48 protein-coding genes and 3 pseudogenes (1 of these 51 cut by a window edge) are annotated in these 49,706 nt (G+C 45.3%); 29 read left to right on the top strand and 22 right to left on the bottom strand.

Going from position 1 to position 49,706, the window contains the following annotated elements:
* Together cdaA and lysA are read right to left on the bottom strand one after the other, a co-directional pair.
* Window positions 1–591 carry the 5' portion of a diadenylate cyclase CdaA gene (cdaA, locus tag QUB39_RS08105; RefSeq protein ID WP_333055496.1) on the bottom strand. It extends 303 nt beyond the left edge of the window, so only the first 591 of its 894 coding nucleotides appear in the window; its start codon is at window positions 589–591; the stop codon falls past the left edge of the window.
* A gap of 230 nt (window positions 592–821) precedes the next feature.
* Window positions 822–2,240: a diaminopimelate decarboxylase gene (gene lysA / locus QUB39_RS08110; protein WP_333208185.1), complete on the bottom strand. Its 1,419-nt coding sequence runs from the start codon at window positions 2,238–2,240 to the stop codon at window positions 822–824.
* A gap of 180 nt (window positions 2,241–2,420) precedes the next feature.
* Between lysA and rimI the strand changes: the two genes are divergently transcribed.
* From rimI to QUB39_RS08130, 4 genes are all read left to right on the top strand, one after another.
* Window positions 2,421–3,035, top strand: coding sequence for a ribosomal protein S18-alanine N-acetyltransferase (gene rimI / locus QUB39_RS08115; protein WP_333208096.1), 615 nt, complete (start codon window positions 2,421–2,423; stop codon window positions 3,033–3,035).
* Between the two features lie 741 nt (window positions 3,036–3,776).
* Window positions 3,777–6,254 (top strand): ATP-dependent Clp protease ATP-binding subunit, encoded by a 2,478-nt coding sequence (locus tag QUB39_RS08120; RefSeq protein WP_333055947.1) that lies wholly within the window; start codon window positions 3,777–3,779, stop codon window positions 6,252–6,254.
* 405 nt (window positions 6,255–6,659) lie between these two features.
* Window positions 6,660–7,253, top strand: coding sequence for a signal peptidase I (lepB, locus tag QUB39_RS08125; protein WP_333055946.1), 594 nt, complete (start codon window positions 6,660–6,662; stop codon window positions 7,251–7,253).
* A 272-nt stretch (window positions 7,254–7,525) separates the two neighbouring features.
* The gene (locus QUB39_RS08130; RefSeq protein ID WP_006632589.1) at window positions 7,526–7,849 is read left to right on the top strand and encodes a DUF1825 family protein; all 324 of its coding nucleotides are present in this window, start codon (window positions 7,526–7,528) and stop codon (window positions 7,847–7,849) included.
* A gap of 337 nt (window positions 7,850–8,186) precedes the next feature.
* Here QUB39_RS08130 and QUB39_RS08135 read toward each other — a convergent pair whose 3' ends face one another.
* Complete coding sequence (locus tag QUB39_RS08135; RefSeq protein ID WP_333208098.1) at window positions 8,187–10,106, bottom strand: transglycosylase domain-containing protein; 1,920 nt, start codon at window positions 10,104–10,106, stop codon at window positions 8,187–8,189.
* 317 nt (window positions 10,107–10,423) lie between these two features.
* Here QUB39_RS08135 and tyrS point away from each other — a divergent pair, with 317 nt between their 5' ends.
* The 3 genes from tyrS to QUB39_RS08150 all read left to right on the top strand — a co-directional run bounded on the left by tyrS (window position 10,424) and on the right by QUB39_RS08150 (window position 13,234).
* Window positions 10,424–11,656 carry a tyrosine--tRNA ligase gene (tyrS, locus tag QUB39_RS08140; protein WP_333485045.1) on the top strand — a complete coding sequence of 411 codons (1,233 nt, stop codon included), beginning with the start codon at window positions 10,424–10,426 and terminating at the stop codon, window positions 11,654–11,656.
* Between the two features lie 116 nt (window positions 11,657–11,772).
* Window positions 11,773–12,483, top strand: a complete 711-nt coding sequence (gene pyrF, locus QUB39_RS08145; RefSeq protein WP_333485046.1) for an orotidine-5'-phosphate decarboxylase — start codon at window positions 11,773–11,775, stop codon at window positions 12,481–12,483.
* Between the two features lie 166 nt (window positions 12,484–12,649).
* Entirely contained in the window at window positions 12,650–13,234 is a 585-nt protein-coding gene (locus QUB39_RS08150) for a hypothetical protein (RefSeq protein WP_333208100.1), read from the top strand.
* Window positions 13,235–13,265: 31 nt separating this feature from the next.
* On the opposite strand, the gene QUB39_RS08155 is transcribed toward QUB39_RS08150, so the two are convergent.
* From QUB39_RS08155 to QUB39_RS08165, 3 genes are all read right to left on the bottom strand, one after another.
* The gene (locus QUB39_RS08155) at window positions 13,266–14,183 is read right to left on the bottom strand and encodes a Bpu10I family restriction endonuclease (RefSeq protein ID WP_333055942.1); all 918 of its coding nucleotides are present in this window, start codon (window positions 14,181–14,183) and stop codon (window positions 13,266–13,268) included.
* Entirely contained in the window at window positions 14,176–15,444 is a 1,269-nt protein-coding gene (locus tag QUB39_RS08160; protein WP_333055941.1) for a DNA methyltransferase, read from the bottom strand. The genes QUB39_RS08155 and QUB39_RS08160 overlap by 8 nt, the downstream gene beginning before the upstream one ends.
* A gap of 223 nt (window positions 15,445–15,667) precedes the next feature.
* The gene (locus QUB39_RS08165; RefSeq protein WP_333231162.1) at window positions 15,668–16,354 is read right to left on the bottom strand and encodes a uracil-DNA glycosylase; all 687 of its coding nucleotides are present in this window, start codon (window positions 16,352–16,354) and stop codon (window positions 15,668–15,670) included.
* A 193-nt stretch (window positions 16,355–16,547) separates the two neighbouring features.
* Here QUB39_RS08165 and QUB39_RS08170 point away from each other — a divergent pair, with 193 nt between their 5' ends.
* Both QUB39_RS08170 and QUB39_RS08175 read left to right on the top strand, forming a co-directional pair.
* Window positions 16,548–17,219, top strand: a complete 672-nt coding sequence (locus QUB39_RS08170; protein ID WP_333208103.1) for a phosphoribosyltransferase family protein — start codon at window positions 16,548–16,550, stop codon at window positions 17,217–17,219.
* 42 nt (window positions 17,220–17,261) lie between these two features.
* A complete protein-coding gene (locus tag QUB39_RS08175) occupies window positions 17,262–17,552 on the top strand; it encodes a hypothetical protein (RefSeq protein ID WP_333055938.1) in 291 nt (96 codons plus the stop codon).
* 293 nt (window positions 17,553–17,845) lie between these two features.
* On the opposite strand, the gene QUB39_RS08180 is transcribed toward QUB39_RS08175, so the two are convergent.
* Together QUB39_RS08180 and QUB39_RS08185 are read right to left on the bottom strand one after the other, a co-directional pair.
* Window positions 17,846–18,217 carry a VOC family protein gene (locus tag QUB39_RS08180; protein WP_333055937.1) on the bottom strand — a complete coding sequence of 124 codons (372 nt, stop codon included), beginning with the start codon at window positions 18,215–18,217 and terminating at the stop codon, window positions 17,846–17,848.
* 60 nt (window positions 18,218–18,277) lie between these two features.
* Complete coding sequence (locus QUB39_RS08185) at window positions 18,278–18,898, bottom strand: histidine phosphatase family protein (RefSeq protein ID WP_333055936.1); 621 nt, start codon at window positions 18,896–18,898, stop codon at window positions 18,278–18,280.
* Window positions 18,899–18,953: 55 nt separating this feature from the next.
* On the opposite strand from QUB39_RS08185, the gene QUB39_RS08190 reads away from it, so the two are divergent.
* Window positions 18,954–19,421: a hypothetical protein gene (locus tag QUB39_RS08190; protein WP_333055935.1), complete on the top strand. Its 468-nt coding sequence runs from the start codon at window positions 18,954–18,956 to the stop codon at window positions 19,419–19,421.
* 148 nt (window positions 19,422–19,569) lie between these two features.
* Here the strand turns inward: QUB39_RS08190 and QUB39_RS08195 are convergent, their stop codons facing one another.
* Entirely contained in the window at window positions 19,570–19,896 is a 327-nt protein-coding gene (locus QUB39_RS08195) for a hypothetical protein (protein ID WP_333055934.1), read from the bottom strand.
* Between the two features lie 154 nt (window positions 19,897–20,050).
* Between QUB39_RS08195 and QUB39_RS08200 the strand changes: the two genes are divergently transcribed.
* The 8 genes and pseudogenes from QUB39_RS08200 to QUB39_RS08235 all read left to right on the top strand — a co-directional run bounded on the left by QUB39_RS08200 (window position 20,051) and on the right by QUB39_RS08235 (window position 26,909).
* The gene (locus QUB39_RS08200) at window positions 20,051–20,329 is read left to right on the top strand and encodes a hypothetical protein (RefSeq protein WP_333208105.1); all 279 of its coding nucleotides are present in this window, start codon (window positions 20,051–20,053) and stop codon (window positions 20,327–20,329) included.
* Between the two features lie 39 nt (window positions 20,330–20,368).
* Window positions 20,369–20,650: a hypothetical protein gene (locus QUB39_RS08205; protein WP_190740781.1), complete on the top strand. Its 282-nt coding sequence runs from the start codon at window positions 20,369–20,371 to the stop codon at window positions 20,648–20,650.
* A gap of 317 nt (window positions 20,651–20,967) precedes the next feature.
* Complete coding sequence (locus QUB39_RS08210) at window positions 20,968–21,795, top strand: PHP domain-containing protein (RefSeq protein WP_333208107.1); 828 nt, start codon at window positions 20,968–20,970, stop codon at window positions 21,793–21,795.
* Window positions 21,796–22,126: 331 nt separating this feature from the next.
* The gene (locus tag QUB39_RS08215) at window positions 22,127–22,336 is read left to right on the top strand and encodes a CsbD family protein (protein ID WP_333055930.1); all 210 of its coding nucleotides are present in this window, start codon (window positions 22,127–22,129) and stop codon (window positions 22,334–22,336) included.
* A gap of 216 nt (window positions 22,337–22,552) precedes the next feature.
* Window positions 22,553–22,894 (top strand): annotated as a pseudogene (locus QUB39_RS08220) (transposase family protein); the annotation flags it as partial.
* 82 nt (window positions 22,895–22,976) lie between these two features.
* On the top strand, window positions 22,977–23,936 hold the full coding sequence (locus tag QUB39_RS08225; RefSeq protein ID WP_333055929.1) for a DUF362 domain-containing protein: 960 nt from the start codon (window positions 22,977–22,979) through the stop codon (window positions 23,934–23,936).
* A gap of 693 nt (window positions 23,937–24,629) precedes the next feature.
* A complete protein-coding gene (locus QUB39_RS08230) occupies window positions 24,630–25,889 on the top strand; it encodes a glycosyltransferase (protein WP_333055928.1) in 1,260 nt (419 codons plus the stop codon).
* 852 nt (window positions 25,890–26,741) lie between these two features.
* Complete coding sequence (locus QUB39_RS08235) at window positions 26,742–26,909, top strand: hypothetical protein (RefSeq protein WP_333055927.1); 168 nt, start codon at window positions 26,742–26,744, stop codon at window positions 26,907–26,909.
* A 113-nt stretch (window positions 26,910–27,022) separates the two neighbouring features.
* On the opposite strand, the gene QUB39_RS08240 is transcribed toward QUB39_RS08235, so the two are convergent.
* Together QUB39_RS08240 and QUB39_RS08245 are read right to left on the bottom strand one after the other, a co-directional pair.
* The gene (locus tag QUB39_RS08240; RefSeq protein WP_333055926.1) at window positions 27,023–29,125 is read right to left on the bottom strand and encodes a M3 family metallopeptidase; all 2,103 of its coding nucleotides are present in this window, start codon (window positions 29,123–29,125) and stop codon (window positions 27,023–27,025) included.
* A gap of 181 nt (window positions 29,126–29,306) precedes the next feature.
* Window positions 29,307–30,143, bottom strand: coding sequence for a hypothetical protein (locus QUB39_RS08245; RefSeq protein ID WP_333055925.1), 837 nt, complete (start codon window positions 30,141–30,143; stop codon window positions 29,307–29,309).
* Window positions 30,144–30,592: 449 nt separating this feature from the next.
* On the opposite strand from QUB39_RS08245, the gene QUB39_RS08250 reads away from it, so the two are divergent.
* Window positions 30,593–30,727 (top strand): hypothetical protein, encoded by a 135-nt coding sequence (locus QUB39_RS08250; RefSeq protein ID WP_333098282.1) that lies wholly within the window; start codon window positions 30,593–30,595, stop codon window positions 30,725–30,727.
* A 213-nt stretch (window positions 30,728–30,940) separates the two neighbouring features.
* Here the strand turns inward: QUB39_RS08250 and QUB39_RS08255 are convergent, their stop codons facing one another.
* The 3 genes and pseudogenes from QUB39_RS08255 to QUB39_RS08265 form a co-directional block, all read right to left on the bottom strand.
* Window positions 30,941–31,375: a hypothetical protein gene (locus QUB39_RS08255; protein WP_333055923.1), complete on the bottom strand. Its 435-nt coding sequence runs from the start codon at window positions 31,373–31,375 to the stop codon at window positions 30,941–30,943.
* A complete protein-coding gene (locus tag QUB39_RS08260; protein WP_333208110.1) occupies window positions 31,356–31,832 on the bottom strand; it encodes a type II toxin-antitoxin system antitoxin SocA domain-containing protein in 477 nt (158 codons plus the stop codon). The genes QUB39_RS08255 and QUB39_RS08260 overlap by 20 nt, the downstream gene beginning before the upstream one ends.
* A gap of 276 nt (window positions 31,833–32,108) precedes the next feature.
* Window positions 32,109–32,255, bottom strand: a pseudogene (locus QUB39_RS08265) (ATPase); the annotation flags it as partial.
* A gap of 61 nt (window positions 32,256–32,316) precedes the next feature.
* Here QUB39_RS08265 and QUB39_RS08270 point away from each other — a divergent pair.
* Together QUB39_RS08270 and QUB39_RS08275 are read left to right on the top strand one after the other, a co-directional pair.
* The gene (locus QUB39_RS08270) at window positions 32,317–32,697 is read left to right on the top strand and encodes a hypothetical protein (RefSeq protein WP_333208111.1); all 381 of its coding nucleotides are present in this window, start codon (window positions 32,317–32,319) and stop codon (window positions 32,695–32,697) included.
* Window positions 32,694–33,020: a hypothetical protein gene (locus QUB39_RS08275; protein WP_333208113.1), complete on the top strand. Its 327-nt coding sequence runs from the start codon at window positions 32,694–32,696 to the stop codon at window positions 33,018–33,020. The genes QUB39_RS08270 and QUB39_RS08275 overlap by 4 nt, the downstream gene beginning before the upstream one ends.
* A 5-nt stretch (window positions 33,021–33,025) precedes the next feature.
* Here QUB39_RS08275 and QUB39_RS08280 read toward each other — a convergent pair whose 3' ends face one another.
* On the bottom strand, window positions 33,026–34,435 hold the full coding sequence (locus tag QUB39_RS08280) for an ATP-binding protein (protein WP_333208115.1): 1,410 nt from the start codon (window positions 34,433–34,435) through the stop codon (window positions 33,026–33,028).
* 277 nt (window positions 34,436–34,712) lie between these two features.
* On the opposite strand from QUB39_RS08280, the gene QUB39_RS08285 reads away from it, so the two are divergent.
* The 4 genes and pseudogenes from QUB39_RS08285 to QUB39_RS08300 all read left to right on the top strand — a co-directional run.
* A complete protein-coding gene (locus QUB39_RS08285) occupies window positions 34,713–36,371 on the top strand; it encodes an HsdM family class I SAM-dependent methyltransferase (protein ID WP_194011528.1) in 1,659 nt (552 codons plus the stop codon).
* Window positions 36,368–37,054, top strand: a complete 687-nt coding sequence (locus tag QUB39_RS08290) for a hypothetical protein (RefSeq protein ID WP_194011529.1) — start codon at window positions 36,368–36,370, stop codon at window positions 37,052–37,054. Before QUB39_RS08285 ends, QUB39_RS08290 begins: the two co-directional genes overlap by 4 nt.
* Window positions 37,055–37,133: 79 nt before the next feature.
* Window positions 37,134–37,421 carry a hypothetical protein gene (locus tag QUB39_RS08295; RefSeq protein WP_228042137.1) on the top strand — a complete coding sequence of 96 codons (288 nt, stop codon included), beginning with the start codon at window positions 37,134–37,136 and terminating at the stop codon, window positions 37,419–37,421.
* A 69-nt stretch (window positions 37,422–37,490) separates the two neighbouring features.
* Window positions 37,491–37,880: pseudogene (locus QUB39_RS08300) on the top strand (type II toxin-antitoxin system VapC family toxin); the annotation flags it as partial.
* A 121-nt stretch (window positions 37,881–38,001) separates the two neighbouring features.
* Here the strand turns inward: QUB39_RS08300 and QUB39_RS08305 are convergent.
* Both QUB39_RS08305 and QUB39_RS08310 read right to left on the bottom strand, forming a co-directional pair.
* Window positions 38,002–38,370 (bottom strand): hypothetical protein, encoded by a 369-nt coding sequence (locus QUB39_RS08305; protein WP_333208117.1) that lies wholly within the window; start codon window positions 38,368–38,370, stop codon window positions 38,002–38,004.
* 42 nt (window positions 38,371–38,412) lie between these two features.
* Window positions 38,413–39,003 (bottom strand): papain fold toxin domain-containing protein, encoded by a 591-nt coding sequence (locus QUB39_RS08310; RefSeq protein ID WP_333208119.1) that lies wholly within the window; start codon window positions 39,001–39,003, stop codon window positions 38,413–38,415.
* Window positions 39,004–39,029: 26 nt separating this feature from the next.
* Between QUB39_RS08310 and QUB39_RS08315 the strand changes: the two genes are divergently transcribed.
* The 3 genes from QUB39_RS08315 to QUB39_RS08325 all read left to right on the top strand — a co-directional run bounded on the left by QUB39_RS08315 (window position 39,030) and on the right by QUB39_RS08325 (window position 39,890).
* Window positions 39,030–39,296, top strand: coding sequence for a prevent-host-death family protein (locus QUB39_RS08315; protein ID WP_194011533.1), 267 nt, complete (start codon window positions 39,030–39,032; stop codon window positions 39,294–39,296).
* Between the two features lie 122 nt (window positions 39,297–39,418).
* Complete coding sequence (locus QUB39_RS08320; RefSeq protein ID WP_333055915.1) at window positions 39,419–39,694, top strand: BrnT family toxin; 276 nt, start codon at window positions 39,419–39,421, stop codon at window positions 39,692–39,694.
* Entirely contained in the window at window positions 39,678–39,890 is a 213-nt protein-coding gene (locus tag QUB39_RS08325; RefSeq protein WP_106147613.1) for a hypothetical protein, read from the top strand. Before QUB39_RS08320 ends, QUB39_RS08325 begins: the two co-directional genes overlap by 17 nt.
* Before the next feature lie 237 nt (window positions 39,891–40,127).
* Here the strand turns inward: QUB39_RS08325 and QUB39_RS08330 are convergent, their stop codons facing one another.
* The 5 genes from QUB39_RS08330 to QUB39_RS08350 all read right to left on the bottom strand — a co-directional run bounded on the left by QUB39_RS08330 (window position 40,128) and on the right by QUB39_RS08350 (window position 45,710).
* Window positions 40,128–40,421, bottom strand: coding sequence for a TIGR03792 family protein (locus tag QUB39_RS08330; protein ID WP_333055914.1), 294 nt, complete (start codon window positions 40,419–40,421; stop codon window positions 40,128–40,130).
* Between the two features lie 26 nt (window positions 40,422–40,447).
* Window positions 40,448–42,658 carry a PAS domain S-box protein gene (locus tag QUB39_RS08335; RefSeq protein WP_333055913.1) on the bottom strand — a complete coding sequence of 737 codons (2,211 nt, stop codon included), beginning with the start codon at window positions 42,656–42,658 and terminating at the stop codon, window positions 40,448–40,450.
* Between the two features lie 326 nt (window positions 42,659–42,984).
* On the bottom strand, window positions 42,985–44,193 hold the full coding sequence (locus tag QUB39_RS08340; RefSeq protein WP_333208121.1) for an AAA family ATPase: 1,209 nt from the start codon (window positions 44,191–44,193) through the stop codon (window positions 42,985–42,987).
* A gap of 71 nt (window positions 44,194–44,264) precedes the next feature.
* Window positions 44,265–44,810 (bottom strand): RNA 2'-phosphotransferase, encoded by a 546-nt coding sequence (locus QUB39_RS08345; RefSeq protein ID WP_333208122.1) that lies wholly within the window; start codon window positions 44,808–44,810, stop codon window positions 44,265–44,267.
* 321 nt (window positions 44,811–45,131) lie between these two features.
* Window positions 45,132–45,710, bottom strand: coding sequence for a class I SAM-dependent methyltransferase (locus QUB39_RS08350; RefSeq protein WP_333485044.1), 579 nt, complete (start codon window positions 45,708–45,710; stop codon window positions 45,132–45,134).
* A 765-nt stretch (window positions 45,711–46,475) separates the two neighbouring features.
* On the opposite strand from QUB39_RS08350, the gene QUB39_RS08355 reads away from it, so the two are divergent.
* Window positions 46,476–49,346 carry a diguanylate cyclase gene (locus QUB39_RS08355; protein WP_333055909.1) on the top strand — a complete coding sequence of 957 codons (2,871 nt, stop codon included), beginning with the start codon at window positions 46,476–46,478 and terminating at the stop codon, window positions 49,344–49,346.
* The last annotated feature ends 360 nt before the right edge of the window (window positions 49,347–49,706 follow it).

The following is a 49,706-nucleotide window of genomic DNA, read 5'->3' on the forward strand; positions in this document are numbered from 1 at the left end:
CAAAATTACCCCCGCCGACACGATCCGCGAACCTCGAATCAAAACAGCCCCGTCGTGCAGCAAAGTTTGCGGCTGAAAGATAGTCTGCAACAATTCTTTAGAAACTTCAGCATTTAGCTTTAATCCCGGCACTGAAAAATCTCGATCGTCGATCGGAGAATCTGTTTCTATAATTAGTAAAGCGCCCGTGCGGTTTTGCGAAAGTTCTTTTACTGCGTCCACAATTTCATCTATTACGCTGTCCGGTTCGGGAGTTGGCCGGCGATCGCGTCCAAACAATTGCCGAAATTCCCCCCGACCCAATTGTTCCAGAAATCGGCGAAACTCCGACTGCAATATTACCGCCATTGCCACAGCCGAACCAGTCACCAAGCTATTTAGCGCAACGTGCAACAGCCTCAATCCAGCCCAGTTGCTCACCGCCGCCGCCAGCATCAAAATGATAAATCCCCGTACCATCCACAGCGTTCTGCGCTCGCCAACAATGACGAGCACCAAATACGCAAGGGCAAAAACCAGTCCAATATCGATCCCTTGAATCAATAAGGACTGAACCAGGGCCAAGTCAAAGCCAGATTGTTGATTGTTCATGGTTCATCGAACGCTACCGCCTGTGAACCGCGAACCGTGATGCACTCGAACCCGTGAACCATGAACAGTTGTTATAAGGAATACTCTGAAAATCCCCGTGTTTTTAGACCGGGGAGTGTCAATCCAATCGCGTGACTGAACAAGGCAAAAGTTAAAAGTGAAAAGGCAATCGTCACTAAGTAAACATGGATTGTCTTTCTTTTAACTTTTAACTTTTAACTTCTAAGTTTTTACTTTTGAGCTCCGAGTCGTTCAGGAAGGCGGTCAAGCCTCAGCAAATCCTGGTAAGTTTCCCGCTGTATAATCGTGTTAACTTCCCCATTTCTCACTAAAACCGCTGCCGGTCGGGGTACTCGGTTATAGTTAGAAGCCATACTGTAATTGTATGCCCCTGTGGCCGTAACCGCGAGGACATCTCCGGTCTGACACTCGGGCAATTTGGCATCTTTAATCAGAACATCGCCTGATTCGCAGTGTTTCCCAGCAATTGTCACTGTTTCCGTTAAGGCAGCAGACATTTTACCGGCTGCGAGGACTCGATAAACTGATTGATAGGTAATAGGACGCGGATTGTCCGACATCCCTCCATCCACAGCTAGATACGTCCGCATTCCCGGAATGACTTTTTGAGAGCCAACGGTATAAGCAGTGACGCAGGCTGTACCGACGAGCGATCGACCCGGTTCGCAAAGCAATTTTGGTAATGGCAATTGCTGCCGCTCGCAAGCTGCTACCACTGCGGAGCAAATTGTACGAGCCCAATCTTCAATGCTGGGAGGATCGTCCGCTTCAGTATAGCGAATGCCCAACCCACCGCCAATATTAATTTCTGTTGCTGGCAAACCATAACTCTGTGCTTTTGTCAAGGCCTGAATTATGACTTCGGCTAAATCGTCATGGGGTTGCAGTTCAAAAATCTGAGAGCCGATGTGAGCGTGCACTCCCACGCAAAATAAGGACGGCTGTTGGCTGATGAAAGTAAATACTCGATCGAGCGAGTTGGGATCAAAGCCAAATTTACTATCGATTTGACCCGTCTGAATGTACTCGTGGGTGTGACACTCAATTCCTGGAGTAAACCGCACCATAACTCGTGTCGGCCCACCTGTGAGGCTGCTGACACCCGATTCTCCCAACTCTGCTAGAGTCTCTAAATCCCGCCAATTGTCGGCTACGGTAATGCAGCCGCTTTCGACAGCTAGCCGCAGTTCCTCGCGGGACTTGTTGTTACCGTGGAAGTAGATTTTGTCGGGACTGACACCGGCTTGCAGTGCAGTGTAGATTTCTCCGGCGGATACGACATCTATGCCTAAACCTTCGTCCGCTGCGATCGCGCAAACTGCCAAACAACTCCAAGCTTTAGAAGCATAGAGCACTTGAGATTCGCCCGGATAGTAACGCCCGAAAGCATCCCGGTACTGGGTACAAGCCGCCCGCAACGTTTCTTCGTCTAAAATATACAACGGCGAGCCAAATTGCTCCACCAAAGCTGTCACCTCGCAGCCTCCGATTTCCAACCGATCGCTGCTGTTAACACTGGCTGTCAGCGGTAACAGTTCTTGATTGGGCGATCGAGTTTGCAGGGCTTGTTGAGACTCAGACAGATACTTAAGTCCCGATTCCACCCCGAAAGATTGAGTTGATACCATCGCGCAATAACTATCCTTACGGTCTTTCCCAGTGTACAATTGACGGCAAGCAATTGGGTCAGTTGCCCCCAGATTCATTCCGCAAGCAGGCTGACTGACTGAGACTCGATCGAACTGGAGCATCCTTGCAGTGAGTAATTATCAAATCTAAAATCTAAAATCTAAAATTTAAAATCGACTGTGCGTTTTCTACAAATTAAACATCTCGTCGCAGAAGACCTCAACAGTGCAGTCGAACTCGATCGGCTTTGTTTTGCGGGACTTTGGACGATCGAAGGCTACAGGCGCGAGTTAGACAGTCCTAACAGCGATTTATTAGGTCTTTGGACATGGGAAACTGACGACTGTGAATCAGCTCAAAACCGGGCGAGCACGGGGACACCGCCCCTACAGATTCCCCCAACTCTCATCGGTATCGGTTGTTTGTGGGCGATTTTAGAAGAAGCTCACATTATAATGCTGGCAATTCATCCTCAGTTTCAACGTCAGGGTTTGGGACAAGCTCTGCTTTTGGCTTTGCTAAAATCGGCTTGTGACAGGCAATTAGAGCGATCGACTTTAGAAGTGCGGGACTCGAATTTAGCCGCAGTTGCCCTGTACAAAAAGTTTGGTTTTAAAGAGGCTGGACGGCGCAAGCGATACTACGAAGACACCGGAGAAGATGCTCTGGTGATGTGGCGCAGCGGTCTGGAAAAACCGGAATTTCAGCGAGATTTGGCGGATGAGAAACGGGAGATGTGCGATCGGCTGCATCAGAAAAACTGGCATTTGGCGATCGATAGTTTTGAGTTTTAAATGTAATTTATTGAGTCTTTAACTTGCATTGACCAATAATGGGTTACTCGATATAAATTTAGTTCAAAATCCTCATAGGCAATCAACCTCAGCATGGGAAGAAACCTCTGCCTGCACGATCGTACTTACCGCTTTGCTTCGCCCTCGTTTGAACCGTGCAGATTATAGTCTGAGCCAAACCCCTCGGAGTGTAGCAACACTTACTAATCGATCGGGAGCGAGCGCACAACTGACAATATGAATACTACCCAAATTCCCCACGCATCTGAGGCCAAATTTTAGATAAAAAAAGCCCAGCTAGCTCTGGGCCTCCCAAAGCAACAAATTCTTGATATGGGCTGCCGGTTAAGGATGAGTTTAGGGGATCGATCGCCCATCAAACTAATAAGTTTTGTGCAAAACCCGGCCTGTACTGCGAGAATTATCACTTTTGCGCCTGCATGACAGCCAAAAAGATTATGCTAGAATCCATCAATACGCAGTCGTAGGTTGGGCACGGGCCGAGAAGAGCAATCTTCTTGCAGTCTAGGGGAGGTTGTAGGTCAGCCACCATTTGGGTCTTCCCAGTTGAAAGCCACCCTGCAACATGAGCCTGGAATCTGCAACCGCAGCCGAGTGCGGCAGATAGGTTGGGAGTGTCGCGCTAGAATAAGCAGTACGAGTTAACACTCGAACACAAACGCTCGTTGTGCGAGCGTGACCTCGAAACGGGCACATAGCAGCAGGTGATGGGAATAAATCATGTTTGAACGCTTCACAGAAAAAGCAATAAAAGTAATCATGTTGGCCCAGGAAGAAGCTCGCCGCCTGGGTCACAACTTCGTAGGGACAGAACAGATCCTCCTGGGTCTGATCGGAGAAGGAACCGGGGTTGCAGCGAAAGTCCTCAAATCAATGGGCGTCAACCTGAAAGACGCGCGCATTGAAGTGGAAAAAATCATCGGGCGCGGTTCCGGCTTCGTAGCAGTCGAAATTCCGTTCACTCCCCGCGCCAAGCGGGTTCTAGAACTATCCCTAGAAGAAGCTCGCCAACTCGGACACAATTATATAGGTACTGAACACCTGCTGCTGGGCCTGATCCGCGAAGGTGAAGGAGTAGCGGCCAGAGTCCTGGAAAATCTGGGAGTAGACTTGTCGAAAGTCCGCACCCAAGTGATTCGGATGCTGGGAGAAACCGCAGAAGTCGCAGCCACGGGCGGCGGTGCCCGCACCAAGACTCCAACCCTGGATGAATTTGGAGCCAACCTGACTCAAATGGCGGTCGATGGCAAACTAGACCCAGTAGTCGGACGCCAAAAAGAAATCGAACGGGTAATTCAAATCCTCGGTCGCCGCACCAAAAATAACCCGGTGCTCATCGGCGAACCCGGAGTCGGTAAAACCGCGATCGCCGAAGGTCTGGCCCAGCGCATCGCTAACAACGACATCCCAGACATCCTCGAAGAAAAGCGCGTCGTTACCCTCGACATCGGCTTGCTCGTCGCTGGTACCAAATACCGGGGCGAATTTGAAGAACGCCTCAAAAAAATCATGGACGAAATCCGCACAGCGGGTAACGTGATTTTGGTGATTGACGAAGTGCACACTTTGATCGGTGCAGGTGCGGCTGAAGGGGCGATCGACGCGGCGAACATTCTCAAGCCGGCTCTGGCTAGAGGCGAACTCCAGTGTATCGGCGCTACAACTTTAGACGAGTACCGCAAGCACATCGAGCGCGATGCAGCCCTAGAACGGCGCTTCCAGCCCGTTATGGTCGGCGAACCGACTGTAGACGAGACGATCGAGATTCTCTTCGGTCTGCGGGAACGCTACGAACAGCACCACAAGCTGAAAATTTTGGACACGGCCCTGGAAGCTGCAGCCAAACTCTCACATCGGTACATCTCCGATCGCTTCCTCCCAGACAAAGCAATTGACTTGGTAGACGAAGCTGGTTCCAGAGTTCGCCTGATCAACTCCCAACTGCCCCCCGCAGCCAAAGAACTTGACAAAGAACTGCGCCAAGTCCTCAAAGATAAAGACGAAGCGGTGCGTTCTCAAGACTTTGACAAAGCCGGCGAATTGCGCGATCGAGAAATGACGATCAAAGCCGAAATTCGCGCAATTTCCCAAGCTAAAAAAACCGACTCGGCCCGCACCGGCGAAACCGACCCATCGCCAGTTGTCACCGAAGAAGACATTGCTCAAATCGTGGCAAGCTGGACGGGCGTCCCGGTCAACAAACTGACCGAATCCGAATCCGAAAAGCTGCTGCACATGGAAGATACCTTGCACCAGCGCTTGATCGGCCAGGAAGAAGCAGTGAAAGCCGTTTCCCGCGCCATCCGTCGCGCCCGCGTCGGTTTGAAAAATCCCAATCGCCCGATCGCCAGTTTCATCTTCTCCGGGCCCACCGGCGTCGGCAAAACCGAACTCACCAAAGCCCTAGCAGGCTACTTCTTCGGTTCCGAAGATGCCATGATTCGGCTGGATATGTCGGAGTACATGGAACGGCACACCGTCTCCAAACTCATCGGTTCTCCGCCTGGGTACGTCGGCTACAACGAAGGCGGCCAACTCACAGAAGCAGTCCGCCGCCGTCCTTACACCGTCGTGCTGTTCGACGAAATCGAAAAAGCCCACCCCGATGTCTTCAATATGCTGTTGCAAATATTGGAAGACGGCCGCTTAACAGATGCCAAAGGTCGCACCGTGGACTTCAAAAACACGCTGCTGATTATGACCTCAAACATCGGTTCTAAGGTGATTGAAAAAGGCGGCGGCGGTCTCGGTTTCGAGTTCAGCGACAACCAAGCCGATGCTAATTACAACCGCATTCGTTCTTTGGTTAACGAAGAACTCAAAAACTACTTCCGCCCCGAATTCCTCAACCGACTCGACGAAATTATCGTCTTCCGCCAGTTGAACAGGGAAGAAGTCAAAGAAATCGCCGTCATTATGCTCAAAGAAGTGTTCAGCCGTTTGACAGAACAGGGCATCACCCTGGAAGTGACCGAAAAATTCAAAGAACGGCTGGTAGAAGAAGGCTACAACCCCAGCTACGGAGCCCGACCCCTGCGCCGCGCCATTATGCGCTTGCTGGAAGACAGTTTGGCTGAGGAAATCCTTTCTGGCCGCATCAAAGACGGCGACACCGCTGTTGTTGATGTGGGCGAGGACGGAATTGTTAAGGTGCTGCAAGGTCAAAAGCGGGAATTGCTGCCCCAAGGCGTTGAGTAAGTTTGAGTAAGTGCGATCGCGAGTAAAGTTTTGAAATAACCAATCTCGCGATCGCAAACAACTCAAAATCCTCACATAAAAAAGGTAGAGAATTTAAATTCTCTGCCTTTTTTATGAGTTAATATCAAGATGAGAGTTATTGTATAAATCTTTGATTGATAGGGAAATCGCAGGTGCAACGCCGATGCCTTTCTAGATACTTTGCAACTTTGCAAATGCCTGCACTTCACGTCTAGTAATTAACAGCGACATACTTCAATGGTAAGCTGTACTGCATTTAAATTGTATATTTTGGGCTGGTTCGCGTGTGCAGCTAGTCATGGTTTGATGATTTGTAGAGATGCAATTTAAATGCTGAGCGAGCTTAATCAGATAATTAGTGGCAACTATTTAGCGAGGACTTTCATGACATCTGAAAAAAAGAATTTGGGTACAGAAGTAGCAGAAAATCCGCCTGAAAGCTGGTGGCAGAAAGCGTGGAAGTCACAGCGAGAAAATCTTCAGATAGTGATTATTGCTTTAAGTTTAGCAATAGTGATTCGAGCCTTGGTCGCCGAACCGCGCTACATACCCTCAGATTCTATGGTACCCACTCTGCACGTGGGCGATCGCGTCGTAGTCGAAAAAATCTCCTACTACCTCGAACCTCCAAAAACTGGCGACATCGTAGTATTTGCCCCGCCCGAAAAGTTGCAAGAACAAGGCTTTACCCAAGACCAAGCATTCATCAAGCGGGTAATTGGCTTACCGGGTCAAACAGTCGCCGTTAAAAAAGGTTTAGTTTATCTCAACGACAAACCCCTGGTCGAAAAATATATTGCCGAACCTCCTAAATACCAGTGGGGGCCTTATCGCGTTCCAGAAAATGAATACTTTGTGATGGGAGACAACCGCAACAACAGCAACGACTCCAGCAGGTGGGGATTTTTACCTAAGCAGAATATCATCGGCCGCGCTGTAGTGCGGTTTTGGCCTCTAGAACGCATCGGGGAAGTTTGAAGAAGTCATTAGTCATCAGTTATCAGTCATTAGTTATTGGTTATTGGTTGGTTGTTAGTTTGAATAACCAATAACCAACGCTTTTGGGGCCCGATGCCCTGCGCGGGCATCGGCCCTGCGCGGGCATCGGCCTCTCCTGTACGGAAATTTCTACTAATTCTTGTACCTTGAGGGGTAGGGACTTCCTCCGGCAACTGATAAAATGGTACAAAAAGCAGCGGGTTTTCTCGCCTCGATCAAAATTAGTTGAATATTAAAAAATTAGGAAAGCTATGGGATTTTTTGATTCGGAAATTGTTCAGCAAGAAGCCAAGCTGTTGTTTGAAGACTATCAATCTCTCATCAAACTAGGTGGAAATTACGGCAAATTCGATCGCGAAGGCAAGAAAATGTTCATCGCTCAGATGGAATCGATGATGGAGCGCTACCGTATTTTTATGAAGCGCTTTGAGCTGTCTGAGGACTTCATGGCTCAGATGACTGTAGAACAGTTAAAAACACAGCTCAATCAATTTGGCATCACGCCCCAGCAGATGTTTGAGCAAATGAACTCAACGCTGGAGCGGATGAAATCTGAGCTGGAAAAACAATCCTAGTGTCAGAAGGAAGAAGGAAGGCACAACACGGATGTTGATACGGATACACGGATTAATTATCGAGTGTGAGCCAGAAGCCAGAAGTCAATCGATTTTAGATTTTAGATTTTAGATTTTAGATTGAAGCATTGACCCCACGCATAAATTCGGGGGGCAAGTTTCATCTGATACAGGTTTTTTATTTCTCCACGGATGAATCACGTGGCGGGTATCCTGGATTCTTTCGGTCAGAGGAGAAATAATGGGTAATTGTCAACTGCCAAGTGTCAATTGTCAACTGTCAAACACCAACTGCCAACAGTCAACAGTCAACTGACAACTGACAACTGACTGATAATTAAGGCCGCTCAAAAGATGAAGGAGGTTTGAAACTTTCTGCGGGAACTCCCTGCAAAGCTTGGCTCATAAAATCGCGCCAAACAGGGGCGACAATCCCACCGCCAGTAGCACCGTAGCTCATGGGTCTATAATTGTCGTTGCCCATCCAAACAGCCACCGACAACTGCGGCACGTAACCCACAAACCAGATATCCCGTTCTGAGGAAGTTGTACCAGTTTTCCCAGCAGCCGGCCGGCCAATTTGAGCCGCCCTTGCAGTTCCGCTGGTAATTACTCCTTGCAGGGCGCTGTTGACAGATGCCGCCGCCCAGGAATTGAGAACTAATTTGGGTTTGGGCGTATTGTCGAGCAAGACGTTGCCACTGCTGTCAGTGACTTGCACGATAAACGTGGTGTCAGAATGCCAGCCGTTGTTGGCGAAGGTAGCAAAAGATCCGGCCATTTCTAAAGGAGTGAGGTCAACTGCACCCAAGGGCAAAGAAATCACCGGTTCCATCGGACTTCTGATGCCGAGCACGCGGCAAATCTCAATCACTTTATTCAATCCGACTTCTTGGCCAAGCTTGACGGCGGGAATGTTCAGAGAGACTTCCAATGCTCTGCGGATGCTGACAGCACCGGAGAAGCCGCCACCGTAGTTTTGAGGGTAGTAGTAGCCGTCGCCGTCGCGGTAGCCGACAGGGGAGTCGTAGACAACTGAATCGGGGGCGTATTTGCCGCTAGCAAAGGCAGCGTAGTAGATAAAAGGTTTAAAAGCAGATCCGGGCTGGCGGCGTGCTTGAATGGCGCGGTTGAACTGACTCTTTTCGTAATCGACGCCGCCAACCATTGCTTTGACGAAGTGGGTGCGGGGATCGACGGCGGCTAGGGCAATTTGACCTTCATCGCGATCGTAAAACAGCCCTTGGTAGTAAAGCCGATTGTGCCACGCTTTGACGGTTTCTTCGGCTATGCGCTGCATTTTGAGGTCGATCGTGGTTTGAACGCGCATTCCTCCCTTAACCACGGCATCTCGCCCAAAACGCCTTGTCAGTTCTTGGACTACGGCTTGTGTTACGTAAGGAACTTGAGAGCCGCCAAAAGAGGTAATTTTGCCTAGCTTAATTTTTTCCTGTCGGGCTGCTGTCTCTTGGGCCGGCGTAATCCATTTAAGATCCTTCATGCGGCCTAAAACGAGGGCTTGCCGCTCTTTTGCCAATTTGTAATTGACGAAAGGACTGTATTCTTCGGGGGCAGAAATTAAGCCGGCCAGCATCGCTGCTTCTGAAAGAGTCAAATTACTTGCGGATTTGTTGAAATAGCTTCGAGAGGCTGTCTCTACGCCGTACAAGTTGTGACCTAAGTAGATTTGATTCAGGTATAGTTGCAGAATTTGGTCTTTGTTGAGAATTTGCTCCAAGCGGATAGACATTACCGCTTCAGCTACCTTGCGACTAAATTTTGACTGGGGAGAGAGAAACAGGTTCTTGACTAGCTGCATAGTCATAGTCGAGCCGCCTTCAACGGTTCTACCTTTCTCTAGGTTGACCATCAGAGCTCGGGCTATCCCGCCGGGGTTGATACCTTTGTGGGTGAAGAAGTTGCTATCTTCGATCGCCAGAACAGCTCGTTTCAGGTTCGGGGAGATTTGGTCAAGGGGTACGACATCCCGGTTGGCTTCGTCGTGGATGCTGGCTAGCGGCTTGCCGTTGATGTCGTAAATGTGGGTAGTTTCTGTGGGAGAGTAGGTTTGCAAGATCCGAACATCTGGCAAATTGCGGAAGCTGATCGCTAAGCCAACCAGTCCACCAGCGACTACGGAACTGGCAAGCATTGTCATGCTGAGTATGGTTCCGGCGGTCACTTTACTGACTGACTGAACAAACTCGAATACGGGGGCTGAGTTTTCCGTGTTATTGCGGACTGCGTTGGTTGACACGTGGATTTCACTTCCTCACTCGATTTGGGGTTTAAGACTTTTAATTTTAGATGCGAAACCTAGAGACTGTCAGTCGATCGATTTTAGATTTTAGATTTTAGATTTTAGATTTTAGATTTACTCCACAGATCAATTTAGGAGTTTGAACTAGCGTCTAAAATTGTGGGATGTCGGCGACTGTTGTCGGGGCTGGTATCCGTTTTTGGGCGGGGTCAGCTAATGAAAGCCGGTCAGGTTTCGGATTATAGTAGCGTGATAGTTATGTTTTTATGCGTCAACCAGTGAGTGTAACTAATTCTGCTGCACTTTGGCAAAATATGATGAACGATCGCTCCCCGATGATAACTCCTAACCTTTCAGCACTTTACCGCGGCATCAGCGAGATTTTTCCAGATCGACCTGATTCTAGCAACTCTGACGAAAATTTAGCCCAACTGCTGGCCCAAGTCGATCGACCCTTGCGAGTCAAACTGGGAATCGACGCCACAGGGGCGGACATTCACTTGGGACACAGCATTTGCTTCCGCAAACTGCGGGCTTTTCAGGATGCCGGTCACACAGCGGTACTGGTCATCGGAGATTTTACCGCAAGAATTGGCGATCCGACAGGGAAGTCCGAGATGCGAAGCCAGTTGACAGCCGAACAAGTGGCGGAAAATGCCAAGACTTATTTAGACCAAGTGCGTCCGATTCTAGATTTTGACACGCCCGGACGTTTGGAAATTCGCTATAACTCCGAGTGGTTGTCGAAATTGGACTTGGCGAAGATTTTGGAACTGCTGAAGACGATGACGGTGCAGCAGATGCTCGCTAAAGAGGGATTTGATAATCGGATGCAGCAGGAAAATGCGATTTATCTGCACGAGTTTCTGTACCCACTAATGCAGGGTTACGATTCGGTGGCTTTGGAGGCTGATGTGGAGTTGGGGGGAACTGACCAAAAGTTTAATATTGCGGTGGGGAGAGATTTGCAGCGGCATTTTGGGATGAAGCCGCAGTTTGGTTTGCTGATGCCGATTTTGATAGGGACTGACGGGGTGCAGAAGATGTCGAAATCTTTGGGCAATTATGTGGCTTTGTCGGAAGACCCGCTGACGATGTATTCTAAGTTGGAGAAAATTGCTGATAGTTCGATCGCCCAATATTTTGAACTATTGACAGATTTGCCACTTGATGAATTGCCAGAAAATCCGCGAGAAAAACAGAAACTTTTGGCTGTGGATGTGGTGCGCCAGTATCGGGGGCAGGAAGCGGCGGATCGCGCACAACAAGATGCAATGGCGCTGGTTAAAGGTGCTGCGGGACAAGCTGATGCTGTGGCGGAGTTTTCTTTGGCAAGTGTGCAATTTCCGGCTAAGTTGTTTTATATTCTGAGTGCTAGCGGGCTTTGTAAAAGTAGCGGTGATGCGCGGAAGTTGATGCAGGGCGGCGGGGTGAAGTTGGAGGGCGATCGGGTTTCTGATGTTAACCTCACCTTTGAATCACCTGCTGATTTATGCGGTAAGGTTTTGCAGGTTGGGAAGAATAAGTTTGTGCGATTGGTGTCTTGAATAGACATCTCCAATAATTATTGTGGAACAGGCATCTTGCCTGTTCAAAACAGGCAATTATTGCGATGACTAATCTATTTTTTTAACCGCAGATGAATACTGAAGATGAACGCGCTATGAACGCTGATAATCGAATTATTGTTGCTTTGGATGTTTCGAGTCAAGAAGAGGCGATCGCGCTTCTGGACAAACTGCCGCAAGTATCTTTCTGGAAAGTGGGTTTGGAACTGTTTGTGAGTTCCGGGCCGGGGATTTTGGAAATTTTAAAACAACGGGAAAAGCGGATTTTTCTCGATTTGAAGTTTCACGATATCCCGAATACTGTGGCTGGTGCTTGTCGGGCGGCTGGTAAGTATAATGTGGATTTATTGACGATCCATTCTACTTGTGGTAAAGATGCTTTGAAAGCGGCACAGTTGGCTTTGACTGAAGGGGCGGCGGCTGTGGATAAACCGAGTCCTAAGTTGATTGCTATTACTCTATTAACGAGTTTGAATTCGCGACAGTTGGCTTTTGAGTTGAAAATACCTTTGGAGTTGCCGGAATATGCTTTACACATGGCATTGTTGGCTAAGGAAACTGGTTTAGCTGGTGCTGTTTGTTCTCCGCAAGAAGTGGAACAGTTAAGAATGAGTTGCGGGGATGATTTTGTGTTAGTTTGTCCCGGTGTGCGTCCGAAATGGGCTGAGGGAGGCGATCAAAAACGATCGATGACTCCGAAGGCGGCTTTGAAAGCTGGTGCGGATTATCTGGTGATTGGGCGCCCGATTACTGCTGCGGACGATCCGGCGGCGGCTTTTGCGCGTATTTGTGAAGAGTTGGAGTAACAATATGAATGTTGTTTTTAACTCACATCTTGCACCATTCTCAAGAACAGGCAAGATGCCTGTTCCACAAGAAAATTCACTCTTTGTGGAACAGGCATCTTGCCTGTTCATAAAAGGCTTATTGAGAATGGTGCAACATCTCAGTTTTAACCGCCGATAAACGCCGATGAACGCCAATGGAATTTTATCTGCGTTCATCTGTGTTTATCTGCTGATATCTGCGGTTGCAACTCCGACTTTGGCTGCTAATGTTGTCACAAATGCCGATCGCACTATAAACGCAAGTGGGTATGGTTGGTTAGCGCGATCGCCCTGTCCCGCTGATTTAGAAACTTTGGTCGATCGCCTGTTGCAAGATTTGCCGAGTTATGCTAATCGCGTAATTGTGCGATCGCACTTTTCTCCTAACACTAACACACCGCCCGGTTACGCGCTGCCTCAAATAATTTTAGCCGGCCGCCCGGAGTTTGAACCGCTACCTTTGAATTTTGAAGATGCGCTTCCTGAAAATGCCAGTCAAGTTTTCATTACTACTTTGGAACGGCAGTATCGCGGGGGAAAACGAGTTGAAATTGAGCAATATCATTGGTTATTTTTCACTAAAACGGAGAACGGGTGGGAATTAGTGAAAATTGTTTCTAGGTATGATACCGTGGCGGCTGTTAGTCCGTTGTTGCGGCCACAGGGGGAGAAAAGCGAAATTGCTGAGGCGATTCGTTTGTGGCTGCGCGATTGTCAGGCAAAGCCATAGCTTTCGCTGGTTCCGATGATTTTTTTTACACTTAAAAATAGCCTCTTGACAGCACGTCATCTTCGTCTAGTTCATCTTTACCAATCATCCCTTCAATCTCACTTAAAAATCTCATAAAAACTTCCGGTGCAAAGGGGTTGTTATCGAGATGGTTGACAAAATAATCTTTATTTTTCTTTCTTCCCTCTACCGTACTAAAAGCACTTCTTATATTAGACGATAAGCGTTTTGCTTTTCTCAAAATTAGTATCTCATCAATAGCTGTGAGTGATGAGCTAATCGGCGACATATCAAGCCACTCACATAGCAAGAAATACTTGGCTCCTGGTACACTCAATTTTACATCCAGGGCAGTTGCTGCGCCCTCTTGAAACATGGTTTTATCAAGATTTGTTTTACACTCAGCCGCAACATAAGCAATATTTGCCTCACGGGAGGTAGTCTCCTTAAAATCTTGGTTATGAGAGGCTTTTAGGAATATTTTTCTACTAATCGCAAAATCTTGATCCTTGGCTCGAATACTCATCCCGCCGCCTTTTGGACTGAGTTTTAAACTTGACTCAAATCGTAGTGATGAAAAACACTGTGTTGGGCCAAAGGATAATTCTTTGTCCTTTAATGAATCTGCAAAGACGGTTGTAACTAAGATAGGTATAAATTCTTCAATAATTGAGTTGTCAAGTTTTAATTGCCCTTTTTGACGGTACAAAAAATCATTGTCACTGTCAAAAATTAGTTCAACGTCAATGTATCGCTTATAGGAGGTTAGATGGGATACCATCTCTGGAACAACTTTCAGATCATCCCCCCTGATGTTTTTAAGCGTTTCCAACCATTTTTTGTAGTATTCGATTGCTTGATTAACACGCCGTTTATCTGTAGGAGGTAATTTCACGTTATCAAGTAATGCTGCTAGTTTTTCCCCATGTGGTTGAGCTAAATTAAACATAATTTTCTGCTTTTGGGTTGAGTATTTCAATGGTTTTTCGTGAACGCTGCAGATCGAAATAAGGTGAGGGCTGTACTGTGGCAGCCTTATCGATAGCATCCTTGATTTCATCTTTTACTTGTTCATTGGCTACGGAATAAGCAGATATTAAAGCTTCTATAGAAAGAGTTCTGGCTTGATGTATGGCAAAATAATACTGTAAGTCTTCTCTTTTTGTAAAGTGTAGTATATCTTCTTTGATAATTTTTCCATAACGATTTACAAAACTTCTTTCTTGACGGATATCTAAGCTAATCCCCAAGACTTGACGAGCAACTTCTGCAACTAACTCCCCATTTAAAAAAGGCGTTCCTCTAATATTTGATTCTTTACCTAGTACAAATATTATTCTACTGTTAGGGCTGCATATTCTTAACAATTCTTGCAAAGTATAGGCGATGTCTAAGCAATATTGAATGACAGTTAGAAATCTATTACTTCTATGCTTGCGATTAGAACCAAACTCTGATTTTGCCACCTCTAAAATTTTCCAATTTAGTGCTTCAGTAGAACCGCGATACTGCTGATGATAGTTAAATACATTGATATAAGGGGGGGAGGTAATCACAAGATTGACGCTGGAGTTTTGTAAGGGAACGTGTCTTGCATCGGCATTGTAGGCATTTATCGGCTTTTTACTATAGGGTAGTTTAAGGACAAAAGTAGCGATATTTTCCGCAAGTGTAAAAACTCTTGATTTGGTAAGTTTTTTGTTTTCTAAGTCTAGCAATATCACTAATACTTCATGTAAAATATTAAGGAAGTTTTCTTCATCATCAACGGCTACATCTACGATTTTATCTATTAAATCATTAGGTGTAAGTTCTTTTTGTATTGTTTGGAAGAGTGGCATTCTCTCCCATATCTCTGTTTTTAGTTGAGCGAGAAAACAATTGATACATTTTTCACGCTTTCCGGGTGAAATAGTGATGAATTTATAAGTGTTAGCTAGGATTAAAGCTGCTGGATTGATTTCTGTTCCGCAGGCTTCCACTCCGAATCTTCCTGCCTCATATAAAACTGTTCCACTACCTAAAAATGGATCAAAAATAACACTATTTTTAGTTGCGTATTTATCAATCAAAGTTTGGACGAACTGGGGTGAAAATTGCCCTTTCCAAGGAAGTGGATTAGTACGTTGTTTATCTTCAATGTCTAATAGTTCTTGAGGAATTTCTTGTCTATTGATAGGAGTTTCACTAAAAATACTAGAGACAACCATAATTCGGATTTTTACTACGGGGCGTGAATTTATGAATGGAAAGCGGGAACTTGTTTTGTAGATGGCAGGTAAAAATCAGAGATTGTTGGTGAAACCCGTCCCCTACTAATTGCACATGAAAATTAATTATAATTTTTCGGTGGGTGGGGGCGGGTTTTAAGATTGTGGGTAAAAATCCGAGATTGTGCCTCAAACCCGCCTACAAATCAACAAGAAAAATTGATTAGACTTGCTCTTTGAATTCATCCAATTTAGCCTTGATTAGTTGCATATCTTGCCACATATACCATTTTGGAGTTTCCGGTTCGCGGGAGGGGTTTCGCAACAAGTACGACGGGTGAAAAATTGGCATACACAAACGATTTTCCCATTCAATCCATTGACCTCTAATTTTACTAATGGGTCGCTTGTCGCTTAGCAAACCTTTGAGGGCTGTTGCACCGGTTAATAAAATAATTTTGGGGTCTAAGATGCGGATTTGTTCGAGCAAGTAAGGTTTGCAAGCTTCGATTTCTTTTGCTGTCGGAGGGCGGTTGTTGGGAGGGCGACATTTGATGACGTTGGCAATGAATACGTCGGTTTCTGCACTCAATCCCACGGATTCTAAAATCTTATCTAACAGTTTGCCCGATCGGCCGACGAAGGGCAATCCGGTTTCGTCTTCGTTTTGTCCGGGCGCTTCCCCCACAATCAAAATTGAGGCTTGAGGATTGCCGCGCCCGATGACGGCGTGAGTGCGGCTGTTGCCCAATTCGCAGCGGTAGCAGCGGTTGCAGTGCTCGCCGATTTGTTCCATATTTTGATAAGTGCCGGGAGGAATGGGAATTTTGGCATTTGCTGGTATTGAGTCGGTTTGGAAAGTGGCACTTTGATTGTTGTCAAAAAGGCTGAGTTGCAAGTCGCTGGACATACTTTTTACAATTAGGGAGATATTTTTGAGCCTAGAGTTTATAGTTTAGATCGGGTTGTGTGATTTGAGATTGGCTAGAAGCTTGTAGGTGATGCTGTCGATTCCCTACGGGATAGCTACGCACGCGCGCACAATCTCCAATTAACACTCGCACAATCTCCAATTGTTTGGTTGAGCTCGTACAGGCAAAAATATGTTGTCTAACCCGTTTTTTGACGATCGCGCCGATGCAGGCGAAAAACTGGCCGAGGCAGTTGTGGACGAGTTCGGCAAGTTGAGTTTAATGACGCAGAAGGCGGTGAAACCGATTGTTTACGCCTTGCCGCGCGGGGGTTTGCCCGTTGCTGTGCCGATTGCGCGCCGCTTGGGCTGTCCTTTGGATGTGGTTGTCGCTAAGAAAATTACTCGCCCAGATAATTTAGAATTGGCGATCGGGGCTGCAACTGCTGATGGTCATGTCCTCTGGGAAAAGCAAAAGCAGCACAATTTACGCTTGCAAAAATCAGCATTGCCCGTGGCTCAAAATAATGCTCAATCTCTGCTGGCAGACTTGTCTCCGGGACGCCCAAATATCAGTGCGGCGGGGGCTTTGGCGATTGTGGTAGATGACGGCATTGCGACGGGGATGACAATGGCTGTGGCGGCTAAGGCTTTGCAGTCGCAGCAACCGGCGGCTTTGTGGATTTGCGCGCCTGTCGCCCCGGCAGATTTGATGGGATTTTTGGCCCAAATGGGCGATAAGGCGATCGTCTTGGAGACTCCTCACCCTTTTTACAGTGTCAGCCGCTTTTATGGGCAATTTCCGCAGGTTGAGACGGCGGAGGCTTTAAGGTGTTTGCAGGAACAAACAGAATGGCGATCGTAGGTTAAGCTAGAAGGCTAAATCCAAAAGCTCGATCGCTAAAACATGAGACCTTGGCAATATTGGTTGGACACTTTAATTCTGTCTACTCAGCACAATCCGCCTCGCTTTGTTGAGTTGGTGATGTTGACTTTGGCGATGATTTTGCTCGGGCTGTGGAGTGTAACATTGCAGTGGCAATATTTAACGCTGTCTCTGAGTTATATAATTGGTTCGTCTTTTTCAATTTTGGTGCGGGAATCGATCGGCCCACGGCCTCAATTTCAGCTAACTCACCTAACAGCCTTGTTGTTATTAATTATCAGTTTTTATAGTTTTGCTGAACTGATGAGATAGTTAAGGCCGTTTTGATTTGTAGACGCGGGTTTGACAATGTGATTGCGAAGGTGGTGAAGCAATTGCATAATATCAAATCCGTTAGCATCGGAATTACATCTCTCTGTTCTCTTCCTCTGCGTTCTCTGCGTACTCTGCGGTTTAATCATTCCAATGCAACCGGAATTGATATAACTTATATAGCAATCATCAGCGGGTTTTGAACTAGATGTTTTTTTGAACGAACCGCGAAGACGCGAAGAAAGAGAAGAGAAGATCGAGAGTTCACCAATAATTAGCCATCATCCTACATTCTAATGGGATTGATGTAAAATTATGCGGTTCCCGGCAGGATCGAAGGCATAGATTTCTAGACCGTGAGAAGCTTTGATAATTTCTCCGCTGGGCGGATAACCTAAAGCCCAAATTCGGGCGATCGCAGTTTCGATATCGCTGACTTCCAAACACAAACTCATGCCTGTTTTTGCTCGATTTGCAAATTCCGATTTGTGGGAATCTTTGGGTTTGAAGATGCCGAGTCTTAAGCCGTTGAGTTGAAATTCCGCATAAGTATTGGGAATGTAAGGGTTTGGTTCTATGTCGAGAAATTTTGTATAAAATTTAACGAGAACTTCTTTATCAAGGTCTGCTAAAGTCACTAGGGCGGCGCTGTATTGGAAACTCATATAAATTGGCACTGCGTAGTTGGTGATGGGGAATTGATAATATTATAACTTTCTATCTATTTAAAATCCTCCAATTCGTCCGAGTATTTGGATTTTACCTTGTCGATCGCTTTTGAGAATCACAGCTTCGCCACTTTGCGGTACAATATCAGTAATCGCGGTAATATTTACTTGATGAGTTACCAGAATAATCGCGCCTTTTGTGTTGCGATTATCAACAATTAATTTGCGGATTGTCGCTGTTTGTCTGGCTTCTGTGCTGCTGTCCCTAAAGAACGAGTTCAGCGCTGGGAAGGGTTCGACTTTGCCTAACTTTATCAATTTTGCTGTTTCCAAACACCTACACCACTGACTCGATAAAACTCTGGCAACTTTGATGTTGCGGTTGCGAAATTCGGCTCCAATTTGCTTGGCTTGGGTTTGTCCCTGTGCTGATAAATTGCGCTGGGTGGAACAGTCGCCTAACTTAAAGTTAGCAGGATCTCCCGTACCTGGGGCGATCGCGTGTCGCATTGCTACCACCAACCCTGTCTCATCCCGCTGCAACAATTGCCACCCTGCTTGAGTTTGGGCGTTGGTTGCTGCGTCAGAACTTGCAGTTGCAATCATTAAGCCGATCGACAATACTAAAGCTAGCGACCGGAAAAACCATTTCCAGTTAAGGTAAATCCGTGCAGCCATTGTTGCAGAAGTTAGGAATTAACTTATCATATTATAATACAACAAATATTGCTCTATGGAACTCACCAATTTTATTGCTCTGTCTGTCATTATTGCCCTTGTGCTGGGGATTGGGTTTGGAACAATGACTTGGGCTTACTTCGGCAAGGGCAGCATTTCTGTAATATTTAAAGAACCAATTTTAAATTCCCCAGAATTTCCCGATACCGACAGTGGCAGCAAAGCTTCCGTTTATTTTCAACAAGGAATTGAGGCTTATCAGTCGGGAAAGTACCGCAAAGCCAAAGATAAATTTAGCAGCGCTGTAGAACAAGTTTCAACTTTGGCAGAAGCTTACCACAATCGCGGCTTAGCTTTTGCAAATTTGCGATCGGATGACGAGGCTGTTGCAGATTTGATCCGTGCCAGCGAATTATACCAACAGCAGGAGGCTGGATTTGCGATCGACACGATTAAACAAAATCTGGCAGCCTTGAAGCAGCGCAAATTAGAACGAGAAAAACAAAAAGCAGTAGCGAGATAAATTATTATGTTCAACCAGTTGGACTCAACTCACACCTAGATTTGAGGTCTGAAAAACCCGGTTTCTTGAGTGTGGTTGGGAGAAACCGGGTTTGTTTACATAATTTTTATTAAAGTTGAAAATCAAGATTTAACCTTCTCCTTCTCAACTAAATTGTTCTGGTATCTTCTATTTGGTCGATTTTAGCAATCATCATTTCTCGGCTAGGTGCCACAACTCGATAATTAGTAATGGGATCGTAAGCTTCCCATTCTTGAGTCACTTCGCTGTCTTGCCACAAAAACCATTCCCGGTAAATTTCGCCGTCATCAATGTCGCCGCACAAGGGAAGCCAATCATCTCCTCCCAAGCTCTCAAAATCTCCTCCTACTAAGTCAATCCAAGCTGTAAGGATACAAGAGTCAATAACATTATTATTAACAGTGACTGCGTTAGAGTGAAGAGAAGTTTCGGGAAAACAAAGTGTGGATTTCATAAGCTGTACCTGAATGTTATGTTATTAATTTATAAAAAAATCTTCTACGGCAGTGAAAGCAGAATGCCACTATCCTAACCTCCACAGTTCCCACCTCGAAAAACCTTGACACCCAAAGCGCTCAAATGCCTCTGCTGTAAGACTTGAGACCGCTTTGAGTCAAGTCGCTACAGAGGCTAAATTGAGCCACTTTGCCAACTGGCATAGAAGAAAGCCCGATCGACCAAATATTGTTGGCGAAGGAGCTCGCGCATTAAGGAGCGAAGACAGCGCGACTGCCAATTGTATACTGGGTAAGTTGGCGAGTTTCCGTACAGTTTTTGTGGTAAAATTAGCAGTAACCGGACTTTCGTACCGACAGCCTGGTTTGGTCAAAAGCTTTGCAACGAGCTTTCCAACGGTGGTGCGATCGCCAGTTTTGATTTATTGTTAATTTTGCCAAGTCCCGATCGACTGTTAGGGAAAAAAAATTATGCAAGCAACCAACCAAGAAGGAATTATCAATCTGACAATCCACTATACCAACGGCAAACAGCAACACTTCCAGTTCATTGCGCCAGAGGGAACAGTAGGAGAGCAAGCAACTTTAGGGACTCGCCTGCACAAAATGTTGACAGCAGACCCGGTAATTCTCGAATTGGCAGATAAACTGGTAGTTATCCCAGTTCACAACATACAAAGTATTGAAATATCGCCGGTTCCTCCCAAATTGCCAGAGGGTGTGCTTTACCCAATGCGAGAAATCAAGAAATAGCTAAGGTGTTCTGCATCTAAATTAAACTGCAAAGGCGGGCTGAAACCCATGTCATGCCGAGTTTGAATAAGCATAAATGTGTACCCATTAAAGGCGCAAGAAGTTATTACAAATAACGATAAACATAAAAAAAATGTTGCTGGTTGTGAAACCAGTTACGAAAAAAAATGCAACAGTAGACAAGCTCCCAACCCTTATATTGTCACTCATGCCCAATCTAAAATCTAAAATCTAAAATCTAAAATAGTATGACGATATATGTGGCGTGAGTGAGGGGAATAATTGCAGATTTCGCAGACTTTAACTTACCAAAAAAAATGCTAGAACTCCACTGTCACACAACTTATTCCGATGGCACTCTCACTCCTGCCGAACTCGTAGCCGCGGCCGCTTCATCGGGGGTTCGCGCCTTGGCTGTCACGGATCACGATACGATGTCGGGTTGGGATGAAGCCTTCGCCGCTGCTGCTTTGCACGGTATTGAAATAGTCCCCGGACTAGAACTCAGCACCGTTCACAACGGCCGTTCCCTGCACATTTTAGGTTTTTATCCTGATGCAAATAAGTTGCGCGTTCCTTTGAACGATCGCCTGGAAGGAAGGTTTCGCCGATCGCAGGAAATGGTCGAAAAATTAGCAGCAATGGGATACGCGATCGAACTGCCAAAAACATCGCCAGGAATGGCACCGGGAAGGCCTCACATTGCCTCTGCACTTGTAAAAGCCGGTCACGCCAAATCATCGCGGGAAGCATTCGATCGCTGGCTGGGAGATGACGGCCCGGCTTATGTGCATTACGAGAAATTCTCGATCGTCGAAGGCATTGATTTACTGAAAAGTTGCGGCGCAGTACCAGTTTGGGCTCACCCTTATTTATTTCGCGGCGGCGGTGTTGAGGAAGTTTTACAAGAATTAGTAGATGCTGGTTTAATGGGAGTTGAAGTATACCATCCCACCCACAGTTCTAGCCAAATCCAAAAGTTAAAAGATTTGTGTCTTCATTACGGTTTGCTAGCAACTGGTGGCAGCGATTATCACGGCCCCGATCCGGAAAGGAAAGCCGCAGATAGCACCCAATTGAATATGCTGCATTTGCCGTTAGAATTACTCGAACCGATTAAAGTTGCTGCGGCGAGTTTGAAATAGTTTTTTAGGACTCATATTTTACACCATTCTCAATTAGGCTTTTATGAACAGGCTTTTCGGCCTGTTCCACAAGAAAATTTATCTTTTGTGGAACGGGCCGGAGAGCCCGTTCTTGAGAATGGTGCAACATCTCAGTTATGACGAATTTGGCCGACGTATTCAGTGGTAAAAAAAAGGAAGCCTTCGCTTTGTGAGTGAGTAATTTGCACAAAGTAAATCATCAGCAGAAGACCGAGGTCAAGCAGAATATAAATTAATATGAAGTTAAAGGCAATTGCAGGTGAGTTAATTTTACAATGTTACTATAGCAACTTGCCAAACGGAGCTTATCATGACTACAGAAGACAGAGCGAAGGCGATCGGCAAAAATTTAGAAGGCAAAGCTCAGGAAATTTTAGGTAATATTACGGGCAACAGAAAAGACCAGGTTGAAGGCAAAGCCAAACAAGCCGAAGCGGCTGCCCGCCACGCAGCAGAAGATGCAAAAAATGCGGTTAAAAATCTGGCAGAGCAAGCCAAAAGGTCGATCGACAAATTGTAGAAACCGCGCTATACCCAATCCTGGCGAAGAGTATTCGCTTCATATCAAATCCTTTGCTATCAAGGATTTGATATGATTTATTTTTGGAAGGTGCAAAAAAATGGGTGACTCCTGCGATATCTCCTCAAAAGCGCACTGGAGAAGTCCCTATTAGACCTCTTGCAAAAGATTTTTATGATATAATGAAAATGTTTGCTTTAGTTGATTGAATCCCAACTCCTCACTGCTTTTGGCTCGGAGCATTACCACGATTTTAATTCGACTAAAAAAATAAAATTAATTTTCATCCCGAAACAAATAGCTTACAAGATAGTGGCTATCAAGGGATAAAGAATGAGCGCACCAATAGTTATCTCCCTAAAAATCAACCTAAAAAGGGGAAACTGTATCTTTGAGAAAAAGACTACAATAGAGTTTTAGCACAGGAGCGAATAGGGAATTGAACAGGTTAATCGAAGTCTCAAATTTTTTAAAATATTGTCGAGTCGTTATGGTCTGCTTTGTAATTTGTTGTCAGCAATTTACAATTATGAGTTGGCTCTAGGGGATTCAATTTAACACCTGTGATGATAACATATATCTTTTTTGCAAGAGGTATATTATTCCAGATCGATAACCAATTACCAAGGAATTCATAATTATGTCTGCTGTTAGCTTAATTCAGGCCAATTCCTACGATCGCCAAATTTTACAAACATCTTTAGAAAGTTTGCTCGCACCCTTGGGCGGAATCTCGGCTTTTGTCAAATCGGGCGATCGGGTTTTACTCAAACCCAATCTCCTCACCGGTTCTCGCCCTACAAAAGAATGTGTCACCCGCCCAGAATTGGTTTACTGCGTCGCTAAAATGGTCATTGAGGCGGGAGGAAAACCCTTTTTAGGCGATAGTCCGGCTTTTGGTAGCGCGATGGGTGTGGCAAAAGCTAATGGTTATTTGCCTCTGTTGGAAGAACTGAATTTGCCAGTTGTTGAGTTTCAAGGAAAACGCTACGAAACAGTCAGCAAAGATTTCAATCATCTGCGAATTTGCAAAGAAGCAATGGAAGCGGATGTAGTGATTAATTTGCCCAAACTCAAATCTCACGTTCAATTAACGGTGACAATGGGCGTGAAAAATTTGTTCGGCTGCGTTCCCGGCAAAATGAAGGCTTGGTGGCACATGGAAGCTGGCAAAGATAGCGCCAGATTCGGTGAAATGCTGGTAGAAACTGCTCGGGCAATTAACCCAAATTTGACGATTTTGGATGGAATTATCGGTCACGAAGGTAACGGGCCAAGTGGGGGCGAACCTAAGTTTTTGGGAATTTTGGCCGCCTCTGATGATGTGTTTGCTTTGGACAGAACTTTAGTGGAAATTATTAATGCCGATCCGGAGGCGGTTCCCACTGTAGCTGCGGCGATGAGATTGGGGCTTTGCTCGAATTTAGAGGCGATTGATTTTCCGCTTTTGCAGCCGGAAAATCTCAAGGTTTTGGATTGGAAGTTGCCCGAAAGCATGATGGCGATCGACTTTGGTATGCCCCGCGTGGTGAAGTCGGCTTTCAAGCACCTTTATATCCGGTTTATAAAAGAAAAGTTCAGCATCAAGGCTTCGCATTAGCGAAGACAGAAGGGGTAAAAATTTTTTTTACTCCTTCTACTTCGCCAGGGTAATTGTCAAAAAATATTATTATATTACAAGATATATATTTATGTAAAGTTTATAATAAATTTGTTATAAATCTATGGTTTCATTACGTAGACCTGCTTAAACCGCATAATGTAACACCATGTAAACAGGTTTAAGTCAGCCATTAGAGAGCATTTGGAGACTTTGCCCTCGTTTACCTAGGGGCGTTTTTTCCCATCGACTTACTTAAAGCATTGAGATCGCCGTATTCGCAACTCGCGCTCATTCTTGCTAGTTAGATGATTTTACTTAAGTAAAAATACTTAGAACAGCCATTGCTTTAACCAAATTCACCCTAAAATTGCACTTTTCTTTATAATTTACCCCTAAACTATAAAGATTTAGTAAAGCTCGGAAAAGATTATTGACACTTATACGTAGATCGCAGATGATTGCTACATATCAAACAGACCTCCCATTAAATAATAAAGGTCTAATCCAGTTGCTGAATCAATCTTAAGTATTAGATATCTCCGAAACCGAGTCTGAAATGCTTCTCGTATCAGGCGGCGAAATTAAAATTCGGTAAATGTCTGTTATATTGATAAACAGCCCTTGCCAAGAACAGCAAAGATTCACTACCGCATCAACCGTAAAAACTTACAATCAGGGAGTCCCTAACCTATGCTTACTAACAACAATCTGACTATCGTACAGCCACTCAAAGTAAAGCTTTTGCCAAACGGTGAAGTTTTACTCACCCGCAAATTGATTGAAGCAGTTGGTGAGTTAGCCGAGTATTGGTCGGGATCTATTACGGTGATGATGGAAGAAACGAAAAAAGACAACGACCAGATAGATTCAAAAATATTCAAACTTGATGAATTGCCATTCAAACTGGAAATAATTTCTTTTGACAAAATCACCCCAGCTTTACTACATCAGCATCAGAGTTCGCTGGTATTGGCAGCCCCGGAATACAGACAGAACCATATCAGTAAAGTGTGTAAAATAGCGGGAGTACCGTGTATTTACGTTTCCGAATACAGTCTGAAAACTCGCAAACAAATCGTGAATGTGAGTACGAGCAATCCCTTGCTCCGTTTGCGAAGAATTATTTGGACTTACATTCAGGAATATAAGCAGCGCAAGGCAATCGCAATGGCAGATGGATTGCAGTGCAACGGCACCCCTACTTACCAAGAATACAAGCATATCAATCGCAATCCACAGTTTTTCTTTGACACGCGGATTAGCGAGGATATGTTAGCAACAGAAGCTGATATTGAACGGCGCACTGAAAACCGCTCTCCAGATATGCCTCTGCGGCTAGTATTCTCAGGTCGCCTAATTAAGATGAAAGGAGCAGATCATTTACTTGAGGTCGCTAAAGAACTCAAACAACTGAAGGTGAAATTTGAAATGTTCATCAGTGGTATTGGTGAATTAGAAGAGATGATGCACCAGCAAATAGCGGCCAATCAACTTAATGATTGTGTAAAAATGCTTGGAGTGCCTGACTTTAAAACAGATTTCTTCCCCTTTGTGAAGAACAATATTGATTTGTTTGTTTGCTGTCACCGGCAGGGCGATCCTTCTTGTACTTACATAGAAACTATGGCTGCTGGCGTGCCGATTGTTGGCTATGCTAACGAAGCATTCGAGGGAATTGCAGAAATGTCGGAGACGGGATGGGTTGTGCCAATGAATCAGCCTAAACAGATGGCGAAGAAAATTGCAGAACTCAGCCACAACCGGGAAGAAATTAAATCGATGTCGTTCAAGTCCCTCAAGTTTGCTCAACAGCACACATTTGAGAAGACTTTTCAAGCTCGCGTAAAACATATGCACGCTATTGCCTACTCAACGCGGCCTAATCCAGTCACCGAAAGTCAAGTATGTGATGCTCCCGATATGGTTTTGGCGTACAGTCAACTGCCTTAAGAATCCTTCTGCCTATGATTGAGACAGGTTTCATTAAGGTAGCCACGGAAATCGGAGGTTTTGTAAAGGCAATGGTTGAGGCGAGCGATCGTCATTAGATTTAGATGTTTTTCTCAAACTTAATAGCATCCAACTCGACTGGGCGATCGCACTTGTTCCATAGGTTATCAAGTATTCTTTAGTGGGTTACATTTTCTTGGCAACTATCAGATCCCACAGCAACTATAAACAATGGAGCGACCAACTCATTTTCCTTTCCACCGGAACTGGCAAAACTAACAGGGGTTTTAAGTAGGTAGGCGGGATTAAACCGAATACTGTAACAGTATGTAAATAGGCTTAAGTTAGCCAGTAGAGATCATTTAGACATTTTACATCGTTTACATAGTGGCGTTTTAAAGCGCCGACTTATAAGCTGTTGCGGCCTTTAAATTGTATGTCAAAAAAAAATCAAAGTCTTGTGGGATGGGCGTCCTGCCCGCCCTGAATATACAATTTAAATGCGCGACTGCTTACCAATTTCCTAAAGTCCTGCTACAGAGATATCCTATCAAATAAATTTCCATCCCCTCAAAGAAGCAATAACTTCCAACGTCAACTTATTTAACTATTTTTTCTCCGCTGCTCTCAACTCTTCTATTTGGTCAAATCTCAACCATTTCAATGTTTTTTTACGTAGCCCGACAGTCATTCTATGGGGTTTACTTCCGGACTGTATGGGGGTTGAAACAGCAGGGTAAGCTCATCTAATTTGGGATAAATTGTACTTGACTTTAAGGGCAAGATATAAAGGATCATCGTGTCAAGAGTGGTTCTTTTGAACTCATTTGAGATACAGCATATTCCATGTAGATGTGGTACACACAAGAAGAGCGATCGCCTGCTGTTTGGTGCGGATACACCCGTCAATCTGTAAGTTTTATCGACCTTTTAAATAGAACTTGCAGATTGATGGGTGTATCCGCACCTTATTTACTACAAGATAGTGTGTACTACATATACATGGAATATGCTGTATAAACACCCTAAACATACAGCATATGCCCAAATCTTATTCAACAAAAAAACAGGGATTAATGCAAAGAAATTCACCCGCATTAATCCCCAATTATTCCAGATTAGATTAAGCCAGATTAAGCAGCAACTAAACCGCTGTGTCTCAACAAAGCTTTAGTGCTCGGTTCGCGTCCCCGGAAAGTTTTAAACACTTCCATCGGGTGCAAACTGCCGCCCAATCCTAACACTGTATCTCGGAAGCGCTTGCCTGTAGATGCGATCGCACTTTCATCTTCCAAACCCGCTTCCTCAAACGCCGCAAAAGCATCAGCGCTGAGCACTTCAGCCCATTTATAACTGTAATACCCCGCCGCATACCCGCCCGCAAAAATGTGTCCGAAAGCGCACAAAAATGCGTCTTCTTCCAGAGGAGGCAAAACAGTCGTAGTTTTAGCGATACGGTTGCGGACATCGGCCACAGTTTCGTTGCCGCCCGATCGATAGCGGTGATGCAATTCGATGTCAACGCTGCTAAAATGTACTTGCCTGAGCATGACGGTGCCGCTCATGTAGTGGCGCGCTGCTAGCAGTTTTTGGTAGTAGTGTTCCGGCAAAGTTTCCCCGGTTTCGTAATGCTTTGCCATCCCGAACAAAGTCGCGCGATCGTAACACCAATTTTCCATAAATTGACTGGGCAATTCCACTGCATCCCACTCAACATTATTGATTCCCGAAGCCCCCGGATAGTCTACCGTTGTCAGCATATGCTGCAAACCGTGACCGAATTCGTGAAACAAAGTTTCGACTTCCAAGAAAGTCATTAAACTCGGTTTGCCGTCAACCGGAGGACTTTGGTTGCACACCAAATAAGCCACCGGCAACCGCGTAGTTGTTTTTCCCGCTTCGACAAATTTAGCGCGCACCACGCACTCGTCCATCCAAGCACCGCCGCGCTTTTCTTCGGGGCGACTGTAGGGGTCTAAATAGAAATTGGCGATCGTATTTCCTGCTGCATCATCTATTTGGAAATAGCGCACATCTTTGTGCCACACAGGAGTTTGACCGTCCGCCGCAGTTACTGTCACACCGAACAGCCGCTTTACTAATCCAAATAATCCCTCTAATACCTGTGGCAAAGCAAAATAAGGCCGCAATTCTTCGGCACTAAAAGCAAACTTTTCTTCCCGGCGCCGTTCCGACCAAAAACCAATATCCCAGTGCTTCAAATCCCCAGCTTCCGCCGCGCCTTTTTCGGCAGCAAAAGCTTTCAATTCTTCTAAATCTTTGACAGCAGCATCATAACTAGCCTGACGCAATTCTTCTAACAAAGCTTCCACTGCTGCAACATCGGGAGCCATTTTGCTCGCCAAGCTCAATTCGGCATAACTGCTAAACCCTACCAAAGCAGCTTTTTCCTGGCGCAAAGCTAAAATGCGATCGGTTAACGGCCAGTTATTCAATTCTCCGCTACTTGCTCTGCCGATAAAAGCTTTGTACAACTTTTCGCGCAAGTCACTGCGGGTGCTGTGCTGCATGAAAGGGCCGTAACTCGGAAAGTCTAAAGTAATCCGCCAAGGGCCGTTTTCGGCATCCGCATTTTCTTCGCCCGCGCTGCGAGCGGCTTGAGCTGCTAAACTCAACAAACTCGGTGGCAAACCGTCAATTTCGTCTTTGTTTGTGAGGGTGATGCTGAATGCTTTGGTAGCGTCGAGGACGTGATTAGAAAACTGGGTAGTAATTTCGGCCAATTCTAATTGAATGGCATTAAAACGATCTTTTTGCTCGCCTTCTAAACCGACGCCGGAGAGTTGGGCGTCTCGGAGAGCGGCTTCGACAATTCGCTTTTGAGCTGACTCTAAGCTGTCCCAATTTTCGCTTGCCCGCAGCGCTTTAAAAGCTTCATAAAGCGGTTTGCTTTGACTGAGCTTGCTCCAAAATTTTACTACTTCCGGCTGCACTGTTTCGTGAGCCGATCGCAGTTCCGGGCTATTTTTCACGCCCATCAAATGTCCGACAATGCTCCAGCTCCAATTTAAACGCTCTCCGAGTCGCTGCAATGGTTCTACTAAGCCGCTCCAAGTCGGCTCTACAGAGGCTTCTAAGGCAGCTAGCGAGGCTTCTAGTTCGGTCAGCAGTTGGGTGATGGCGGGGACTACGTGTTGTGGTTCGATCGCGTCAAATGGGGGCAATCCTTGACCGATTAGTAACGGGTTATCAGCAATAGTTACGGTTGCAGTCATTGATTTTTCTTGTAACAGGTTGAAAACAGTTGAACTAGACAGATTAGCTTTTAATCTTTTAACACAGTTGTCGAAAAAGTAGGACTCGATCGGGCGTGAGTCGGAGAGTCGGAGAGTGTCGAGCGTGTCCGAGGGCAAAAGTATTCCTTCTGACTGATGACTAATGACTGCTGACTAATGACTACTGACGGTTCTCTGGTGTGTGCTGCAACTCCTTGACAACTGAGATTAAGCGCTTGAGGTGAGGTTTGACAACTTCTTGCTGCTCGTGTTCCAAACGGTGGATTTGAGCTTGGACAATCGACAAATCCGCACTCGATTGGTGTGCGGGAGCTTGCAGTTGGCTTTGCAAATTGGCCATGACTTTCTGGATTTCCAAAAATCTAGTATTTACTACTTCCCAGTCGTCTCTGGTGATAGAAGTTTCTGCCAAGCCTTGCGTCGCACTTTGCAGTTGCTCTATAGCCTGTTCCACAGCTTGGAGATTCGCCCGTTGGCCAACCGATAAATCTTGCAGTTGTTCGCTCACCTGCTGGCGGACATCGAGCACAGCAGACGCCACGATTTCTTGCAAAGAAGCTACCGACTCTCCTAAACTCAGTAACTGCCGCTGAATATCGATCGACTCCTCAACAGCCTCATGCCTAGGTAGTGCAGCCATTTGCTGGCGCAGCGCTGCAATATCTGCAGACAACTGCTTGCGTAATTTAACAATTACCGTCACCGCCGTTTTTTCGACTTTATTGACAGACTTTTGGACTTGGGCCATTTCCGAATTTTGATGCACCCGCACTTGCTGCTCGAACCGATACCGGTTAGCAACATTCAGCGACAAAGCCAAAGTTAGGGGAGCAACCCCGTAAAAAGCTTGACCCGACACTGCCACCGCCAGGGAACCCACACCAGAGGCCGCCAGAGAGGCGTACTCTGCCATCTCCAGCCAGTGCCTTTGAGGAAAACTTGGTCTCAAGTGGTTTGCAACAGAGGGTTTTGGCTTCCGCACGGCTCTTTGGGTCATAGTATTTGCTCGTTGTGGGTAAGGTTGCGAGACTGGGTGGAGCATCGATTTCTATCCTTTTTTCAGTTATATGTTTTAGATTATTTCTTGGCACTCTTCTATTTTTACCTTTGTGAGTAAGTTAAGGATGACTGACATATTATTATGTATTTGGGAGCCTGTGGCGATCGCCCCTAATTTCGGCTGTTAAAAGCTTCGCCCCCACGCGCCCTCTATTTTACAGGAGTTAGCGCGATCGGGTTCGGGCGATCGACTTCGGGCTGCCCAGGCTCACCGAAAAATGCCTAAGACTATTTTAGATTTTAGATTTTAGATTAAAAGTTAAAAAATGCGACCTACTCAGGGCGATCGTCGTTTGGAGCTTGTCGGGAGTTGCCTTTTTGTTCGCCCATTGGTATAATCTACTCTTTCTCAATTCCCCCTCTCAAATTTACTGTAAAAATTGACCAATGAACTCAGAAAAACCCGGAATTGGCGATCGGCTAAAGTCTATTTTCAGTATCGCCATCTTTATCATTCTCGTACTAGGAGTAGGCTTTTTAAGCGTGAATTTTATTTCAGCTCTCTATGCAAAATTTTCTTAAAATTAGTCCTGGACGCATGGTGTCCCAGAAACCGGGTTTTTTGCGAGAATATTTGGTCGCAGCCACAGATTCCCTGAAAAACCCGGTTTCTTTGGCTTTGATGCGTAAGTCCTGAAAATGACTGATGAGTAACGTTCTTTTTTTAGATTTCCAATTTCGCCGAAGTTGTCGGGAATGTGGAATATTGTGTTTTTTTCAAAATTTATCATAATTTCAACTGTAAAGATTGTGGTCTGGGTCTAGCCAGACAATATAAAAAACATTTTCACTAAAAAAGCCATGCACCCTGCCGTATTCATTAGCAGATATTTGAAACTGGTAGGGAACATTTACTAGCTCGTCTTCATTGGGAATGCCAAAGCCATTAGGTTGAGTAGTATTTTTCCAAACTATGCCATGACAGCGCAGACTTTTACTCTGATTATTGATAATTTCTTGAGCATTCAATTGTGACAAATCGCGCAGCCTTCTCAATAGAGATGCTAGATACTTAGCATCTCTACCGCCAATGGAAAACTTATCTTTATCATCCTGATAATACCGGAAAGAAAAACTAATTCCTTCCGGTATTTTTACATCCAGACGATTGATGCTAGATAAAGATGGCTGGCGGCGTATATCTGCTTTTTTAATTTTCTTCGATGACACGGGTTTTGTAAAAATCTCTCATTAATTCCTTGGTAATAATAGCACGAGAAGGTTCATCTTTTGGCAAATTCCCTCTAGCCTTAATCCAAGGGTCTTCACGGCGCACCATCAATTCTAACTCATAGGCATCGCAAAAGAAATACTCGTCGGATAACTCGTCTAAAAACTCTTGTACTTCTTTGGGAAACTCTGGTTTTTCGACTTCTTTCAGAATTGGCTTCCAGTCAAATTGTTCTTTGTATTCATAAAATAAAGCCGGGATAGTCGGCCCGTGCACCCAAGCTTCAAAATCTTCATCAAAAAGCGGTGTATCCTCAAAGGCTAAATACCATGCTTGGGCGTAGTACAATAGTTTTTGTAGCTTGTGGTTGCTGAGATAGGAGCCTACATCATTCGCGAACCAGAGGTAGTAATCAGCGAGTTTTGAGGCTGTTGTGACTGTAGTTATTGTGGTCATATAACTCGACTCAATAAGTTTTGTATTCTATGATAGCACAGTCACCACTCTTTATGATGGGGCGGTTGAAACCGCTTCTTGTCAAACAAAGTCTGCCTCTGCAGACTAAGAAATAAAGGAGGTGTTTAAGCCGGATTGGGTATAACTGAAATCTTACCCTCTGTCAAAAATTTGTAGGGGCGGGTTCACCAACAATAATTGCCTAAAACGAACAATCTCGTAAACCCGCCCCCACCCACGAAAAAGCCCCTTATTGATATTGGTGCGACATCTCCGTTACAACCCTTTGATATATTGCTTCAGTACAGGTGGCAAAGTGTAAAGACTTTCCTGTTTTTCGCTCGCACAGCGCCGCGATAGAGATTGCAAGGCGTTTAGCAAATCTGATGATGATATTTGTCCGTTTTGTAGCAATTTTGCCATAATGCCCAATAGGTTATGATATATTTGTTTGCAGTTCAGTTTTTCTCAGATAAGGTTAAAGTTGATTTTTGATGAAGGTAGGCAATTAGAGATTGTGCAGGCAATTGAGCGGGTGAGAGACGGAATTTTCTGGAAACCAGGAAAAGCAATGTCTCATTTACTCAAAAGGATTAATTTAGGTCATTTAGGGCCGGATGCGATCCTTGAAGAATATAATGGAGTTATCAGTTTTATTGTGAGGGATGCTGATGCTAAAGTTTATGTGTATGTCTACGGAGAAACGTTTTATCCGACAGTTACCAGCAGTGTAAACAACACAATATGGCTGGTAATGATGGGCTTGGATGGAGTTTTAGAAACGGCTTTTCCTCCAAAGGAACCGGAAAGCTATCTGGCTAATTCAATGTTTATTTATGTAGGTTTAGTTAAGGATTTGTTATGAATACTTTGGTAAAAAACTATTGTGTAATGGTTGAATTTCCTGATGTGAGTGGGGCTGAACATTTAGAAATGTTGCAACTTAGAGATGAGTTGGCAAAAGTTGAATCTCAACTGAGTGAGGAAGAGAAAGGTTTATTAGCAAATGCCGATCGACGGTTAGTTGAACAAGCAAGGGAGTTTTATGAGGAGTTGTCGAGATTTGTGGATTTAATGCAGAAGCGCAAATTTGAGGAGATTACACCTCAGCGTTGGTGGTGGTATTTGGATGTTTTGGCATTGTTGCCGAATTTGAGGAAACAAGAGTTGACAAGCGGTGTTGTTTGAAATGTTTATTCACTGTCGATGTTTGTTAAGTGCGATCGTCGAGTTTTGATATACTGCTTCAGTACAGTTGACAAAGTGTAAAGACTTGCTTCTTTTTCGAGCAAGCAGCGCCGCGATAGAGATTGCAATGCGTTTAGCAAATCGGATGATGATATTTGTGCATTTTGTAGCAATTTAGCGAAGTTGACTGGCTGGTTTTCTGTCGCCAACAATGACATAACTTGTTTTTCTAGTTCGGAAGTGCGATCGTACTGCTGCTGTAAAACATCTTTCAAATCTTCTGGTAACAATATGGTATCATCTATTAATAACTCTGTCGCGCCGATTCCCAACTCTTGAATCAAAGTCGCCACGCTTTTTAACCATAACGGATTGCCTTGGTAGCGGTGAATGAGTGCTTCGCAGTTATCAATTTCTGTTAATCCTTTATCTCTGAGGATTTCCCGTGCGGCTGCGGTGTCTAAACCAGTGAGTTGTAAGGTATGAATGGGAGTATTTTCGCTGGTGAGTTGAGGAACTTCTTTCGGCGGTTCCCAACCGACTAGCAGAAAGCAACTTTGATGGGATAATTTTTCTATTTGTTTGAATAGGGAGCGATATTCTTCGTATTTTGGTTTATATTTTCCTGCCAATTCGCCACTACAGAAAAGGTTGTGAATGTCATCTAAGACTATTAAACAGCGATGGTTTTGTAAATATTTAATCAGCGGTAAGGGTTTCTGGTTTGTTGCGGATGAATCAGGGTTTTCTGACTGGGAAAAAAGCTGTGTTAGGTTGGATTGCAATTTATCTATGGTGGGGAATTCGTCTAGTGTGTACCAAACTGCGTACTCAAACTCGTTTTTGATTTGTTGTACGAGTTGTACTGCTAGGGATGTTTTGCCGATGCCGCTGATACCGGTGAGGGTGATGAGGCGGCAGTTTTGTTGTAGAATCCAGGTTGTGAGGGTTTGGAGTTCGTGGGTGCGATCGTAGAAATTACCCAACTCCGGCATCTCGCTTAAATCTTGATGTAAAGTTTTGGTTGGTTTTGCGTTAGCTGTTTCCTGATTTGGTGGGTGTGAGTTTGGTATATCTGGCGGGTGTCTACCTTCTCCACAAAAACTAATATTCCTAATTTGCACAGAGTCTTGTGCAACATTTGATGAGAATAAGGAGAATTGCAATCTCTCTATTGCCGATCGGAAATTCTTTTTATTAACATCTTCTCCCAACTCTTCTGAAAGTATCGGCCATAACTTTGAGCCAACATCCCTCACATAACTTTCGTTACAGTGAATATCATCGGCAATTTTGGTGTATTTTTCACCTTGCATGGTACCTCGCAGAATTGCCTCTTGTAAGTTATCGAGGTGCTGACCGGTTTTGGCAAACACCATCTCGTCAGCCATTTTTAACACTTCCTTAAGATTCATGCAGTATGGTGGATGTTGTGATTTTCCGTATTATACCTAACATTTTCCAACATTTTCTGGCATTTACAAACATTTTTTACATAAGGCGAGTTGGAGTAGCCAACAAAATTGCCAACAAAATCCAGCATTTTTGGCTAGACAAAGCTTTGATTGCCAAGGAAAATAGGAGAAGTATTAAAGCGTAAATTGAGATATTTAACGCTTGCAGTTTTATACCTTGTAACAGTGTGTTAGAGCGCAGTTGCGTTCTCATTAATAGTTAGCTTGTTAACAGTGCATGGCTCCAAAACAAAATCGAAGATCGGAAAATCGTTGTCGTTATTATGTTCGGCGTGAAGCTGAACGTCGTGGTTGGGATCTGCGTCACGTTAGTAGCGGAGGAGATGTTTTAGAGGAGCAAGAAATTGAGGCTTATTTCCATAATATTGGTCTTCAAGGCGAACGCCCGGACTTTCTTTTCTGTTTGGTAAGTGATCCCACGATTATTGTCGAGGCAAAAAACGAAGCAGGTAAACTAAAACAAGCACAAAAGGAAGCAGAGGATTACGCTGAAAAAATCAATGCAACAGGTAAATACAGTATCAAAGTAGCGGTTGGTGCTGCGGGAGAAGAAGATAAAGGGTTTGAGATCAGTGTTTCTTTTTTGACTCATCAGGGATGGATTTCTCTCACTTCACATGGCTTCGCCCTAACTACTTTTCCAACCAAAGCAGAAATTGAAATTGCGCTGAAAACCGATAATGGCTCAACAAAAGTTAGTGTACCATCACAAGCTGAGTTTGTTGATGCCGCAATTGAAACAAGTCGTATTCTACGCACTGCGAAAATAGAAGCTCCACTTCGTCCTAAAGTGATTGGTGCTTTAGTTTTGGCTATGTACCAGGGACAAATTGATACAACTCCTACTAATGCGTTATCCTCAGTTAATACACTAGCTGAAAGTGCTATTAATGGCGCCCACAAATTACCAGATAAAAATAAACAACGACTCAAAGATGCTCTTCGTTTATCCGGGGCAGATTTTAATCGCCTTTCTCCTTATATTGGTCGAGTAGTCAATACACTAAAACGCCTCAATGTTCGCTCAGTCATACAAACGGATGCTGATTTTTTGGGAATGTTCTATGAAGCATTTTTGCGTTATGGCTATGATAACAATGCCCTGGGAATTGTTTTCACACCACGACATATTACGCGGATGTGTGCCGAATTAGTTGGAGTTAGTGTACGAGATCGGATTATTGATATTGCTGCGGGTACAGGCGGTTTTCTCGTTGCTGCATTTGATGCCATGATGCAACAAGCTCGTAGTGCTGCTGAAATTGAGAAGGTCAAAGATTCAATTATTGGTTTTGATACTAATCCGACTGTTTGGGCGCTTTCGATGCTCAATATGTTCTTTCGAGGAGATGGTAAAAGTCATATTTATAACGAAAGCTGCTTTGACGAAAATATATTCTCGATTGTAAATCGTAGATGCACTAGAGCGTTTCTAAACCCGCCGTTTTCCCAAGACGAGGAGCCGGAGTATCTATTTGTTGACCGAGCAATGGATGCACTAGAACCAGGTGGATTATTGACTGTAGTTGTATATGCTGGAATTTTCGCCGATATGGATCACAACGCATGGCGACAACGTTTTCTACTCAAACATAAACTCCTCGCCATGATTAGCCTTCCTGAAGACTTATTTTACCCGACTGCTGCACCAACCTCGATCATGGTTGCTGAAGCTCATGTACCTCTTGCCTCAACTGACAAAATATTCATGGCGCGAATTTGGAATGATGGATATGAAAAGCTTAAGGGTAAGCGTGTGGAACGAGCAGGCAATCAGATTGATGAGATTGTCAACCAATTTCATGTTTTTATGAAAGGTCAAACGGTGATTTCTGAATTAGTCACAGTCGTAGAAGGATGTGACATTCTCCCATGAGCAATATCGAGTGGAGTCCACAACAATGGCTACCTCAACCTAAACTCTCAGAACGCGAATTTGAACGTTTACGAAGTGAAGCTATGCGCGGCATCTTTGAAGCGGTGACTTTGATGCCAGACTTGGCTGATGTTGTTCTTGAAGATTTTGGGGTTGCAGATGAAGAGGATGACGGTAATGAATTACCTTATGGAACTCATGGAACACTTTCCAAATACTTCGACATTAAGAATGGACGCTCGATAGGTGAAAAAAATTACATTGAAGGCGCGATTCCCTATATAAGTAGTGGTGACTCGACCAACAGCATTATCAGCTTGATTGATCCTGTTCCAGAGGAGGTGTTTGAGCAAGGCGGCATCACGATTACTGCTTTTGGCAAAGCAGCGTTACAGCCCTGGTCATTTATGGCAAGGGGCAACGGTGGCAGTTCAGTTCGGGTTTTGTTGCCCAAGTACAAGATGAGCCTCAACGATTTGCTCTGGTTTGTGGTGCAGATTAACAGGCAAAGATGGCGTTTTTTCTATGCTCGGATGGCAATTAAGGGGCGTATCGCCAATCTAGAAGTCAGTGCTCCTCCCAAAGCTTTAGTAGACACTGGAAAAACCTTGTTTGAGCGAGTTAGAGTCTTTCGTGAACAGCTTGAAGACCTTGTACACCTCAAGACCAAGCTTCCAGTTTAGATCAACGTGGAAGTGCGATCGCCCGATAGCGCATCAAGACCGATCGCCCTTTCTTGTTTCTGATGACCGATCGCCTAAAATGAAAGAGCGATCGCCCATAAGTCAAGAACCCCCGCACACCATTATGACCATCAAAGAACAACTCCTCCAAGCAATCGAAGCTTTGCCCAGCACAAGGCTTGCTGAAGCCCTCACCTTCGTGACATCTCTCTCCACCAAACCTTCGATTGCATCTGCTAAATCCTTCCTCGCTCACCTCAAGACAATCGGCACTTGGTCAGGTGACGACTTCCAAGAATGTCTAGAAGCCGTCCAAAACTCACGCGGCGAAACCGAATTTGACTACAGCCCCAATCCCTTTGAATAATGTTTCTTCAAGGGCACCAACCATTGTAGCTATGCCCTACTAGGCAACACTCAATTACTCGATCGCCTTGCCAACCTTGGGGATGAGTCGATCGCCACCTGCACCATCGTCAAGGGTGAACTGATTGACATGGCGGCGCGATCGCAACAACGAGAGGTAAATCTTGCCCTAGTTCAACGCTTCCTGCTTGGGCTATACATCTACCCCATCGACGAAACCACCGCCGAAATTTACGGCAATCTTAAAGCGGCAGTTTTCGATCGCTACGCCCCAAAAGACAAAGCCCAACGCCGTAGAACCAACATGACTCAATTGGGCATCGGCGAAAATGACCTGTGGATTGCCGCCGTTGCAATCCAGCATCAACTCACCCTAGTGACGGCCGATCGAGACTTCCAACGGATTCAAGCAGTTCAGCCATTTGAGTTGGAATCCTGGATCTTAACATCGCCAGAGTAAGGAGGAAGGATCTCGCCCCACAAAAACTCATATCGATCGCCCTTTCTTGTTTCTGATGACCGATCGCCTAAAATAAAAGAGCGATCGCCCCATAACAAATAAAGTGCGATCGCCCTTTCTATCAACTCCTAAGAACTTGCGCTTTTTCCTCTATATCTAATCCGCCTTCGCTTAAAGTATCAGCCGAAGCATGACGATCCATAAACTCACATAACAGCTCAAAAAACTTATCAAGTGCTTTGCTTTCATCCTCAGAATAAAACAGAATGACGTTAGCCCAAGATTGGCTAGTCTGCACGTTGAATCTTTTTCGTATCCATTCAGGAAACTGCATAAAATCGCTATCTTGTTTCGTTGGCTGTTCTCCTAACTCATATTTAGCAACGCTGTAACCCGATAAAAAAGCCTGAAGACAAATAATTGAATGTCGTCCCAAGTACATTGAAGGAGCTTTCTTTATTTTCTCAATCAGGGTATATAAATCGTGCATTTTTTACCTCAATATTTTTAAAATAACTGCAAATTTTGCAGTTCAAAACTCCTCTTCTATAATCTTAAAGCTTCCCATGCCCAGTTCCAGAGTAGGAGATGTTAAATTTTGTAGCCATTCCTGCCGATTCACGCCACTACAATCTATATTATCAAACACAATTTCCTGTTCGTCGATTGTAATTGATATCCCTTGATGGTAGCCATTAGTAGCAATTTGCTGCTGTCGTCGTAAATCATAAATCACTGACCAAGGTAGGTCTTGCCTTTCTAAATCCAGTTTAATCTGCTTACCATTTAGGTTTCTGATGGTCAAGAACTCTTTGATAGCCTGACTGCATTCAACACATTGAAAGACCCCATAGCGACTGGCAATTTTAGCGATATCTTCTCGAATTTCATCTAAACTACTCGGATCTAAACTCAAAGTGTAAAGTTTACCTCCTATATTTAGGTACAAGTATATCTCAAAATCATTGCCATTGATCGGGCAGATTGCGTAGCGTGCGATCGCGCTCTTGCAAGGCTTGTCCAAGGGATCGCGAGATCCCTTCACACCAAATACCCAACACTGCGATGATTCTACCAAGTGCGATCGCCCATCAAAACTCATAGCGATCGCCGTTACAATCAAAGTATCAATCCTCGTGAGATGCCGCGATGACCATCAAAGAACTCCTCATCCAAGAAATAGATAGCACCCCTGACGAACTGCTTGCGGATCTTCTCAGTTTGGTACGATCGCTAAAATCCACTCCAAACCCCCAACTTAATACCTACGAACAACTGCTAGAACGAATCGACTACCTCGAAGCTATCATCGGCATTCGCAAAGGACTCGAAAGCTTCGATCGAGGTGAAGGAATCCCAGTCGAGAAAGCCATGACAGCGCTACAGCAGCAGTTCAACATTCCTCAGAGTCTATGAGTTCCTAGAAGTCAGTCACATTGACATTTTTGATTTTCGCCATTTTGCCCTAAATAGTAAAATAGAGCAGTAACCTAGGCAATTGCCAACCTCCCTCTTCTGCTTGAGAGTACAATAGATCTATGAAGTTTCAGTGGGACTCAAACAAAGCGATTAGTAATGCCAAAAAGCATGGTGTGTCTTTTGAAGAAGCTGTCACTGTCTTCGGAGATCCACTGGCTATTACAATTTCTGACCCTAACCACTCTGTAGGTGAGTTCCGTCTTTTAACGATCGGTCAATCAAATTTACAGCGCCTTTTTGTTGTGTCCCATACAGAACGACAAGGTGAAGTGCGTTTAATCAGCGCCCGTTTAGCCACCCGACAAGAGAGAAAAAGCTATGAGTCAGGAACCTGAAGTAACAATTAATGACGAGATGAGACCTGAATACGATTTTTCAGGTGGTGTCCGTGGCAAATACTATGAAGCCTATATGAAATCAAGTAATGTTGTGATTCTCGATCCAGACGTAGCAGAAATATTTCGAGACTCAGCTTCTGTCAATGAAGCGTTGCGATTGCTGGCAAAAATTGCCAAGTCTGTCACTGTTTAGGTAGCGCATAGAGCACAACAAATCAGATCCGAAAGTTTCCAGGTTATCTGTGGTTGCATAGGTGGAAAGCAAGGGGTGGTGCGATCGCCCCTAACACCAGATACCAAACACTGCGATGATTGTACCCAGCTCGATCGCCCTTCACACCAAATACCAAATCGATGTCTGCGGTACAATCAAGGTAAAACGCATGATTAATCTTTCAAAAATTACCACGCTCAACTGACTGGTGACTAACTAATGTAAAAACTTGCGAACTTGATATTCGCGACTTTCGGCGATCGCAATGTGCAAATCGCCCATTTGGGCATCCAACTCATCTATTGTGCTTTGCGGAACCGACTTCCACTTCTCCCTAGTTTCCCAGCGAATCAACATCACCACCTCATTTTCCACCGGATCTACCCAAATTTCTTTGCCTAAAAAACCGTCCCAACTTTTTAGTCCCGCCGTCCAAACTTCCTGATCTCGTTGAATAAACTGCTCCCACTTTTCTTGAGGTACTTTAAATTTTAGCCACTCAATTACCATCTTATTTCCTATTTGTAAATAGCCAATTAATCGTTGCCGATCGCAATTTTAATTATCAACTCCGTTCCCTCTCCCGGACGCGAAACACAGTGCAACTTACCGCCGTGCTTTTCTACTACTAAATGCTGGGAGATTGCTAGACCCAAACCAGTGCTCGTGTCTGAACATTTAGTGGTAAACAAAGGGTCAAAGATGCAGTCGAGGACTTCTTCAGTCATGCCAGGGCCGTTGTCACTAATGGCGATCGTAACTTCGTTTTCCCCTACCACGGAAGTCCGAATCCGAATTTCGGGATTGAATATTTCAGATTTCGACTTGGCTGAAGCTAAGTAAGACTGATTTTGAATTTTACCATACTTTTCGGCATTTCTCCCCCCTTCTTCCAAAGCGTCGATCGCATTTGTCAACAAGTGCATGAACACTTGGTTTAAGTGTCCCGCATAGCAGTGAACTCGTGGCAAATCTCCGTACTCTTTAACTAGAGAAATTCCTGGCCGTCCCCCTTTAGCTTGCAGGCGATTTTGCAAAATCAGCACAGTGCTATCCAAACCTTCGTGGATATCAGCCGGCTTCATTTGGGCTTCGTCGGTACGCGAGAACAAGCGGAGCGATCGCACGACATCGCGAATCCTTTCCGAACCGACTTTCATGGAATTTAGCAGTTTTGGCAAGTCTTTTTTGATGAAGTCTAAGTCTAATTCTTCTATCAAATCTTGAATTTCCCGCACGGGATGGGGATAATACTTTTGGTAAAGCTCGATCGTTCGCAGCAGTTCTTGAATGTAGCCAGTGGCGTGGCTGACATTGCCAGAAATAAAACTAACTGGATTGTTAATTTCGTGGGCTATTCCTGCTACCAACTGCCCCAGAGATGACATCTTTTCTGTTTGAATCAGTTGAGTTTGAGTTTGCTGCAAAATTAACAGCGTCTGCTCTAATTTTGCCGCTTGTTGTCGCAGGCGTTCTTCGGATTCTTGCAAAGCTAAAAGAGACTGTTTGCTGTCTGTAATATCCAATCCCACAAATACCGCCGCCGTATTATTATGGTATTTTTGAGCCACTATTAGATAAGTTTTATTTTCTCCTCTGATGCTCGCTGTTACTTCTTGAGATGTTTTCTTTTTATGGTTTGCAAAGAAATCGTATACTAAATCGTTAAATTTGGGACTTGTCTCTAAAAAACCTACTTTTTGACCGAAAAATAGTTCGGCTGGCATTTTGTAAGCGCTAGCTAAATGTCGGTTTACTCCCAAATAACGCAAATCGGAACTTACCCAAGAAACTAATCCCGGCACCGCGTCCAAAACTGCTTGAAGTTGCTCTTTTGCCTCTACGAGCGCTGATTCTGCTGCGAGGCGGGCGGAAATGTCGCGGGCGATCGCGCAGCGGTATTCGCAGCCGCCGTATACTAAATAATTGACTTTAACTTCGACGGAAAAACTGGCGCCGTCTTTGGTTTTGTAACTGGTTTCAAAAGTGAGGTTGTTTTGTTGCTTGAGAAGAGCCCAGTGTTCTCGCCAATCCGATGCTGGCAACCGCGAATCGATGTCGCTAACCCTCATGTTTAGCAGTTCCGATTCCGAGTAGCCAAAAAGATGGCAAGCGGCTTTGTTCGCGTAGCAAATTTGACCGTCGGAGGTACTAAAAAAGATTGTATCAGCAGCATTTTCGAGGGCAATTTGAGTTAGTTGCGGTATTGTTTCTAACTGCTTACTTTTGACCTCGGACTGAAATTTATTATAGCAATTGGTTTGAGCGGAAGCCTCACCTACCTTAGATGCAAACAAAATCAAACCGCCGATCGCACCTTCGTTATTTTTCCAAGGTTGAAATACCCATCTTACCGGCTCGCTAACACAGCCGCTTGCGATTTTTCCTGATACAGATGCGATCGATCGCCCTGCCACAAACTCGCTGTATTCCAAAACTCCCCTCAAACAAGCCTGGGCATTTTGCTCCCAATATTCCGGGAGATTCGGGAACAGTTCCCAATGAGATCGGCCGATGGCCTCGCCGTCGCCCAACCCGCAATCTGTTTCCCAGCGACGAGAAACCGACAGATAGCGCATTTCACAATCTACCATTGCCACGGCCTCGGCGGAGCGCTCCACAAACCGCCGAAATCTGTCTTTACTCTCCGACACGGTTGCCTCTGCGGGTTGTTGGGCGATCGGGAAAGTCCCGTCAACGTACCTTCCCAGTCCCTGAATTTTTTGCTGAACTGGCTTAGTTTGCACGGTTTGGGATTTCCTCCATAGCTGTCAAGTTTGAAAAATTCTGTTTGAGACCAAAAATGCTGTTTTTCCCTGATTTGCTCTCTCGGACGATACCCTTAGAGGGTATCACCCATCATTGATATCATTTTTGATGGGGATATGTCTATAGGCATTAGTGTCAATTTAAGAGCAAATCTAGTGCCCGCCTGCTGTTTGACCATTAGGCATAGATCGCGTCGGCGCCGCCGGAATAGTCGGAGGGGACTGGAGTGCTCTGTTTTGTCCCCCGACTATGAGATCGTGTAGCCAGTGCGATCGCCAGATAGCTTGATAATCCAAGATAGCGCTCAAACAAATTTGTGCGTAAATTCACTGGTAAAATCCACTCTCCCTTTCCGTAACATTGCAGGATCTAATCTTTCCGTCGTGTTACAAGTCATCAAAACTACGAGTTTTTGCTGAAATTGAATGCCGTTTTCGTCGATAACGCTTTGATACAAAGTGCCATCCAGCAAACTCAAAATATGTTCGGTTTTGTTAGTGCGTTGTGCTTCTGCAGTCGATCGATCTTGAGCCAAATTATCAGCCTCATTGATAATAATACAAATCCGCTCCAAATAACTCGGTGGCACAAAATTTTCCACAGCATCGTGGTCTAAGATAAAAATCACATAACCCAGCGGCACTAAAATTTCCTTGGCTACCGCTTGCGTCCAAGCAGTTTTGCCTGTTCCCGGTTCGCCACTAACCAAAACAGCCAACTGATTTTGATCCAAAATTGCCTGCTGAACTGTATCAGTAAAACTTTGAACCTCCGCAGAAAACGTGCGAATTGGGAACTGGCTGTGAACCTGTCCGACGCGGCTTTTGTACCCGCCCAGAATCACCGCTAAATTATAAGTTGCCTTGCTAACTAGCGGCGCCATATCTTGGCAAATCAGAGTGTAACAGCGTCTTCCCCTGTCGTAGCTGTCAATTTGCAGCCAGCAGCCGAATCGATCCCAAGAAGCATAAACAGTACCCAAAACTTCCAAGCGTTCCCAGCTAACAAACCGCTCCGGGGGATAAGAAAAATGTCTCTCCATAAAAGACTGGGTAATTGCATCCGGTTTCCCTAGCAAATCCAGAACTTTGAAAACAGTAATTTCTTGGAGTTTGTTGAGAACGTAGTCGATGGGAATGCTAGCGCGGCTGACCAATTGCACCACAGGCGTTTCGGTAACTAAAACATCTTTGTAGCGGTAATCCGGGTAAACTGGCTGCGGAGTAATGTAATCCCAAAATTCATCAATTTCGTAGCGAGTATTTTCCGAAAATACATTTAAAATATTGGCCCACCAAGTATATTGGTGTCTTCCCATTGCGTCGGCAATATCGCTAGCTGCACCTAAAGTTTTTTGAGCTAGTTCTTGGGGGTCGCTAGACGCTAAATGTACCAGGTGTTGCCAATCAAATTGACGGTAAAAAGGTCGCCAACCAGAGCCTAGCAGACCTCTATTTTGAGAATTGTTTTGATGAAAATTGTTTTCGCGATCGCCCATATATTCCGCACTCATTTTGCCAAAGTCCTACTTACTCTTATTTTACATTTTTTGTGGCACACATTCTACAAAAAGAAGGAAAATTATCAAGTTATTTTGAGATAAGCTGGCGGCACAAAATCTACTAACCACACTTTGTTTTCCGAGCAGTAAAATGTATGACCGTCGCGTTGCATTGCTGCGGCATCTACAGTAAAGACGGCCGGGATGCCGTGTCTTGCACCTACTTGGCGCGCCGTCGGGATATTCACGGACAAATGAACATGATGCCGCGACATTTTCCTAATTCCTTGAGTGAGAATAGACTCGACGGCGGTGCTACCTGTTCCGTGATATAAAATATCCGGGGGAACCGCGGGTTCTAACTGCAAGTCAACCTCTACACTGTGTCCTTGGTTGGCACGAATTAGAGTGCCTGTGGAGTCAAATGAAAAGCGCTGCTTGTCGTTTTGCGCGACTACTTTTTTGAGTTCTGCAAGCTGAAGGGTAAAGTTATTTTTTTGGCACGCATCGAGGAGTTCGCTAACAGGAACCCAGCCACCGGGAGCGAGTTCAATGCCGATGCGCGAGGGCGCGTGACGCAGGTGTTTGCTGAGATATCTGCTGATTTTTACTAATCGAGAATCGTTCATAGTTTTACTTTATTTATTGAGCTTTTAAATCACCTTTTACAAAATCTCAATAGCGGGTTATCTTGTTGATGGGGTGCGGGTTTGTTGAATCTGTTTGCACTGCCAGAGGGCGCTTGAGTGAACCTGACTAAACAGGTTTCCGGAAAATGCTTCCCGGACGTAAAAAATGGTCTTACGCGCGAATTATAGCGGTAAGGTGCGGCCTTACGCACCTACATAATTAGGTTAGGCGACCGGGAACCAGAAACTGTTCTGGGTGCAATTTTCACGAGTTTTATCTTTTGATAATTATCCAAAACTCTGCATTTTGCCGAAGGCCTTCTACCTGGGGACAACTCCGCCAAAAACAGCAAAATTTAGATAGCGCCAGTGACATCCTGCGTCGGCAAAACCAGCTTCTGCAAGCCACTTTGTCTGCTCTTCCACAGAGGAGGGAATATCTTCTTCTCGATATTTTTGAAACCAGGCTGCATCGTCTTCTCCGTTAGCTTTCATGTACTGCCGCCACAACTGTTCGTATTGCTCAGTCAGCTTTGGGGTAGCACCTGTCGCAATATCTCGAATTAGCAAGATTCCCCCTGGATTCATGGAGTGGAAAAGTTTGTGAAATAGCTCTTGTTTACCTGCGCTGTCGAGGTGGTGGATTGCCAACCCAGAAACTACCACATCGTAACCGCTGCCGAAATCATCTTCGGCGAAATTTCCTTGCTGCAAGGTCAGCCGTTCTCCGAAAGCTGACAAGTTAGTTTGGCAAGTTTTCAGCATATTTTGGGCCATGTCAAAGGCTAGGACTTTTGCTTGAGGAAATGCTTGCAGAATCATAGCCGACAGTATGCCAGTTCCCGCGCCTAAATCCAGAACTTTTATGTTACCATTCGTTTCAGAAGGGATTAACTGCAATATTACATCGTGTTGCTCGCGATAGCGCGGAATGAGGCGAGGAATTAAGCCGTCAATCGATTTTAGATTTTAGATTTTAGATTTTAGAGGCGACCCCACGGATAAATGCGGGGGCAATAAGTGATTTTCGATTTTCGATTTGGGATTGATTCCACTGATAAATCACGTGGCGGGTACCACATGAAGAAATTCTTGGTCATAATCAAAGGCTGTTTGTTCAAATTGTTCGCGTACAGCGTCTAAATTCACAGACGATTTTCCTCAAATTGTTAATAGTTGAGTGCACCAAGGCAGTTTGCCGGTTGTCTTCTCTGAAAGCATATTACATTTGATAATACAAAAAATATACAGACCTGTCAAGATGTTGAAGAAAATAATTTAAAAGAAGTTAGGGACGATCGCCAGACAGGGACTTTGTGCGCCCAAACCCGCCCGTGATTTGGGAACTGTCTAGCCCTGCACATATATCTCCTTCAGTGCAGATGAGGCAGAATGCCACAGACGCGAAAGCCTGCCGAAGACCAGACTTTGTGCCAGATACTAGGAGTAATTGTGAGCAAAAAGTTGACGGTTATGATACCAGTTTTAAACAAGAATGCAACTGTCGGTGTGTGATCCACACCATAAAATTATCAGTGATTCCCCTTAGTAAAATATAAAAGATACCAGATAAAAAGGAATGAGCCTGCAGCCGACGATCGGCTAGACATGAAAAAATCAGTCCTCAGATTGACAAACTTTAGCCAACTATAAACAAAAATTAAGGTGACTCCCGAGTGGATGTGGTACCTGCCAATTTGTCAGGAAGATGAAGAGATACAAAATATTACACCCGCCGGTGCGGGAAAGAAAATTGTGATAATGAATCAGGATGCGAGTAGATTAGGTGTCAGCCGTCAGGGGAAAATAGAAGCAATGGAAATCCAACAACGGAGTAAGGATAAGCCCGATCGCCCGCAACAAAACGCGTCCGATCGGCTCGGTCAATTTTCTACGACAAAAGAACTAGATTGGTCGCTACAAGAATGTTTAGATTTTAAAAGAGCGATCGACCGATCGACACTGGCGCTGAGGACTGACGCGCGAGGAATTATCAACTATGTCAGCGATCGAGTTTGCTCAATCTCCAACTATTCGCAAGCCGAACTAATCGGCTGCCACTTCGGCATCCTCCATTCGGAATATAAATCTTCGGAAATAATCAAAAATCTGCTATTAACTGTTGCCAAAGGTGAAGTTTGGCAAGGAGACATTCAGAATAAAGCCAAGAATGGAAGTGATTATTGGGTGTACGCAGCAGTAGTTCCACTGTTGGACTGTAAGGGAAAACCCTGTCAGTATTTGGCGATCGGATTCGACATCACCGATCGCAAAGCCGTGGAAGCAGCCCAAGCCGAAGCCAACCGGGCAAAAGACGAATTTCTGGCGATCGCCTCCCACGAACTGCGATCGCCCCTGAGCGCGATTTTGGGATGGGCGCAGCTAGCTCGATCCCGCAATTTAAACGAAGCCACCACCACCCGCGCTTTGGAAATCATCGAGCGCAACGCCAAATTACAAAACAGGCAAATAGACAATCTCCTCGACCTCTCGCGGTTGCTGCGGGGGAAAGTGTGCCTGAACATCGGCGAAGTTCACCTCCCGTCGATCGTGGAATCTGCGATCGACACCCTCCGTCCCACCGCCGATGCTAAAAACCTCCGCGTAGAAAAACATTTCGACCCCGCCGTCAGCTACGTTTTGGCGGATGCAGAACGCTTGCAGCAAGTAGTCTGGAACCTCCTGGCCAACGCCATCAAATTCACCCCAGAATCCACACCATACCCAGTTCAAGTGCGGATCGAGCCTACTGAGTCGGGCGTGTTGATTCGGGTCAGCGACAGCGGTTGCGGCATCGACCCCAAATTTCTGCCGCACATCTTTGACTACTTCCGCCCTGCAGACAACTTCCAGAACAAGGAACAAAATCGGCTTGGGCTCGGACTCTCAATTGTGCGACAGTTGGTGGAACTGCACGGGGGAAGTGTTTGGGCTTCGAGTCCCGGTCTCGGTCAGGGGGCGACCTTTGATGTGCTGCTACCGGGCGCCAACAAAAATGCACCCGACGATCGCACTGCTGCGATCGCCCAAAGCGAAAGCAGACCCGGATCGGTTTCCAAACCCCTAGCGGGAAAGCAAGTCCTGGTGGTGGAAAGCAGCGCCGAAATCCGGCAATTTCTCAAAACTGGCCTCGAAGCATTTGGAGCCAAGGTAACAGCGGTGGGTAGCGCCGCCGAAGCGATGGCGGAGTTGCAACAGTCGCGCCCCGACGTGTTGGTGAGCGATATGACGGTATCGGGAGCCGACGGCTGCGATTTAATCCGCCGCATCAGAGCCATGGAAATGTCCGAGCACAGGGAACTACTGCCGGCCGTGGCGCTGACGGGAGGGATTGAGGAACAAGATTCGGCCGAAGCGCTGGAGGCGGGGTTTCAGAGGCATTTGTCGAAGCCGGTGGAAGCGAATCAGTTGGTGAGTGCGATCGCCCAATTGGCTGGACTGACTGGATTCGGATCTGGAGAGTGGGGTTCGGGAAATATCCGGGCGGCCACACCCCAGGCCACGCTGCCGGAACCTAACAGTTTTGACGACAAAAATTATCTAGAACAATTAACAAGTGACAGCAGAGAATTACCGCTGTTGCTGGTAGTAGAAGACAACAATTTTCTGCTGGCTTACCTCCAAACTTTATTAACTCCGTACTATCGAGTCGCTGTGGCGAGGGACGGGGTTGAAGGTTTAGAAAAAGCAAAAAGTTTGCAGCCAAATTTGATTGTGAGCGACCAAATCATGCCCCGACAAAACGGACTGGATTTGCTCAAGGAGATTCGGAACACGCCAGAATTGAAATCTACTCCGGTAATCTTTTTGACAGCGCGATCGGGGATGGACGCTCGGATCGAAAGTTTGGATGCGGGTGCTGACGATTACATTTCAAAGCCTTTTGACGAGAGGGAATTGCTGGCGAGGGTGAGAAATTTGTTGCGATCGCACTCAGCCGAACAGCAGTTGGCGGAGCTCAACCGTCAGTTGCAGCAGCAGAAACAGCAGTTAGAAACAGTGAATCGAGCCTTGCAGTATTTGGCCAATTACGACAGTTTGACTGAGGTAAGAAACCGCCACTCTTTTAATGAATACCTCGATACGGAATGGCGGCGTTTGGCGAGGGAAGAAGCACCGCTGTCATTAATTATGTGCGACATTGATTATTTCAAACTTTTCAACGACACTTATGGGCACCAAGCGGGGGATGAATGTTTGCGGCAAGTGGCGACGGTGATCCAGCATTCGGTAAAGCGAGCGGCAGATTTAGTAGCGCGTTACGGTGGAGAAGAATTTGTAGTAGTTTTGCCGAATACCGATATTGAAGGTGCCACTTCCGTAGCTGAAATGATCGCACAACAGGTGCGGGGTTTGCACATAGCTCACGATAAGTCTGCTGTCAGCGAATATGTAACGCTGAGTTTGGGTGTAGCTTGCTGCATTCCGGGGGCGAAATCGCAGCCGGGGGAGCTAATTGCAATGGCCGATGAGTCACTTTATCGGGCGAAAGAAGCAGGGCGCGATCGGGTTTCGGTTGCCACATTTCAAGGATAATATAATAGTTAAATCAACTTGTATGGTGCGTCAGAAATCTATCGTTTCGATTTAAATATCTTTTTTGGGATCGGACACACCATACCAATGTGCTGGCAAACTTTGGTGAATTCAAATTGCTATAAATATAGTTAAAGGAGGTCGTGCCATGACAGCAACCACCGCTTGCACGCCGAAGGAAAACCAGCGGTACAATTGGCCGACGGTGTTTCGATTTATGCCTATCACGGCGTGATTTTACCCGAATGGTAAGGTAGCCTGCACCCGCACCAGTCGCAGTCTAAGGAATGAGAATTAAATAACTTCCACAAGATTGTGGGATGGGCGTCCCGCCCGTCCACTCATGACGGGCGGGACGCC

The organism is Microcoleus sp. AT8-B5, from assembly GCF_036705565.1.
Taxonomy (GTDB): domain Bacteria; phylum Cyanobacteriota; class Cyanobacteriia; order Cyanobacteriales; family Microcoleaceae; genus Microcoleus.

Bases quoted from the DNA above. Each gene is read 5' to 3' on its own strand.
- QUB39_RS08260 (WP_333208110.1), bottom strand. From the start codon at position 31,832: ATGACCACAATAACTACAGTCACAACAGCCTCAAAACTCGCTGATTAC.
- QUB39_RS08210 (WP_333208107.1), top strand. From the start codon at position 20,968: ATGCTAGAACTCCACTGTCACACAACTTATTCCGATGGCACTCTCACT.
- QUB39_RS08205 (WP_190740781.1), top strand. From the start codon at position 20,369: ATGCAAGCAACCAACCAAGAAGGAATTATCAATCTGACAATCCACTAT.
- QUB39_RS08345 (WP_333208122.1), bottom strand. From the start codon at position 44,810: ATGAACGATTCTCGATTAGTAAAAATCAGCAGATATCTCAGCAAACAC.
- QUB39_RS08230 (WP_333055928.1), top strand. From the start codon at position 24,630: ATGCTTACTAACAACAATCTGACTATCGTACAGCCACTCAAAGTAAAG.
- QUB39_RS08240 (WP_333055926.1), bottom strand. From the start codon at position 29,125: ATGACTGCAACCGTAACTATTGCTGATAACCCGTTACTAATCGGTCAA.
- QUB39_RS08160 (WP_333055941.1), bottom strand. From the start codon at position 15,444: ATGGTTGTCTCTAGTATTTTTAGTGAAACTCCTATCAATAGACAAGAA.
- QUB39_RS08165 (WP_333231162.1), bottom strand. From the start codon at position 16,354: ATGTCCAGCGACTTGCAACTCAGCCTTTTTGACAACAATCAAAGTGCC.
- QUB39_RS08225 (WP_333055929.1), top strand. From the start codon at position 22,977: ATGTCTGCTGTTAGCTTAATTCAGGCCAATTCCTACGATCGCCAAATT.
- lysA (WP_333208185.1), bottom strand. From the start codon at position 2,240: ATGGTATCAACTCAATCTTTCGGGGTGGAATCGGGACTTAAGTATCTG.
- QUB39_RS08275 (WP_333208113.1), top strand. From the start codon at position 32,694: ATGAATACTTTGGTAAAAAACTATTGTGTAATGGTTGAATTTCCTGAT.
- QUB39_RS08150 (WP_333208100.1), top strand. From the start codon at position 12,650: ATGAACGCCAATGGAATTTTATCTGCGTTCATCTGTGTTTATCTGCTG.
- pyrF (WP_333485046.1), top strand. From the start codon at position 11,773: ATGAACGCTGATAATCGAATTATTGTTGCTTTGGATGTTTCGAGTCAA.
- QUB39_RS08320 (WP_333055915.1), top strand. From the start codon at position 39,419: ATGAAGTTTCAGTGGGACTCAAACAAAGCGATTAGTAATGCCAAAAAG.
- QUB39_RS08250 (WP_333098282.1), top strand. From the start codon at position 30,593: ATGAACTCAGAAAAACCCGGAATTGGCGATCGGCTAAAGTCTATTTTC.
- QUB39_RS08195 (WP_333055934.1), bottom strand. From the start codon at position 19,896: ATGAAATCCACACTTTGTTTTCCCGAAACTTCTCTTCACTCTAACGCA.
- QUB39_RS08245 (WP_333055925.1), bottom strand. From the start codon at position 30,143: ATGACCCAAAGAGCCGTGCGGAAGCCAAAACCCTCTGTTGCAAACCAC.
- QUB39_RS08285 (WP_194011528.1), top strand. From the start codon at position 34,713: ATGGCTCCAAAACAAAATCGAAGATCGGAAAATCGTTGTCGTTATTAT.
- QUB39_RS08215 (WP_333055930.1), top strand. From the start codon at position 22,127: ATGACTACAGAAGACAGAGCGAAGGCGATCGGCAAAAATTTAGAAGGC.
- QUB39_RS08170 (WP_333208103.1), top strand. From the start codon at position 16,548: ATGTTGTCTAACCCGTTTTTTGACGATCGCGCCGATGCAGGCGAAAAA.
- QUB39_RS08175 (WP_333055938.1), top strand. From the start codon at position 17,262: ATGAGACCTTGGCAATATTGGTTGGACACTTTAATTCTGTCTACTCAG.
- QUB39_RS08305 (WP_333208117.1), bottom strand. From the start codon at position 38,370: ATGCACGATTTATATACCCTGATTGAGAAAATAAAGAAAGCTCCTTCA.
- QUB39_RS08340 (WP_333208121.1), bottom strand. From the start codon at position 44,193: ATGAGTGCGGAATATATGGGCGATCGCGAAAACAATTTTCATCAAAAC.
- QUB39_RS08120 (WP_333055947.1), top strand. From the start codon at position 3,777: ATGTTTGAACGCTTCACAGAAAAAGCAATAAAAGTAATCATGTTGGCC.
- QUB39_RS08180 (WP_333055937.1), bottom strand. From the start codon at position 18,217: ATGAGTTTCCAATACAGCGCCGCCCTAGTGACTTTAGCAGACCTTGAT.
- QUB39_RS08325 (WP_106147613.1), top strand. From the start codon at position 39,678: ATGAGTCAGGAACCTGAAGTAACAATTAATGACGAGATGAGACCTGAA.
- QUB39_RS08280 (WP_333208115.1), bottom strand. From the start codon at position 34,435: ATGAATCTTAAGGAAGTGTTAAAAATGGCTGACGAGATGGTGTTTGCC.
- QUB39_RS08185 (WP_333055936.1), bottom strand. From the start codon at position 18,898: ATGGCTGCACGGATTTACCTTAACTGGAAATGGTTTTTCCGGTCGCTA.
- QUB39_RS08235 (WP_333055927.1), top strand. From the start codon at position 26,742: ATGTGGTACACACAAGAAGAGCGATCGCCTGCTGTTTGGTGCGGATAC.
- QUB39_RS08155 (WP_333055942.1), bottom strand. From the start codon at position 14,183: ATGTTTAATTTAGCTCAACCACATGGGGAAAAACTAGCAGCATTACTT.
- QUB39_RS08295 (WP_228042137.1), top strand. From the start codon at position 37,134: ATGAAAGAGCGATCGCCCATAAGTCAAGAACCCCCGCACACCATTATG.
- QUB39_RS08190 (WP_333055935.1), top strand. From the start codon at position 18,954: ATGGAACTCACCAATTTTATTGCTCTGTCTGTCATTATTGCCCTTGTG.
- QUB39_RS08315 (WP_194011533.1), top strand. From the start codon at position 39,030: ATGACCATCAAAGAACTCCTCATCCAAGAAATAGATAGCACCCCTGAC.
- tyrS (WP_333485045.1), top strand. From the start codon at position 10,424: ATGATGAACGATCGCTCCCCGATGATAACTCCTAACCTTTCAGCACTT.
- QUB39_RS08330 (WP_333055914.1), bottom strand. From the start codon at position 40,421: ATGGTAATTGAGTGGCTAAAATTTAAAGTACCTCAAGAAAAGTGGGAG.
- QUB39_RS08290 (WP_194011529.1), top strand. From the start codon at position 36,368: ATGAGCAATATCGAGTGGAGTCCACAACAATGGCTACCTCAACCTAAA.
- QUB39_RS08130 (WP_006632589.1), top strand. From the start codon at position 7,526: ATGGGATTTTTTGATTCGGAAATTGTTCAGCAAGAAGCCAAGCTGTTG.
- lepB (WP_333055946.1), top strand. From the start codon at position 6,660: ATGACATCTGAAAAAAAGAATTTGGGTACAGAAGTAGCAGAAAATCCG.